The organism is Pseudolabrys sp. (assembly GCF_050250095.1).
Classification (GTDB): Bacteria; Pseudomonadota; Alphaproteobacteria; order Rhizobiales; family Xanthobacteraceae; genus Pseudolabrys.
In genome coordinates this window covers 445629-502552 of the sequence record NZ_JBFWPH010000003.1, presented here as the reverse complement: position 1 = coordinate 502552, position 56924 = coordinate 445629, and the positions used below count along the sequence as shown (strand labels likewise).

Sequence of the window (56924 nt, the reverse complement as noted above, 5' to 3'; positions counted from 1 at the left end):
TCGATGGTCGGCCAGTTATGTTTGGCGCATAGCCGGCGCGAATAGGTGACTTCCTCCGCCACCGCGCTGCGGTCGATGTACTGGTCGTCGTCGCGATGCGCCTTGAGACCGAGCAGACGATTTTCGCGAATCTGCACGATGCGCTCCGCGCTGGCGTAAAGCCCGACGACCAGCGGCAATGTCAGCCGCTCGACCTCCGGCGCCAGCGGCACATTCGGCACCAGCGGAACGTTTCCCGTTTTGACGCCGCGATTGGCTAGATAGATCGAGGTCGGCGTTTTCGACGTGCGCGACACGCCGACCAGCACAACATCGGCATTGTTCAGCGTTTCGACGTTCTGTCCGTCGTCATGCATCATCGTGAAGTTCAGCGCGTCGATGCGATTGAAATATTCCGCGTTGAGGACGTGCTGGGCGCCGACCCGATGCGTCGTCTCCGCGCCGAGATAGGACTGGAACAGCCTCAGCACCGGACCGAGGATCGACATGCAAGGCAGGCCCAGCTCGCGGCATTTCTTCTCGAGCACCGTGACCAGTTCCTCGTCGAGCAACGTATAGAGGACGAGGCCTGGCGCCTCCTCGATCTCCGCCAGCGCCAGCTCGAGTTGCCGGATGGTGCGGACCATCGGATAAAGATGCTCGACTGGCGTGACGCCCGAATATTGCGCGGCAGCCGCCCGCGCGACCGTGATCAGCGTCTCGCCGGTTGAGTCGGAGACCAGATGCAAATGGAAATAGCTGTTGTCAGCCATTGGGACAGTGACGGGACGCCCTGTGGATTTCTCTGGAGAAGGCCACGGGCGCCGGACCAGTGCAAGCATCACACGAGGATAAAGCCGGGTTTCGTCCACACGGCTGCCTGCGGGATAGCCGTAGCCGATTTTACTAGCGACTGTGCGAGCCTGTTGGCGAGGAATTGGGATAAGCGGGGAAAGTCAGGATTCAGCCTGTAAATCAGGCCTCTTTGAGAGGTCTTTGGCAATGTGCCCGCCGCAGCCGGTGTGTTGCTCATGGACAGCCGGTGGACAAGATGTGGATCGGGAGTCATGAGTCCAAACCACCGACTCACAATAACTACAGATTCTAGAATCAGGTTTTGATGGAAGAAGGGTTTCGCAAGACGACCGCGGTGAATAAGCCATTGCTGTCGGTTCTCGACGGTCGCCGGCAACCCGTTCCACCGGCCTGGATGATGCGGCAGGCAGGCCGCTATCTGGCTGAGTATCGTGCGGTGCGCGAGAAGGCCGGCAGTTTTCTCAAGCTGTGCTTCAATCCGGAGCTTGCCGCCGAGGTAACGCTGCAACCGGTGCGACGTTTCGGTTTTGACGCGGCGATCCTGTTTTCCGATATTCTCGTGGTGCCACTGGCGCTCGGCCGCGACGTGCGGTTCGAGGCCGGTGAAGGACCCAAGCTCGATCCGGTGAAGGACGAAGCGGCCATCGTTGCGATGAAGCGGCCGCCGGACGCGAAGGTCTTCAACTCGATCTATGAAACGGTCGCCCGGGTGAAGGCGGATCTCGATCCGCAGGTCACGCTGCTCGGCTTCTGCGGTGCGCCGTGGACGGTCGCGACTTATGTGATCGCGGGCCAAGGTACGCCCGATCAGGCGCCGGCGCGGACATTCGCTTATCGGCAGCCGGAAGCCTTCGCGCAGTTGATCGATGCGATCTCGGATGCATCGATCGAATATCTTGTCGGTCAGCTCAAGGCCGGCGCCGATGCGGTGCAGCTGTTCGATACCTGGGCCGGCGTATTGCCGCCCGAGCAGTTCGAGCGCTGGTCGATCGCACCGGCAAAACGCATTGTCGCCGGCGTGCGCAAACAAGTGCCGGGCGCGAATATCATCGGCTTTCCGCGTGGTGGCGGCAGCATGGTGCCGCGCTATGTCGAGCAAACCGGTGTCGATGCCGTCAGTCTCGACTGGACCATCGACAAGACGTTCGCTGCCGAGAAAATCCAGAGCCGGGTGCCGGTGCAGGGCAATCTCGATCCGCTGGCGTTGCGTGCCGGCGGCGTGGCGCTCGATCGCGCGGTCGACGATGTGCTGGCAGCGTTCGCCGCGCGGCCTTTCATTTTTAATCTCGGCCACGGCATCCTGCCCGATACGCCGGTCGCGCATGTCGAGCAGATGCTGAAACGCGCCCGCCGCTAGTTATCGAGGTTTGCGATGTATCTCTGGCTGAAGGCCTTTCACATCATCGCCGTCATCTCGTGGATGGCGGGCATGCTCTATCTGCCGCGGCTGTTCGTCTATCACTGCGACGCGCCGGCGGGCTCTGCGCAGTCGGAAACCTTCAAGGTGATGGAACGGCGCCTTTTGAAGGCGATCATCAACCCGGCGATGATCGCCACCTGGCTACTTGGCCTGGCGCTGATCTGGCTGATGGGTTGGGAGGCATTCAAGCAATCGGGATGGCTGCACGCCAAACTCGTGCTGGTGCTGGTCATGTCCGGCGTCCACGGCATGCTGAGCCGTTACGTGCGCGATTTCGCGGCCGACCGGAATCGCAAATCGCAGAAATTCTATCGGATAATCAACGAGGTACCCACCCTGCTGATGATCCTGATCGTCGTTCTGGTGGTGGTGAAGCCTTTTTAAAGGCCAAATTCCAAGCGAAAATCGTTAAGCACGTTTCGCGCGACCCTTGCGACCGGCGGGTTTTCTTCCTAGATTTGCGCATCCCACCGAACGCAGGCGGATGCAGCGGCGTTCCGGTTCCGTGTTCGGACCGGTCGCGGCATCGGGTCAGGGATAACCTTCCAAAGCACGTTCCCTCCTCAAGACCTGCGATTTCTCGAAGTCTTTCAATCCGGCGCAGCGCCCGCGTTTTCTGGTCGCCGTCCGGATCTCCTCACAGGACCAATGCCCCCATGCGGGAAATGAAACTACAGGACCTCAAGTCCAAAACCCCGGCGGAACTGGTGCAGTTCGCCGAAGAAAGCGGCGTGGAAAACGCCAGCACCCTGCGCAAGCAGGAATTGATGTTTGCGATCCTCAAGCAGCTCGCCACCCAGGAAATCGACATCGTCGGCGAAGGCGTGGTCGAGGTGCTGCCGGACGGCTTCGGCTTCCTGCGCTCGCCGGAATCGAACTATCTGTCCGGGCCCGACGACATCTACGTCTCGCCGTCCCAGATTCGTCGCTTCGGCCTGCGTACCGGCGACACCGTCGACGGCCATATCCGCTCGCCCAAGGAAGGCGAACGCTATTTCGCGCTTCTCAAGGTCAACACGATCAATTTCGAAGACCCCGAGAAGATCAAGCACAAGGTCAACTTCGACAACCTGACGCCGCTCTACCCGAACGAGCGGCTGCGCATGGAGCACGACGATCCGACCAAGAAGGATCTGTCGGCCCGCGTCATCGACATCGTCGCGCCGATCGGCAAGGGCCAGCGCGCGCTGGTCGTCGCGCCGCCGCGCACCGGCAAGACCGTGCTGCTGCAGAACATCGCGCACGCGATCACGGCCAACCATCCGGAATGCTATTTGATCGTCTTGCTGATCGACGAGCGCCCGGAAGAAGTGACCGACATGCAGCGCTCGGTGAAGGGCGAGGTGATTTCCTCGACCTTCGACGAGCCGGCCTCGCGTCACGTCCAGGTCGCGGAAATGGTGATCGAGAAGGCCAAGCGCTTGGTCGAACACGGCCGCGACGTGGTGATCCTGCTCGACTCGATCACGCGCCTCGGCCGCGCCTACAACACTGTGGTGCCGTCATCCGGCAAGGTGCTGACGGGCGGCGTCGACGCCAATGCGCTGCAGCGCCCGAAGCGCTTCTTCGGCGCGGCGCGTAACATCGAGGAAGGCGGCTCGCTGACCATCATCGCGACCGCGCTGATCGACACCGGCAGCCGCATGGACGAAGTGATCTTCGAAGAGTTCAAGGGCACCGGTAACTCGGAACTCATCCTCGACCGCAAGGTGGCCGACAAGCGCACCTTCCCGGCGATGGACATCACGCGCTCCGGCACCCGCAAGGAAGAGCTGCTGACCGATCCGGCGGTGCTCAAGAAGATGTACGTGCTGCGCCGCATCCTCAATCCGATGGGCACGATGGACGCCATCGACTTCCTGCTCGACAAGTTGCGCAACACCAAGACGAACAGCGAGTTCTTCGACTCGATGAACACCTGACGCCGCGCAGACAACCTAAGAAAAGATCAGGACCGCTTCCGAAAGGAGACGGTCCTTTTCGTTTCCGGTTCGTGCAAAGTTGCCCCGGTCCGGGCCAATTGCCGAAAACTTCCGTCAAACTGCAAATAACGTGGAAAGGGCAGGCTAAGCCTTCCGCCATAGGGTCTCCCGCGATTGGCTGGGGGAGCGATGTCGGTTCTGCAATCGTCGCAACGGCTGTCGACGCGACCTGCGCCGTCGTTTGGCGTGGACCGCCTGCGCGCGCTGGCGCGATGCTGGGTCGCAGTCGCCGCGCTGGTTTATCTGCTCGACCTCACGCGGCAGACGGCGGTCGGCTTGAGCGACGGCGCCGGGCGGCCGTTGGGCGACGATTTCATCAATTACTGGAGCGGTGCGGCGCTGGCCTGGGGAAGCGACGCGGGAGACGTCTATGCGTGGGCGGCGTTTCACGCTTTCGAGCAGGCTGCCACCGGCGGCGTGATCGGTTTTTATCACTACAGCTATCCGCCGGCGCTGCTCGTGCTCACGGCGCCGCTGGCCGCGCTGCCCTATGTTCCGGCGCTTGCGCTCTGGCTATCCGGAAGCTGGCTGGCGTTTTATCGCGCGCTTGCTGCGGCGTGGCCGCAATCGCAGCGAAGCGACGTTCTCCTGCTCGCCGCCGCGACGCCGGCGGTGTTTCTGAATTTCATCGCGGGGCAGAACGGCGCGTGGTCGGCTGCGTTGATCGGCGGGGGTCTCGTGCTGCTCGATCGTCGCCCGGTGCTCGCCGGGCTGCTGTTCGGTCTGATGGTCTGCAAGCCGCATCTTGCGCTGCTCGTGCCGGTCGCATTAATCGCCGGCCACCGCTGGCAGGCGCTGGCGGTTGCCGCCGCAACCACCGGCGGGATCGTCGTCATCAGCATCGTGCTATTCGGCGCCGACATCTGGCCGACCGACCTCGAGCACGTCGCGGTGCTGCGGCAGACCGTGCTCGAAAGTGGCGCCGGCGTGTGGCATCGCATGGCGTCGGTCTTCGTCACCGCGCGGCATTCGGGAGCCGATATTACGACCGCCTACGCCATTCAGGCGTTCTGCGCCACGATAGCGGCTGCGGCCGTCGGATGGCTGTGGCATCGGGATGCGCCGGCCGAGCAGCGGAATGCCGCGCTGGTGCTGGGCGGATTTTTGGCGGCTCCCTATCTTCAGGACTACGATCTGGTGATCGGCGCCTTCGCGGTCGTCTGGATCATGCAGATGGCGGCCAATGGCGCGATGACGCGGCGCGCGGGCGCCGTGGCATCGGCGCTCGTTCTGATGACGCCTGCGGTCGTCGCGCCAGTCGCAAAGGCCACCGGCGTTGCGGTCGGCGCTCCGGCGCTGGGGGCGGCGTTCGCGATGATCGCGCTGGCCAGTCTGCCCGTGCGCGAGATGCTAGCCGGCCTTTGGCGACGGCCGCATGCCGTCGACGACCTGTGAGAGCTGCGCGACGTCCGTCATCGGCAGGGAACACCGCTCGCCGACGCAGATGAAGGCGGCGCTGCCGGTTGCCGCCCTGATCTTCTCTTGTGCCGGGTGCGAAGCCGGCAAGTCGTCTGCCGCCGCGCGCAGCACGATGCGCGCGATGAAGGGATGCTTGAGCGCGGCGCGCGCCAGAGCCTGGGCGGCGTCATCCTGTCCGGTGATGACGATCTCCGAGCCGTGCAGCCGCAGGTCGAGCGCATTCAGCAAAGCGACGTGGGCGAAAAGATTGTTTCCGGCCGCCGACAACACGCCGTTGAACAATCGGTCGGCTTGCGCGCGCGCGACGTCGTCGCCGGCTAACGCTGCGAGGCGCACGAGGTTTTGTGCGGCGACGGCGTTGTGGTTGGGGGTGGCGTCGTCGGCGGTCGAATGCGGCCGCAGCAGCAGGCCTTCGGCGTCGTCCGCGGTGAGATAATAGCCGCCGGTGTCGGGATCGGCGTAGTGGCGGTCGAGCGCTGTCTGCCAGCGCCGCGCCTGATCGAGATAGGCGCTGTCTCCCTTCACCTCGTAGAGCGCGAGCGCGGCGCGGATCATCGCGGTGTGATCGGAGGCAAGACCCGGGTAGAGCAATTGGCCCTCGCGCCAGGAGTGACCGAGACGCTGGTCGTTCTCCTCGCCCCTCGTCATGTTGCCGGCGATGAAAGCAAAGGCGCACGCCGCCATGTCGATCCAGGACGGTTCGTCGAGCAACACGCCCGCATTGACCAGCGCGGCGATCATCAGGCCGTTCCAGTCGGCCAGCACCTTGTCGTCGAGGCCGGGGCGCACCCTCGCCTCGCGTGCCTCAAGCATAATGTATCGCAGCGTCTTCAGCCGCTCTTCGTCCTCCGCGCCACGCGGCACCGACTTCAGGCGGTTGAGAATGTTGTGGCCTTCGAAATTGCCGTCGTCGCTGACGTCATAGTGTCCGGCGAAGAATTCGGCTGCTTCCGGGCCGATCAGCTCGGTGATTTCGTTTTTCGACCAGACGTAGAATTTGCCTTCCTCGCCTTCGGAGTCCGCGTCGAGCGAGGCCGAAAATGCGCCGCCTTTGGTGGTCATTTCGCGCGCGAGCCAGCCGACGGTTTCCTGTGCGCGGCGGCGGAACAGCTCGTTGCCGCTGCGAGCATAGGCAAGCGCCAGCAGTTCGAGCAGCAGCGCATTGTCGTACAGCATCTTTTCGAAATGCGGCACCAGCCACTTCTCGTCGACCGAGTAACGTGAGAAGCCGCCGCCCAAGTGATCGTAGATGCCGCCCTCGCACATTCGTTCGAGGGTGTGTTCGACGGTTTCGAAAAAGCGCGCGTCTCCGGTGCGCAGGCCGGCGCGCCAGAGCATTTCGAGCATCGGGCTTTGTGGAAATTTCGGCGCGCCGCGCAAGCCGCCATGCACCTGATCGATCATGTTGCCGATCTGGCGCGAGAAACCGTCAAGCTCCTGCGCGCCGATCACGACCTTGCCGGCGGGCCGCGCCTTCTGGGCGAGATTGGCGAGCAGCGCGACGCGATTCTTCTCGATCGATTCCGGTTCTTCGCGGAAGATGCGCGCGACCTCGCGCAGCACGTCCTTGAACGCCGGCCGGCCGAATTTGCTTTCGGGCGGAAAGTAAGTGCCGCCCCACACGGGCTCGCCGGCCGGCGTCAGAAACATCGTCAGCGGCCAGCCGCCCTGCTCGCCCAGCAGATGTAACGCTTGCATGTAGATCTGGTCGATGTCGGGCCGCTCCTCGCGGTCGACCTTGATGCTGACGAACAGCTCGTTCATCACCTGAGCCGTTGCGGCGTCCTCGAAGGACTCGTGCGCCATCACATGGCACCAGTGGCAGGCGGCGTAGCCGACCGACAGCAGGATCGGCTTGTTCGCGCGCTTGGCCTCCGCGAGCGCTTCCGGCCCCCACGGCCACCAGTCGACCGGATTGTGCTGGTGCTGCAGCAGATACGGGCTGGTCGCGCCGGCAAGGCGATTGGTGTGTGTGCTGCCGGAGGGAGATGTCATGGTCGGTCTCGCGGATGGACTTGACCGATGCGGTGACACCGGGCTTCGGTGCGGAGCTAACCAGCGCGTGCTGGCACCGCAAGGGTTTAATCTCGGTACGAACGATGTCCCGGCACCAGGATACGATTTTTGCATTGTCGTCCGGCCGCCCACCTGCGGCGATCGGCGTCGTGCGAATTTCCGGCCCACGCGCGGGCGATGCGCTGCGTGTGCTGAGCGGGAAGGCGAGCGTGCCGGCGCGAGAAGCGAAGTTTGCGCGCATCCGGAACGCGGCGGGTGAGGCGATCGACGAGGCGGTGGTGCTGTGGTTTCCGGGACCCGGCAGCGAGACGGGCGAGGACGTCGCCGAAATCCAGATGCACGGCAGCCGTGCGGCGCTTGCTGCGGTGTTCGACACGCTTGCTGCGATGGAGGGCTTGCGGCCGGCGGAGCCGGGTGAGTTCACGCGGCGCGGCTTTGAGAACGGCAAGCTCGATCTGACCGAGGTCGAGGGCCTCGGCGATCTGATCGCGGCGGAGACCGAGGCGCAGCGGCGGCAGGCGTTTCGGCAGATGAAGGGTCTGCTCGGCGGACGTACCGAGGGCTGGCGTAAGCGGCTGATCGAGGCTCAGGCGATGATCGAAGCACCGATCGACTTTTCCGACGAGGGCGACGTGCCGGACGACCTCAGCGCGCCGGCGCTCGCCATCGCGCGCGAGCTGGCAGAGGAAATTTCCGCGGTGCTGGCGGCGGGCCGGCGCGGCGAGCGGCTGCGGGAAGGGCTGGTCGTCGCCATCGCCGGTCCACCCAATGTCGGGAAGTCGACATTGCTGAACAGGATCGCCGGCCGGGAGGTGGCGATTGTGTCGCCGCACGCCGGAACGACGCGCGACGTCCTGGAGGTGCATCTCGACCTCAAGGGCTATCCGGTCACCTTGATCGATACGGCGGGGCTTCGAGACAGCGACGATCCGGTCGAGCAGGAGGGGATTCGCCGGGCTCGGGCGAGGGCCGAGGAAGCGGATTTAGTGCTTTGGCTTTATGGCGCTGGTGACGTGGGAGTGCGGCCGCCTGCGGGGGCACACAACATATTGATATTAAAGAATAAAATTGATATCCAGCAAGTAAAGAATAAAGCTGATATAAACAATGAAAATGAATTCAATAATGAGTTCAGCTCCAATGACGGATTCGGCGAAAGTGTTTCACGTGAAACAGTTCTTCCGATCTCCGCTCTCACGGGCTTTGGCATCGATACGCTTTTGAATCGGGTTGCCCAGTTTGCGGAGCTTCATCTGGGAGGCGCCGACCCGGCGCTGGTGACGCGTGAAAGGCACCGCCACGCCCTGCAGACGACCGTAGAGGCATTGAATCGCGCTAGCGCGCTTCCCGGCCTTGGGGCGGAAGATCTAGTCGCCGAGGAGCTTCGCACGGCGTCGACCGCACTCGGCCGTCTCACTGGTCGAGTCGATGTCGAGGATATCCTGGACGTTCTGTTTCGTGACTTTTGCGTCGGAAAGTAACCAGAGGCGGCCGCGCGTTCGAGAATCGGTGTTTTGGCAGGGCAGTTTGGACATCGGCACTCTGCTACATCCGGCGGCTAAGCTTGTTTCACGTGAAACAGCCTTGCGGCAGAGGAAGCCGCCATCAAATCGGTCACTGTTTCCCGTGAAACATTCCCCTGCTGCAAAATGCGGCACGGTTTAACGGCGTTTTTACCCTAACTCGCGATAGTCGCTCTGCGTTCGTCGCGGAGATGTCCCGTTGCCGATGCCGACCAATCTTGCACGGCTCCGGCCCCCTGACAGCGCCGGAATACCCCCCGAACCGCCGGATTCGGCGCCCGAAACTGTGCCCGTCGACTCATCCTCCGCCTATCGCGAGACAATCGACCTGCTCGAGCTCGACCTGAGCGCGATGATGCGCGATGTCGGCCGGGTCGCAGAGGTCGTTCAGCAGGTCACGCAATCGTCCGCTCAAAGCCTGGCCGCCATTCGGGCACGAAGCGAAGACCTGACGAAGGATTCGCAGAACGCCAATGCCAACACACAGCGAGTGGCCGTCAGCGCCGAGGAGTTGGCGCAAACAGCTGCCGCGATCGGCCTTCGCGTCAACGAGGCGGATGCCCTGGCGCGCACGGCCGGCGATGCCTCGCGTCTCGCCATGTCGAGCGTCGACGGTCTGCAGAGTTCGTCCGCGAAAATCGGCAACGTCATTCGCCTGATCGCGACAATCGCAAAGCGCAGCAATCTGTTGGCGCTGAACGCCACCATCGAGGCGGCGCGCGCCGGTGAGGCGGGCCGGGGCTTCACCGTCGTCGCCTCCGAGGTCAAAGAGCTTTCCATTCAGACGCAGCACGCCACCGAGCAGATCCGCGCTGATATCGAATCCCTGCAGAAAGACGCCGAAGCGTCGATCGGCGCGGTTCGCCGGATTGCCGAGGTCGTCGACACGATCCGTCCGCTGTTCAGCGAAGTTGCCGGCGCCGTGGAGCAGCAAACGGCAACCAGCAACGAACTCTCACAGAATGCCACTGAAACATCGCGCTTTGTCGGCGGCGTCGCAGCCAGTGCGAGCGAAATCGAACTTGCCGCCGCGGATGCCGCGGCGAACGGGGTTTCAGCCGGCAAGGCCGGGCACGACGTTGCGCAGCTCGCCGGACAGCTGAAATCCCGCTGCACGATTTTCCTGCGGCAGACCCACATCGGCGACCGTCGGGCTCACGACAGGCTGCCGATCGAACGCGCCATCACGCTGCACTGGCGATCGGGCGCAATCGAAGGCACGACCTTCGATATCTCCGAAGGCGGCGTGCTGATGCGGGTTGCCGATGCGCGCGGGCTTTCGGTCGGTGATTGCGTCGACGCGAGCATTGCAACCATCGGCAACCTCCGGTTGCAAATGGTCAACCGAAGCCATCTCGGTCTTCATCTGCGTTTCGCAGAAATGTCCGACGACGTCCGTGGCGCGCTTCACCGCACGCTCGACGAGCTCAAATCCGCCAACAAGGAATTCATCGACCGCGCCATCGCAGGCGCTGCCCAAATCTCGCGGCTGTTCGAGGACGGTATCCGCCGCGGCGCCATCGCCCAGGAGGTTCTGTTCGACAACGAGTATGTCGAAATCGAAGGTTCCAATCCGGTGCAGCATCGCACCCGTTTTCTCGACTGGGTCGAGACGGTGTTGCCGGACGTGCTCGAGCCAATCCTTGCATCGGATCCGCGCATGACCTTCTGCGCCGCGGTGGACCGCAACGGTTACCTGCCCGTGCACAACAAGATCTACGCGATGCCGCAGCGTCCCGGTGACGTCGACTGGAACAAGGCGCATGCGCGCAATCGCCGGATCTTCGACGACCGCGCCGGCCTTTCCGCCGCGCGCGTGGTGCGCCCCTATCTCCTGCAGAACTACGCGCGCGACATGGGCCACGGCGAAACCGCGCTGATGCAGGAAATCGACGCGCCGATCCGCGTGTTTGGACGGCACTGGGGCGGTTTGCGCACCGGTTACACCTTCTGACCGGATTTTGACCCCTTCGGGCCACTCCGCTAAAAGCGCGCATCTCGTGAGCGCGCCATGAAACTCTCGTTCGACGTCATTGTGATCGGTGGCGGCCATGCCGGCTGTGAAGCCGCGGCGGCCGCAGCGCGCCTCGGCGCGTGCACTGCGCTGGTGACGCATCGCTTTGCCACCGTCGGTGCGATGTCATGCAATCCGGCAATCGGCGGGCTCGGCAAGGGTCATCTCGTGCGCGAGATCGACGCGCTCGATGGTCTGATGGGCCGCGTTGCGGATCGCGGCGGCATTCAGTTTCGCGTGCTCAACCGGCGCAAGGGTCCGGCGGTGCGCGGCCCGCGTGCGCAGGCCGATCGCAAGCTCTACGCCGCCGCGATGCAGGCTGAAATCTGCGCCACCGAAAATCTCAGCGTCGTCGAAGGCGAGGTGAGCGATCTCATCGTCGTGAACGATGAAGCCGCCGGCGTTGTGCTGGCCGATGGCCGCAGGCTCGCGGCGAAGTTCGTCGTGCTGACGACCGGTACGTTTCTGCGCGGCCTCATCCACATCGGTGAAACGCAAATCCCGGCGGGCCGCTTTGGTGAAGCGCCGTCGCTCGGTTTGTCGGAGCGTCTCGAACATGCCGGCCTCGCGCTGCGCCGCCTGAAGACCGGCACGCCGCCGCGCATCGATGGCCGTACCATCGACTGGGCCGCGCTCGAAATGCAGCCGGGCGATGAGCCGCCCGAGCCGTTCTCGATGCTGACCGAGAAGATCGAGACGCCGCAGATTCAGTGCGGCATCACCCGCACCGTCGAGGCGACGCACAGGATCATCCGCGACAACGTGCATCGCTCGCCAATGTATTCGGGGCAGATCGCGAGTCGCGGCCCGCGCTACTGCCCGTCGATCGAGGACAAGATCGTCAAGTTCGGCGAGCGCGACAGCCACCAGATTTTTCTTGAGCCGGAAGGCCTCGACGATCCAACCGTCTATCCGAACGGCATCTCGACCTCGCTGCCGGAGGATGTGCAGCGCGCGCTGGTCGCAACCATTCCCGGTTTGGAGAAAGCGCATATCGCGCGGCCTGGCTACGCCATCGAATACGATCACGTCGATCCCCGCGAACTCGATCCCACGCTCGAGGTGCGCAAGCTGCGCGGCCTCTATCTGGCGGGGCAGATCAACGGCACGACGGGTTATGAAGAGGCGGCCGCGCAGGGCCTGGTCGCGGGCTTGAATGCCGCCTCGCGTGCCGGCGAGGGCGGCGCTGTCGTGTTCGATCGCGCCGATGGCTATCTCGGCGTGATGATCGACGATCTCGTGACGCGCGGCGTCAGCGAGCCGTATCGCATGTTCACCTCGCGCGCCGAATATCGTCTGGCGCTGCGCGCCGACAATGCCGACCAGCGGCTCACCGGCCGCGGCATCGAACTCGGTTGCGTCGGCAGCCAGCGCGCGCGACACCACGCCGCAAAGATGGCGGCGCTCGACGCGGCGCGTGCTTTCGTCCGCTCGGTGTCGCTGACGCCGAAGGAAGCCGAGCGCCACGGCCTGACGCTGAACAAGGACGGCCAGCGCCGCACCGCGTTCGAGCTGATGTCCTATCCGACCATCACGACAGACGATCTCGCGCGCATCTGGCCGCAGCTCGGCAGTTTCGCGCCGAAGATCGTCGAGCAGGTTGCGACCGACGCTAAATACGATGTCTATCTGTCGCGCCAGGCGGCCGACGTCGCCGCCTATCGCCGCGACGAAAGCTTCGCGCTGCCGGACGATCTCGACTACGACACGCTCAACGGCCTTTCCAACGAAGCCCGGCAGAAGCTCGCCGCGCATCGGCCGCGCACCATCGGCCAGGCGGCGCGCATCGACGGCATCACGCCGGCGGCGCTGACGCTGATCGCCGCCCATCTGCGCCGCGGCCGGAATGGCGCGGGCAAAGCGCCGGCTAAGTCCGCTTGAGTGGGCCGGGCGCCGACCGCGCGCTTGCTTTGGCGTTGACGCCGGTCGCCGACAGCGCACAGGCCCGGCTCGACCGCTACGTCGCGCTGCTGCTCGATTGGCAGAGCCGCATCAATCTGATTGCGCCCTCGACCGTGCCCGAGATCTGGACACGGCATGTCTCAGACTCGCTCCAGCTCATCGATCTCGCGCCGGACGCGAGGGTGTGGGTGGACTTCGGATCGGGCGGCGGATTTCCGGGCCTCGCGGTCGCCTGTGTGCTGGCCGACCGGCCGGGCGCGCAGGTCCACCTGGTCGAAAGCAACACGAAAAAAGCCGCCTTCCTGCGCGAAGCAGCGCGGGTCGCGGAGGCGCCAGTCACCGTCCATGCGGTGCGAATCGGGAATTTCGGGGAAAGCTTTTCCGGCAACGCCGACGTCGTATCCGCCAGGGCGCTCGCCCCGCTAAAACAACTTTGTGACGAGGCGGCTCCCTATATCCGTCTTGGCGCTCTTGGCCTGTTCCTCAAGGGTCAAGATGTAGATGTTGAATTGACCAAGGCCGCTAAATATTGGAGGATCGAGGCCGAAAAAGCCCCGAGCCGCACCAGTCCCGACGGACGGATCGTGATCGTCCGGGGTTTGGAGCCACGCTAGCCGCGGCTTCCAAGCGAGACGGCCCAAAATAAACGGCCAAGGAGCCGGAACGACATGACCGATATCACGGCGGACCCGAATCGCCCCGAAACCGATCCCTCGGTGGTTCCGCTCGTTCCGGCCGAGGTGCGGCCCCGGATTCTGGCGATCGCCAACCAGAAGGGCGGGGTCGGCAAGACCACCACCGCCATCAACCTTGGCACGGCGCTCGCCGCCATCGGCGAGACGGTGCTCATCATCGACCTCGACCCTCAGGGCAACGCCTCGACGGGGCTTGGCATCGACCGCCGCGCCCGCGAGACCTCGACTTATGACGTGCTGTCCGGCGGCGCGCCGATGCGCGATGCGGTGCTGGCCACCGCGGTGCCGCGCCTGTTCATCGCCCCTTCGACGATGGACCTGTCCGGCCTCGAGCTTGAAATCGGCCAGGCGCGCGACCGCGCCTTCCGCCTGCGCAACGCCATCGGTGAGATCAACAAGAACACGCAGGGCGCGCCGTTCACCTATGTCCTCGTCGACTGTCCGCCGTCGCTCAATCTGCTGACCGTCAACGCGATGGCGGCGGCGCATGCGGTCCTGGTGCCGCTGCAGTGCGAGTTCTTCGCGCTCGAAGGACTGTCGCAGCTTCTGCAAACCGTCGATCAGGTAAAGGCCGCGCTCAACCCGCAGCTCACCATCCACGGCATCGTGTTGACGATGTTCGACGCGCGCAACAACCTGTCGTCGCAAGTCGTCGCCGACGTTCGCAATTTCATGGGCTCGAAGGTCTATGAGACGGTGATCCCGCGCAACGTGCGCGTGTCGGAGGCGCCGTCCTACGGCAAGCCGGTGCTGGTCTACGATCTCAAATGCGTCGGCAGCGAAGCCTATTTGCGGCTTGCCACCGAGATCATCCAGCGCGAAAAAGAGCTGAAGGCGAGCTGACGGCCGAGCGGCAAAAATACTTCCCATAACAAGAACACTTCCACAACGAACGACCGGGGCGCGCGTGACAAAGCAGGCAGGAGCGGCGGCGATGGCCGATGAGCGATCGCGATTGGGGCGTGGGCTTGCCTCGCTGATCGGCGATGTCGGTTCCGAGCCGGCGCCGTCGGGCGCCGAACCCGGCCGCAAGCCGCGCCGTGCGCCGATCGAAAGCATCCGTGCCAATCCGCGCAATCCGCGGCGCACCTTCACCGAAACCGAGATCGAGGAACTGTCGGCGTCGATCCGGGAGCGCGGCATCATCCAGCCGATCGTGGTGCGGACCGCGCGCGGTCAGAACGACCAGTTTGAAATCATTGCCGGCGAACGCCGTTGGCGCGCGGCGCAGCGCGCCGGCTTGCATGACGTGCCTGTGGTGGTCGTCGAGGCCACGGATGCGCAGGCGCTCGAACTCGCTATCATCGAAAACGTACAGCGCGCCGATCTCAACGCGCTCGAAGAGGCGATGGGCTATCAGGCGCTCGCTGACGAATTCAAGCACAGCCACGACGCCATTGCGCAGATCGTCGGCAAGAGCCGCAGTCACGTCGCCAACACCGTGCGGCTTCTGAAACTGCCCGACACAGTGAAGGCACTGGTTGCAAGCGGAAAACTCACGGCCGGTCACGCACGCATGCTGGTCGGTCATCCGAACGCCGAGCAGCTTGCCAACGACATCGTCGCGCGTGGCTTGAACGTGCGTCAGGTCGAGGCGCTGGTGGCGGGCGAGCCGCACCGTACCGCGAAGCCGCCGCGCGCGGCGAAAAAGAAAGATCCCAACACCGTCGCGCTCGAACGGCAGGTAACCGACGCACTCGGGCTTGCCGTCACCATCGATCACGGCGACAAGGGCGGTCAGGTGAAAATCGCCTACCGCGATCTCGATCAGCTCGACGAGATCACGCGACGGTTAACGCGCCGCTGACGTCTTAACGCTAACGCGGAAGCATTCGCGGCTTTATCAAGCCCTTAGCCACTGTGTTGCGCGCGGTGACCGGCGGATGCGGCGTTGCGCTGCAGCCGCGCAGCTTTGACCGGATTCTGTGAAATTGACATAATTTGCGTCGAAACGACTTCGGCAATCCGGTCAACGTTCATCCCATCGCACTGTCAGAAAACAAATGAAAACAATTCTTGCCGCTCTTTCTCTGACGCTGCTGCTGCCGGCGATCGCCGACGCGCAGACGCCCTACCGCTACGCCGCGACGACGCCGCGCAACTGCGTCGACCGCGCCAAGTTTCCGAACTTCCTCGCCAAGATTCGTCAGGATGCCGCCGCGCAGGGCGTGTCGCGGCGCGGTCTTGCGGCGCTCGATGGGCTCGAGTTCGACGAGAAGGTCATTTCTCGCGATCGCGGACAGAAGGTGTTCAAGCAAACATTCGAAGAGTTCTCCGGCCGCATGGTGCCGCCGCGGCTCGGTCGCGGCCGCCAGATGCTCAAGAAACACGCGTCGTTACTGACGAAAATTGAACGCGAATTCGGCGTTCCTGCCGGCGTCATCGTCGCGATCTGGGGTCTTGAAACCGACTACGGCGCTTATCTGGGTGACTTCGCCACGGTTCGGGCGCTGGCCACGCTGGCCTATGATTGCCGGCGTCCGGAAAAGTTTGTCCCCGAGTTCATCGACGTTTTGAAGATCGTGGATCGCGGCGACATGGTGCCGAGTGAGATGCGCGGCGCCTGGGCCGGCGAGATCGGCCAGACCCAGTTCATGCCGTCGTCCTATCTGAAGTTCGCGCTCGACTACGACCGCGACGGCAAGCGCGATCTGGTGCACAGCATCCCCGACGTGCTCGCCTCGACCGCCAACTACCTGAAAGGCAGCGGCTGGCAGCGCGGGCAGGGCTGGCAGCCGGGTGAACCGAACTTCGCCGCCATCCAGGAATGGAACAAGGCGGAAGTCTATGCGCGCACCATCGCCTACTTCGGCGCGCAGCTCGAAAAGGGCCGCTAGGCTTCCTTAAGGTCAGCCGTCGCGCCGTCGCGCCGACACCGCAATCGACAGCAGCGCGCGCTGCGCGACGACGTCGGCGAGCCCCGACTGACGTCGCGCTTCCAGCAGGGTTTCGCCGAGCTGCTCCATCGCCCGCGCGAGTCGCGGCGCGTTCCATGTTCGCAACGCGATTCCGACCAGCTGCTGACGCTTGAAGTGCACCGGCGGCGTGCCTCGTTTCATCGCTTCATCGGCGCTGCTGCCGTCGTCGATCGCGAGCCGCATGCGGTGCAGCGATGCGACGTGGCGGATCGCTGCCGATACGACGGCGTCCGGGCGGTTGACGCTGGCAAGCGCCTTGCCGAACTCCACCTCGACGTCAGCGGTGCGGCCGGCAAAGGCGGCGTCGAGCACGCCGTCGAGCGCCTGATCCGAGGCGTCGGTGACGATAGCGTGCACGTCGTCCAGTTCGATCCGCGATTTGCCGCGGGCGTAAAGCGTGAGCTTGCGCAGCTCGCTGCGGGAGGCCAGGCGGTCGCCGCCGAGCAGGGCAGTGAGCGCGGTCCGGGCGTCCGGTGCGATGCTGAGGTTTGCCTCGCGCAGCTCCGCGTCGATCAGTCGGCCGATCTCGCGCGCGCCGTCGGCGTAGCAGGGAAGCGCGGCGGCGGCTTTGGATTTCTCGCACACCACGCGCAACGGCGCGTTTCGCTTCAGGTCGCCTGCCTCGATGATGACACGGCAGTCGCGCGGCGGTGCCGCGAGTACGGCCTCGACCGACGGCACGACGTTATGACGTGAATTGATCCGCAGCAGCACCGCGCGGCGGCCACCGAACAAGGGAACGGTGTTGGCTTCATCGGCAAGCCGCGCCGGATTGGCGCCCAGCTCCTCGCTGTCGATCCGCGCCAGTGCAAAGGGATCGTCCGGGCTGTCGACCGAGGCGCGCACCAGCGCGTCGACGCGCTCGCGCACCAGGCCGGCGTCGGGACCGAAGATGAGGATCACGGGATGCGCGTCGTCGGGACGCGCGACGAAGCTGTCGACCTCGGAAGCTTTCAGCGCGGTCATGCGGGCGGCTCCGCCGAATGGCCGCTTAAGTACCGGCGGTGAAATACGACGCCAGGCGATTGCGGATGTTTTCGGCGATGACCTTGGCGGCGCGGTCTTCGGCGTCGCGCAACCCGCGCTCGCCGGCAAACCGCTGTTGCTGGCCGGGAATGTTGAACGAGACGCGCGCGAAGGTGTAGCCGTCGACTACCCGTTTGCCGGTCGCGAGATCGATCAGCTGATAGCTGGCGTCGATGCCGTAGTTCTGTGTGTCGGGCCGGCCGGAGTCGATGTCGACGATGATCTGCTGCTGCGACGACGTCATCCTGATGACGAGGCGATGCGTGGCAGGCAAACCGCCGCCGCCGCCCGTCAGGGCAAAGATCAGATCGTTGCGGACCTCGCCGCCGACGCGCGGCAGCCGATCGTTCAGCCCGGTGGTCGCAACGGTGGCGACATCCACGCTCCGCATGGCCGGAAGAATCGAGGCATTCGAGCCGAACGCCGAGCGTTCGCCATAAACCGGCTGGAAGCAGCCGGCGAGAAGGCCGGCGGCCGCGAATACGGCGGCAAGACGGACAGCTTTGCGCAACTTGTGCGGGACAAGGCGATCAGGCGACCACATTGACGATCCTCTGCGGGACGACGATGACCTTTTTCGGACTCTTGCCGTCGAGTGCCTTTTTTACCTCATCGAGCGCCAGAACGGCAGCCTCCACCGCCTCTTTTCCGGCATCGCGCGCAACCGTGACATCGGCCCGCTTTTTGCCATTGATCTGCACGGGCAGGGTGATGGTGCTTTCGACCAGCAATTCCGGCTCCAGCACCGGCCAGGATTCGGCGGCAACCAGCGTGTTGTGGCCGAGCGCCGACCAGCACTCTTCCGCCAGATGCGGCATCATCGGGTGGAAAAGCCGGACGAGAATGTCGCCCGCTTCCCGCAGGGCGAAGGCAAGGTCCGGCGGCGGAACGGTTTCGACGGCCGACAGCGCGGTGCCGAGCGCATTGGCCAACTCGTAGAGATGCGCCACGCAGCGATTGAAGCGCAGCCGGGCGATGTCGGCTGAGACGTTCGACAGCGCGCGGTGTGCGGCTTTGCGGACCTCGATCGCCGCGGCGGAGAATTCGGCCGGCCGCGCGTCCGGCGCCTCGATGCTGGCGATGTCGCCGACCAGCCGCCACAGCCGCTGCACGAAGCGATTGGCGCCCTGCACGCCTTCCTCGCTCCAGATCACGTCGCGGTCGGGCGGGGAGTCCGACAGCATGAACCAGCGCGCGACGTCGGCGCCGTAGCTTTCCATGATGTCGTCGGGGTCGACGGTGTTCTTCTTCGACTTCGACATCTTCTCGATCGGGCCGATTTCGACCGGCTCGCCGGTCGCGAGCAGGGTCGCGCGGCGCGCGCCTTCGCCGCCCTCGATCTTCACCTCGGCGGGCATCGCCCAGGAACCGTCCTTCTTGCGATAAGTTTCGTGAACCACCATGCCCTGCGTGAACAGGCCCTTGAACGGCTCGTCCATGTTGAGATGGCCGGTCTTCTTCATCGCGCGCGTGAAAAAACGCGAATAGAGCAGATGCAGGATCGCGTGCTCGATGCCGCCGATATACTGATCGACAGGCAGCCAGGCATTCGCCATCGCCGGTGTCGTCGGCGCATCCGCGTTCCACGGATCGGTGAAGCGCGCGAAGTACCACGAGGAGTCGACGAAGGTGTCCATCGTATCGGTCTCGCGACGCGCCGCGCCGCTGCATTGCGGACACTTGACGTTCTTCCAGGTCGGATGGCGGTCAAGCGGATTGCCCGGCTTGTCGAACGTCACGTCTTCCGGCAGCACCACCGGCAGATCGCTCGCCGGCACCGGCACCACGCCGCAAGCCTCGCAGTGGATGATCGGGATCGGGCAGCCCCAATAACGCTGGCGCGAAATGCCCCAGTCGCGCAGGCGATAATTGACCTGGCGCTGCGCCACCGGCCGGTTGCCGCGATTGTCTTTTTCCAGCCGCTTCGACACGTCTTCCTTGGCATCGGCAATCGTCATGCCGTCCAGGAAGCGCGAATTGATCATGCGGCCGTCGCCGTCATAGGCGGTGTCGGTGATGACGAAGGTCTTCGGATCCTGGTCCGGCGGGCACACCACCGGCACGTTGCCGAGCCCGTATTTATTGACGAAATCGAGGTCGCGCTGGTCGTGCGCCGGGCAGCCGAAAATCGCGCCGGTGCCGTAGTCCATCAGAATGAAGTTCGCGACGTAGACCGGCAGCGTCCAGTCCGGATCGAACGGGTGCGTGGCGCGGATGCCGGTGTCGAAGCCGAGCTTCTCGGCGGTGTCGATCGCCGCCTGCGAGGTGCCAAGCCGCTTCGCGGTCTCGATGAATTCCGCGAGCTTGGGGTTCTTCGCGGCGGCGGCTTTCGCCAGCGGGTGATCCGGCGCAAGCGCCATGAACTTGGCGCCGAACAGCGTGTCCGGCCGCGTGGTGAAAATCTCGAGTTCGCTTTCGTTGTTCGGCGCCGTCGCCGCGTCGAGCATGAAGCGGATCAGCAGGCCTTCCGAGCGGCCGATCCAGTTCTTCTGCATCAGCTTCACTTTGTCGGGCCAGCGGTCGAGCGTGTCGATCGCGGCCAGCAAATCTTCCGCATAGTCGCTGATCTTGAAGACCCATTGATAGAGATCGCGCTGCTCGACCAGCGCGCCGGAGCGCCAGCCGCGGCCGTCGATCACCTGCTCGTTCGCAAGCACCGTCTGATCGACCGGATCCCAGTTCACCTTGCGGTATTCGCGCGCGACCAGCCCCGCCTTGAGGAAGTCGAGGAACATCTTCTGCTGGTGCTTGTAGTATTTCGGATCGCAGGTCGCGATCTCGCGCGCCCAGTCGAGCGACAGTCCCATCGACTGCAGCTGCTTCTTCATCGCGGCGATGTTGTCGTAGGTCCATCCCTTCGGGTGGACCTTGCGCTCCATCGCGGCGTTTTCCGCCGGCATGCCGAAGGCATCCCAGCCCATCGGGTGCAGCACGTTGTTGCCGATGGCGCGCTGATAGCGCGCGACCACATCGCCCATCGCGTAATTGCGGACGTGACCCATGTGAATGCGCCCCGACGGATAGGGGAACATCTCAAGCACGTAATATTTCGGCCGGGGATCGTCGTTGCGCGTCGCGTAGATGCCGCGCTCGTCCCACAGCTTCTGCCAGCGGGGTTCCGCCTCGCGGGGGTTGTAACGTTCGTTTTTCGTCGAATCGGCGGTCATTTCCGGGCTCTTTTTACGGCGCGGCGACGTGACATGAAAGTCCCGCCGGGGTCAATGTTCGGCGCGGAATCGCCTCACAATGGCCGAAAGCTGCCGCGGTCAGCGCCCCATTTATGCCGTCTGACGACGGGAGGCTTGCGTGTCGGGCCGTCAGACGATCCGTAGGCCCGGCAAATGCGGGGGGCATGTTCAACAGCCAAGGAGATTTGCGATGAACACTGCCCAGACCAATTCCATCAGGGAACACATGGAAGTGCTCGGCTCGGATGGCCAGCATGTCGGCACGGTCGATCACCTCGAAGGCAAGGACAAGATTAAGCTCACCAAAACCGACCCCCAATCCGGCGGCAAGCATCACTTCATTCCGCTCAAATGGGTCGACCACGTCGACAGCCACGTCCACCTGAACAAGTCCTCGAAGGACGCTCAGGCCCAATGGCAGATCGCCGCGTGACCCCGGTCGGCGCTTGATCGCGCCGTAAAAGTCCGGCACCCAAGTCCTTCAAAGGCAAGTCCTTCAAAGGATAGCGGATGCCGGACAGTCAGGTGGCGCAGGTAAAATCAGGCGCGCATGATGGCCTCGCTGCCGTGCAGGAGGCCGTCTTGCGCGCCTGCCGCGATGCGCGGCGCGAACCCTCATCGGTGACGCTGATTGCGGTGTCGAAAACATTTGACGCCGACGCAATCGCGCCGGTGATTGCAGCCGGCCAGCGCGCATTCGGTGAAAATCGCGTGCAGGAAGCGAAGGCGAAATGGCCGGACTTGATGGCGCGCCATCCGGGCCTCGAGCTTCACCTGATCGGCCCGCTGCAATCCAACAAGACGAAAGAGGCGGTAACGCTGTTCGATGCTATCCATTCCGTCGATCGCGTGTCGCTGTGCGAGTCGCTGGCGAAGGAAATTGAAAAGCAGGGCCGCGCGCCGACGCTGTTCGTTCAGATCAATACCGGCGCCGAACCGCAGAAAGCCGGCGTGCTGCCGCAGGACGCGGATGCCTTTCTCGCGCAGTGTCGCGACACATTCGGCCTGCGCATCGCCGGGCTGATGTGCATTCCGCCGGTCGACGAAGCGCCGGCGCCGCATTTCGCGCTCACCGCCAAGATCGCGGCACGCAACGGGCTGAAGCTTCTCTCGATGGGGATGAGCGCGGATTTTGAAATGGCCATCCATCTCGGTGCGACCCATGTACGCGTCGGCAGCGCGATTTTCGGAGGGCGCGGATGAGCGACGAATTCGACCACTGGCAGCAGCGCTTTTCGGGTGAGGATTATCGCTTCGGCACCGCGCCGAATGCTTTTCTGAAAGCGCATGCGCATCTCTTGAAGAAGGGGCAGACCGCGCTCGCCATCGCCGATGGCGAGGGCCGCAACGGCGTCTTCCTTGCCGAGCAGGGACTCGATGTTCTGTCGGTTGATTTCTCGCCGAACGCGCAGGCCAAGGCGCGCAAGCTTGCCGCCGCGCGCGGCGTTTCCATGCGGGTCGAACAGGTCGATATCATCAACTGGAGCTGGCCCGCGGAAACCTTCGACGTCGTCGCGGCGATCTTCTTTCAGTTTGCCGGACCCGCCGACCGCGCGAAGATCTTTGCCGGCATCAGGAAGACGCTGAAGCCGGGCGGTCTGTTGCTGCTCGAGGGCTATGGACCGAAGCAGCTCGACTACAAGACCGGCGGGCCGCCGCATCTCGATCATCTCTACACGGGCGCGCTGTTGAAAAACGCCTTCGCCGGCTTTTCATCGATCGACGTGCGCGAATACGACGCGGAGATTTATGAAGGCTCCGGTCACGGCGGCATGTCCGCGCTCGTCGACCTCGTCGGCAGAAAGTAACCGGTAGAGAAAGCGCCGCTCAGCGGAAGCGTGACGGCAGCGTCGGTCCGGGCGGGCTGGACGGCGAACCTTCGAGCGGCCGCTTGAGGATGCGCGACCCTGCAGTGCCCGCGGGCGGCGGCTGTGTCGACACCGGCCGCGGCCGGTTCGGATCGTAGGCCGGCGGCGTGCTGGATGACGGCCATTGCGGCGTGCGCGCGGCGCGGCTTGGGTCGAGTGGCGGTGCGGACGGGGCAAGAGACGGCGCGCTGCCCGGCAAGGCCGACGGCGGCTGCGCCGAGCCGAAATCGGAACCGCCGAAATCGTCGTCGTCGAACGAAGCGCCGCCCTTGTGGCTCATCGTGGCGTTGCGCCAGCGATCAATCACCGACATTAAAAAATCTTGATCCATGCTGGCGCCGCCAGCGGCGCGGGTGTCACCCGCGCTTTCGCTCGCCGGCCGCTTGTCGGCGGCAAGCTCGTTGAAGCGCAGCCGCGTCGGCAGCGCGACGCCGGAGCCGAAGGCGAACACCTCGCGGGTGCCGAGCGTCGGAATAAACGACAGCAGATTGGCGGCGGCGTCCGACACCGCCGAGCGGATCAGGCCCTGGTCGCGGTCGTTGGCCAGCCGCATCACGAACAGCGTCGAGCACTGCGAGATGATGGTCGGATCGATCTCGGCCGGGCGTTGCGTGACGAGACCGAGGAAGACGCCGTATTTGCGGCCTTCCTTGGCGATGCGCGACAGCGCGCGCCGTGTCGGGCCGAAACCGATTTTCTTGTCGGCGGGCGCGTAGCGGTGCGCCTCTTCGCAGACGAACAGCAGCGGCGCGACGCCGTCGCTCCACAGCCCGAAGTCGAACGCCATGCGGCACAGCACCGACACCACCGAGTCGACCACCTCCGCCGGGAAGCCGGCGAGCTGCATGATCGTCATCGGCTTGCCGTTGGTCGGCAGGCGGAACAGGTTGCTCAACGTCTCCGCCATCGTGTCGCCGCCGATATTGGCGTTCTCGAACATGAAGGCGTAGCGCGGATGATTGCGGTAGGTCTGGATGCGCGACATCAGCTTGTGAATGACGACGCGCGACGACCTGTTCTCGAGCTTGCCCATGCGCTGGTCGAGCAGGTTCATCAGGTCTTCGATGCGGTAGGGCACTGGCGTGTCGGCGGTGAAGCCGGTGTCCTTGGGATCGCGCTTCTTGGTGAGCGAGCGCTCCGCCGCGCCGCCGCCATTGCGGTACTGCAGGTAGGCGGACTTCGCGAGCGGAATGACCTCCGAGAGAATTTCGATCTCTTCGTCGACGCCGGGACGCGCGCCGAAGATGACGTCGATAAACTCTTCGAAATTGAACAGCCAGAACGGCAGGCGCAGGTTGCGCGGGGTCAGCACCTGCGCCTTGTCGCCGAAGCAGCGGCCGTATTCGTTGTGCGGATCGACCAGGAAAAGCCGCAGGTTCGGCCGCGACTCGAGAATCTTCTGCAGGATGATCGCGACGCCTGACGATTTGCCGACGCCGGTGGTGCCGAGAATGGCGAAGTGCTTGCTGACCAGGTTGTCGATGTCGATGTTGACGCCGATTGCTTCGTTCTGCTGCAGGTTGCCGATGTGCGCGTGGTCGGCATCCGCGCCGCCGTAGATCAGGCGCAGATCGGCTTCATCGATCAGAACGGCGGCGCTGCCGATCAGCGGATAATCGGCGATACCGCGCTGGAAGAAGGCCGAGCCGTTTTCGGTGCGGATTTCGCCGATCAGGTCGACATGCGCGATGGCGCGGAACGCGGAGCTGCCGGCGGTCTTCTCCTCGCCGACTTCGGTAATCAGGCCGACAATCGTCGCGCCTTCTCTGACAATGCCGAGGAATTTGCCGACGGTCGCCTGGCGTTCGCTGCCGCCCGCGCGCAGAGTTGATTCCAGCGTGACGGTTGCTTGCGAACCGTCGACGCCGCTGACCCGGCCAAGCTTTTCTTTTTCCGGATGAGCCGCGGGCGACGCGGTAAGAGAACTGCCGGGGGTCATCCCGTGGTCCTTGAGGTCTTCTAGGGCGGATCAAAGGATTTGCCGCGCCGGCCGACGCTAGCAATGAAGACTGCCGAGACTGTTAATGCGTCATATTGCGGCAAGCCGGCGAAACTTGATGGTTAAGCAGTGGTAAACGGCTGCAACCATTAGAACCTTGTCGCGTTTTCTTCACGCGAACCGGTGGCCACTTCGCTCGGAAAACGCTCCTAGTTTACAACGAGCGATGTGCGCGGACCCACGCGCGCGAGCAGCCGGCGCAGCTCGGGCATCGTCAGTGCGACGCAGCCTGCCGTCGGGGCGAACTTCTCGCGCGCGATATGGATGAACACCGCGCTGCCGCGGCCGGCGATCCGCGGCCGCGTGTTGTGATCGATCTCGATGATGAAGTCGTAAAGCGCATCCTTGCGCGCGAGCCGGTCGGCCGTGCTGCCTTCCGGCACGTCGACATGCCGGTTGTAACGGCGATCGCTTGGATCCTCGCACCAGCCGTCGCGCGGACCGATGGCGCGCACCGGAAGAAATGTCTGCGGACGCGGATGGCGGTCGGCGCGCCACCACAGCCGAACCAGACGGAAGACGCCGCGCGGCGTGCCGCCGTCGCCTTCGCGCTTGTTGGCGCGGATGCCGCCGCGGCCGAGCGCGACGGGGATCGCGCGGTCGCCCGCCGTCAGCCAGCCGCGGCGCGGCTCGCCCGGCTTGCGGCGCACGGAAATCCGATGGAGCGGTTTGTTGGGCATCGTCGGTCGCTTGTCCGTTGCCTGCGAATTGAGCGTTTTTATCAGCAATTTCAAGCCACTTGCTCTTTCCGTGCCGAATGTTCTACTTCGCCCCGCGGAAATTGCGGAACTTCAAGCGCCGGCGGGCGGAGACTGTGTGGAATGGCGAAGAAACGCTCCATCCTGATTGTGGACGACGATACCGAACTGCGCGAGGCGCTGGTCGAGCAACTGGCGTTGCACGAGGAGTTCGATCCGGTCGCGGTCGACAGCGGGACCAAGGGGGTGCAGGCGGCCAAGGCCGGACAGATCGATCTCGTTATCATGGACGTCGGCCTGCCGGACGTCGATGGCCGGGAAGCCGTTCGCATTCTGCGCAAGGGCGGCTTCAAGGCGCCGATCATCATGCTGACGGGGCACAACACCGATTCCGATACGATCCTCGGTCTCGATTCAGGCGCCAACGACTACGTCGCCAAGCCGTTCCGCTTCGCCGTGCTGCTGGCGCGCATCCGCGCGCAGCTGCGCCAGCACGAGGCGAGCGAGGACGCCGTCTTCACCATCGGGCCGTATTCGTTCCGCCCCAGCTCCAAGCTGCTTCTCAACCAGAAGGGCGGCAAGGTGCGGCTGACCGAAAAGGAAACCGCTATCCTGCGTTATCTCTATCGCGCCGGTCAGCAGCCGGTGTCGCGCGAGACACTGCTGCAGGAAGTCTGGGGCTACAATTCCGGCGTGACCACGCACACGCTCGAGACGCATATTTATCGGCTGCGGCAGAAGGTCGAGAAGGACGCGGCCACACCGGCAATTCTTGTGACCGAGGCCGGCGGCTACAAGCTCGTGCCCTAGCGTGTGATCCCGTGGCGCTCGAGGACGACATCAGGCTCTTCTCGAAAGTTCCGACGCTCGGAATTCTGGGTGACCAGGCGCTGCGTATTCTGGCGATCGGCGCCGAGATGCGGTTTCTGCCAAGAAACACCGTGCTGTTCCATGCCGGCGATCTCGCCGATTGCGGCTATATCATTCAGGACGGCAGCCTCGATCTGGTGCCGTCCGCGGCCGGCAACGCGGCCATCGCCGCCGGGCCCGGCACGCTGCTCGGCGAAATCGCGCTGTTCGTCGATACGATCCGGCCGGCGACCGCCACGGCGCGCGAGCCCTCGAACGTGCTGCGGATTTCGCGCAGTCTTTTTCTGAAGATGTTGGAAGGTTATCCCGACGCGGCGCGCCGGCTGCGCGACAATTTTGCCGCCCGCACCGATCAGTGGGCGCGCGACCTCAACAATGTGCGCACCGCGCTGGACACCGGCGGCCGCGTGCGCTGATCGCGCCGGGTCGATTTTGCTTCAGTTCAGTTCAAGCGTTGTTGTGACCGGGACGTGGTCGGACGGCCGCTCGGCGCCGCGATAGTCCTTGGCGATTTTGATCTGCGAAACGCGGTCGGCGAGCGCCGGTGAAGTCCAGACATGATCGAGCCGGCGGCCACGGTCGGCCGCGCGCCAGTCGGCGGCGCGGTAGCTCCACCAAGTGTAGAGCTTTTCCGGCTCAGGCGTCAGCACGCGCATGGTGTCGATCCAGCCGCCGGCGTTGCGCGCCGCGTTGAACTTCTCGCATTCGATCGGCGTGTGGGAGACGACCTTGAGCATCTGCTTGTGGCTCCAGACATCGTGCTCGAGCGGTGCGACGTTGAGATCGCCGACCAGAATGGCGCGCTGATTCCCGGCGGGCCGCAGCATTTTGTGCGCGGTCATTTCGTCGAGAAACGACAGCTTGTGCGCGAATTTCGGATTGATCGCAGTGTCCGGCTCGTCGCCGCCGGCCGGCACATAGAAATTATGCAGGGTGAGGGGATCGCGCAGTCGCGCGTTTTCACCGAGCGTCACCGCGATATGACGGCAGTCGGTCTTGCCGCAGAAATTCTGCACGTCGGTCGCGTCGAAGGGCAGCCGCGAGACGATGGCGACGCCGTGATAGCCCTTTTGTCCGCTGATCGAAATGTGATTGTAGCCGAGGCGATTGAAGCGCTTGCGCGGAAAGGCGTCGTCCGGGCACTTGGTTTCCTGCAGGCACAGGATGTCGGGCCGGACGGATTTGAGGAACTTGGCGACAAGGTCGATGCGCAGCCGCACCGAATTGATGTTCCAGGTCGTAACCTTGAGTGTCGTGGCCTTGAGCGGGGTGATCTTGGGCGTCATGCCGCCTTCATATCATGCGGCGGCGCGCCTCCGGCAAGACCGCGCCGGCAAAAACCGGCGCGCTGTGGAGAATGGGATCAGTTCTTGTACTGCGTGTAGTCGATCTTGAACAAATTCGGATCGGGCCGCTTGGTGAAGTCGAGATTGTAGACGGCGACCGTGGTGTCGTAGCCCTGCGGGTCGGTCACGGTCCACTGCTTCAACTGCGTGTCCTTGGCGCCGAACATGATCATCATGCGGCTCTTGCCGACAATGCCGTGGGTTTCCTCCACCACGACGGTGATGAAAACGTCGTCGGCGTAGACCGCGGTCAGGTTGGTGTCCTTCAACAGATCGAGCCGGTCGGCGAGCAGGAAGCGCAGCGGCGTCTGCGACAGCGGATAGACGTCCTGCGTCGCAAGCTTGCGGTCGCGCACCACCACCGAGCCGCCGTCCGAGATGATCTCGATCGGGCTCGGCGGGTCGTATTCGAAGCGCAGCTTGCCGGGCTTCTGGATATAGATTTCGCCTTCCGAGCGGCGGCCGTCGGGACCGACCTGAACGAACTGCCCCGTCATCACCTGGATGCTCGAGAGGTAACCGCTCACGCGGTCGATGATGGCGCGCTGCTGCGGCGTCAGCGCGCCGGGCGATGCTGTCTTGCCGAGCACGGCGGCGAAGGGGTTGGTGGCGGGCGCGGGTGCCTGAGCCTGCTGGGTCTGGGCCATGATCGCGGGCGTCGAGCCCGTGGTGGCGGGCGCGCGGGTCGCGGCTGCCACCGGCGGCCGTGGCGAAGGCACCGGCACGGACTGTGCGAGAACCGGCATGGCGGTGAGCGCTGCGAGAAGCGCCGCAAGCCCTGCCGAGATCGTGGAACGACGTGCCATTGCCAGTCCGGTCACCATGAAAACCTCCCGCCCGGAGCCACCACGTAGGGAGCGGCTGTGGCGATTTCGCGACCGGTTCGCGGTTCCGGCACAATTCGGGTTGGCGGCGGCGGGCATGACGATCAATAGCGCTCGTGCTCGCCTTCGCCGATCAGGATTTCGCGTTTGCCGGCGTGATTGGCCTGGCCGACCACGCCTTCGGCCTCCATGCGCTCCATGATACTCGCCGCGCGATTGTAGCCGATCTGCAGCCGCCGCTGGATGTAGCTGGTCGAAGCCTTGCGGTCGCGGCGTACGATGGCGACCGCCTGCTCGTAGAGATCCCCGGCCCCGTCGGTGCCCATGCCGGTGTTATCGAACACCGCACCGTCCTCGCCTTCCTCTTCGGTCGCGGCGGTGACTTCCTCGAGGTATTGCGGGGTGCCCTGCGACTTCAGGTGGCGCACGACCTTCTCGACCTCGTCGTCCGACACGAAAGGCCCGTGGACGCGGCTGATGCGCCCGCCGCCCGCCATGTAGAGCATGTCGCCCTGACCGAGCAGTTGCTCGGCGCCCTGCTCGCCGAGGATGGTGCGGCTGTCGATCTTCGAGGTCACCTGGAAGGAAATGCGGGTCGGGAAGTTCGCCTTGATCGTGCCGGTGATCACGTCGACCGACGGACGCTGCGTCGCCAGGACGACGTGGATGCCGGCGGCGCGCGCCATCTGCGCGAGACGCTGAATCGTGCCTTCGATGTCCTTGCCGGCGACCATCATCAGGTCGGCCATCTCGTCGACCACGACGACGATGTAGGGCAGATCGTTGAGATCGAGTTCCTCGTTCTCGTAGATCGCTTCGCCGGAGTCCTTGTCATAGCCGGTGTGAACCGTGCGGGTGAGCTTCTCGCCCTTCGCCTTGGCTTCGGCGATGCGCATGTTGTAGCCGTCGATGTTGCGCACGCCGAGCTTCGACATTTTCTTGTAACGCTCTTCCATCTCGCGCACCGCCCATTTGAGCGCGACGACGGCTTTTTTCGGATCGGTGACGACCGGCGTGAGCAGATGCGGGATGCCTTCATAGACCGAAAGCTCCAGCATCTTGGGATCGACCATGATCAGCCGGCACTGGTCGGGCCGCAGCTTGTACAGCAGCGACAGCAACATGGTGTTGATCGCCACCGATTTGCCGGAGCCGGTGGTGCCGGCGATCAGCAGATGCGGCATGCGGGCGAGATCGACGACGACGGATTCGCCGCCGATCGTCTTGCCGAGACAGAGCGGCAGCTTGCAGCTCGTATTGGCGTAGTCGTCGCTCTGCAGGATATCGCGGAAGTAGACCTTCTCGCGAATTGCGTTCGGCAGCTCGATGCCGATCGCATTGCGTCCCGCGACCACCGCGACGCGCGCCGATACCGCGCTCATCGAGCGGGCGATGTCATCGGCAAGTCCGATCACGCGCGAGGATTTGATGCCGGGAGCGGGCTCGAGTTCGTAAAGCGTGACGACCGGGCCGGGCCGCGCATTGATGATCTGGCCGCGGACGCCGAATTCGCCGAGCACGCCTTCGAGCGAGGTGGCGTTTTCCTGAATCGTCGCCTGTGAGATGTTGGTGCGCTCGGAGGCCTTCTGTGCGGCGAGCACGTTCAGTGGCGGCAGGACGTAGCTGCTGCCGCTGCGGCGCGGCGCGGGCTTCGCCGCGGCGCGCTTGCGGCGCGGGGCCTGCGGCTCTTCCTCTTCGTCCTCGTAGCCGTCCTCGAAATCCTGCGCGTCGGGCACGTCGCCGAGCGCCGGCGCGTCGAGCCGCGGCTCGACACGGCTGCCGGCCACGCGCCGGGTCGGCGCGGGCTTTGCGGTGCGTGGCGCGCGGCGGAACAACCGGCTGATCCGTGCCTTGATGCTGAGGAACTCGTGCGTCAGCCAGCCGAGCGGGTTCCAGCGGCTGACATCGTCGTCATTCTCCTCGTCGTCACTCTCATCGGTCTCTTCGACGGCGACGGTCTCCTTGCGTTCCGGCAGGCGCAGATCGAGCGCCAGCGTCAGGAACATTGCCGTCGCGATCAGCGTGAGGAGGCCTGCACCGAGCATATTGAGGCCGGCTGCGCGCATGCCGAACATCGACAGCGGCACCTGCACGATGCCGTCGCCGATCACGCCCCCGAGGCCGCTCGGTAGTGGCCAGCCGGCCGTGCGCGGCAGGCAAGCGAAGAACGCGGCGGCGCCGAAAGCGGCGGGCAGCCAGAACAGGTTGCGCCAGCGCGACACCAGCGGCTTGTGCGCCAGCAGCCGCCAGCCAACCGCGACGAACGGCATCAGCAGCACGATCGAGGCGAGGCCGACGAGCTGCATCGCCAGATCTGCGATCACCGCGCCGGAGTGGCCGAGCAGGTTGTGAATCTTGCCATTGGCGGCGTGGCTGAGCGAGGGGTCCTGCACGGACCAGGTCGCGAGCGCGATCGCGCCGACCAGGCCGCAGCCCAGCAGCAGCAGGCCGAACAGTTCGCGCATGCGCCGCCGCAGAATGTCGCGGAAGTGATCCGAGACGAAAGCGACGACGTCGAGGCTGCGATCCGACAACGACATTGTTTCCTCAACCCCTCAACCGAGCACGGCGACGAGGCGATGCAGCGCCTCCGCCGTCTGTTCCTTGTTCTGCACCATCGCGACACGGATATAGCCGTCGCCCGGATTGTTGCCGTCGGCCTGTTCGCGGGCGAGATAGCTGCCCGGCAGCACGCGCACGCCGGCCTCCTGCCAGAGCCGTCGCGTTACGACCTCGCTGCCGCCTTGCGCGCCGACGTCGAGCCAGAGAAAAAAGCCGCCCGCCGGGCGCTCATATCCGTAACGGCCGCCGATGATCTGGTCGGCAAGATCGAATTTGGCGTTGTACAGCGCGCGGTTTTCCTCGACGTGCTTCTCGTCGCCATAGGCGGCGACGGCGACATGCTGCAGTGGTACCGGCACCTGCGGCGCCGCGACATTGCGCAATTCCAGGAAGGCGCCGAGGAAATTGCGGTCGCCGGCGGCGAAGCCGACGCGCAAACCGGGCAGGTTCGAGCGCTTCGACATGGAGTGGAACGCGACCGCGTTGGAGAAATGGCGGCCCGACATTTCGAGAATGCCGTGCGGAGGCTTATCCGTGTAAATCTCGCTGTAGCACTCGTCGGAGAAGACGAGGAAACCGAACCGCTGCGCGAGGTCGACGACGCGCTTCAAATAGGCTTTGTCTGCGACCGCGCCTTGCGGATTGGCCGGCGAGGCGACGAAACAAACCACGGTCCGTGCCAGCACGTCGTCGGTGAGCGCGTCGAGGTCGGGCAGGAAGCCGGTCTCCTTGCGCGCCGGCAGATAGATCGGCTCGCATTCGGCGGCCGTCGCGCCGGCGGCATAGGCGGCGTAGAACGGATTGGGGATCAGCACCGCCGGTTTGCCTTTGCGCGGCGGCACATAACGCTTGGCGGCGATGCAGCCGAGGAACAGGCCTTCGCGCGTGCCGTTCAACACCAGCACATCATGGTCGGGATCGATCGGGCGCGGCAGCGCGTAACGCTTGCCGAGCCAGGCGGCGACCGCCGCGCGGAATGCATCGTCGCCCTTGTTGGCCGGGTAACGTCCGAACAGCGCGAGATTCTTCTCGAGCACTGCGCCGACGAAATGAGGGATCGGATGCTGCGGCTCGCCGACCGCAAGCGAAATCGCCGGCTTGCCCGGCTCGACGCCGGCAAGCAGGTCGTTGAGCCGCGCAAATGGCGAGCGTCCGCCAGGCGGCGGCGGCACCGGCATCGACGGCTCGCGCTGGGCGTTCGTTGACGGCATGCGGCAAGACACGGAACGGCGTTGCGGGTTTTGCCCGCGTCGCAGGGGTTTCCGCACCTTAGCGGGCGTCAGGTTAAGACCCCGTTAACCATCGGGGCGCCACAGCAGCCAATAGATAAAGAACGACGGGCCGGCCTGAAAAAGTGAGACCCCGGCCCTTTGGGGACCGGGGTCTCGACGGAAGGGGACGGTGCCGGGTTCCGCCCCTACCGCTGGCTCTTGGCGCCGTTGGCCTGCTTACTGCACGGTCTCGCCGTGCAGCGTGATGTCGAGGCCTTCCTCTTCGCCCTGCGGGCTCGGCCGCAGACCGATCACCGCCTTGATGACGTAGAGAATGATGGCGGTGACGACGGCCGTGTAGACGATCGTCACGGCGACGCCATAGGCCTGGGTCACGACGCTTGCGTCCTTGCCCAGCTCGTTGATCGCCACGTCGGCGAACACGCCGGTCAGCAATGCGCCGATGATGCCGCCGACGCCGTGAACGCCGAACACGTCGAGCGAGTCGTCGTAGCCGAACATCTTCTTCAGGAAGACCGCGGCGACGTAACAGCCGACACCGGCGATGAGGCCGAGGATCAACGAGCCCATCGGATTGACGAAGCCGGCCGCCGGCGTAACGGCGACGAGGCCCGCGACCGCGCCGGACACGATGCCGAGCAGGCTCGGCTTCTTGGCGACGATCCATTCGGCGAACATCCAGGCAATCGCCGCAGCGGCGGTGGCGACCTGCGTGTTCAGCATCGCCGCGCCGGCAAGCGCGTTGGCGCCCACCGCCGAACCGGCGTTGAAGCCGAACCAGCCGACCCAGAGGAGAGCCGCACCGATGAACGACCAGGTCAGGTTATGCGGCGCCATCGCGGTGGTGCCGTAGCCCTTGCGCTTGCCGATGACGAGTGCGCAGACGAGGCCCGCGACACCGGCGTTGATGTGCACCACGGTGCCGCCGGCGAAGTCGAGCACGCCAGCCGAGCCGAGGAAGCCGCCGCCCCACACCCAGTGCGCGATCGGGCAATAGACCAACAGCAGCCACAAACACATGAACCACACCATCGCCGAGAATTTCATGCGTTCGGCGAAAGCGCCGGTAATCAGCGCCGGCGTGATGATCGCGAAGGTCATCTGGAAGGTGATGAACACCGTCTCGGGAATGGTGGCGGCGAGCGAGTTTGTCGTCGCGTTGCCGACGCCGTTGAGGAACAGCTTCGACAGGCCGCCGATATAAGCGTTCATGCCGCTTTCGGTGAAAGCCAGCGAGTAGCCGAAGATCATCCAGAGAACCGTCACCAGACAGGTGATGGCGAAGCTCTGCATCACTGTCGCCAGCACGTTCTTCTTGCGGACCATGCCGCCGTAGAACAGGCCGAGGCCGGGGATGGTCATCATCAGCACCAGCGCCGTGGAGGTCAGCATCCAGGCGGTGTCGCCGGTGTCGAGTTTTGGCGCGGGCGGTGCAGCGGGCGCGGCGGGTACCTGCGCTAGCGACGGCTCGATGCAAATCAGTCCGACAATCAGTGCGGCGAGCGCCAGCAGCGCCGCACGCGGAAACGTCTTGAGCGTCATGGTCTAACTCCTGTTCATTGGGTTCCGCGGTGCGGGCTCACAGCGCCGCAGCGTCGGTCTCGCCGGTGCGGATGCGCACGGCCTGGTCGAGTCCGACCACGAAGATTTTTCCGTCGCCGATCTGTCCGGTCTTCGCCGCGCCGGTGATGGCGCCGATGACCTTGTCGACCTGGTTGGATGCGACGGCGATCTCGATCTTGATTTTCGGAAGGAAGCTCACCGCGTATTCGGCGCCACGATAGATTTCCGTGTGCCCTTTCTGCCGTCCGTACCCTTTGACCTCGGTGACGGTCAGACCCTGCACGCCGATGGCGGTCAGGGCGTCGCGAACCTCGTCGAGCTTGAACGGCTTGATAATGGCCATGACGATTTTCATGGATTCGATCCCCGCTTGAGCCCGTGGTGTGGTTGACGCAGTGCGGGCGGCTCACTGGGCACCACCCGCAATTTGGGCATCGCGGGCACTGCCGGCTGTTAGGGAATCAAACCTCGTGCCAACCCAAAGGTGCGGCGCTAATCATTTGATAAGACAGAATAAAACCTATACCGCGGCGCTATCGGTGCGGGCATGGTCTGCACAGCGCTTAATCGGGTGTCAGGCTTGCGTAAAAAATGAGCAGCCTTCTGGAGCGGTGCTCCAGAGGGCCAAAGCCAGCCAAAAACCTGTCGCCTACTGAAGCGACTCGCCGTGAAGGGCGACGTCGAGGCCGATCACTTCGTCCTCCTGACGCACCCGCAGGGGCGTAAAGACATTGACGACCTTCAGGATCACGAAGGTCGCGCCGCCGGCCCAAACGGTGGTGACCAGAATGCCATAGAGCTGCATCAGCACTTGCTGGGGATTGCCCTCGATGAGGCCGGAAACCCCGGCGACACCCGGCGCGGCCGACAGCGCGGCGGTGGCGAACACGCCGGTCAGCAACGTGCCGGTCAATCCGCCGATGCCGTGGACACCGAAAACGTCGAGCGAGTCGTCATAGCCGAACCGCAGCTTCAGCCACGTACATGCCCAGAAGCACACCGCGCCGGCGACGATGCCGATGACGATGCCGTGCATCGGCAACACGAAGCCGGAGGCGGGCGTGATCGTGCCGAGGCCGGCGACAGCGCCGGAAATCATGCCGAGCACCGAAGGCTTGCCGCGCGTGTACCACTCAAGCGCCATCCAGGTGAACGCGCCGGCGCTCGCGGCAAGGTGCGTCGAAACGATCGCTATCACCGCGCGGCCGCCTGCACCGAGTGCAGAGCCGCCGTTGAATCCGAACCAGCCCATCCACAACAGACCGGTGCCGATCACCGCGAGCGAGAGATCGTAAGGCGCGAGATTTTCGTGGCCGTAGCCTTTGCGTTTGCCAAGTACAAGCGCGGCGACCAGACCGGCGACGCCGGCATTGAGATGCACGACGAGGCCGCCGGCGAAGTCGAGCACGCCGGCCGCGCCGAGGAAGCCGCCGCCCCAGACCCAATGCGCCAGCGGCACATAGACGACGAACAGCCACAGCACCGAGAAGGCAAGAAACGCCGAAAATCGCATGCGATCGGCCACCGAACCGGCGACCAGCGCGACGGTGATGACCGCGAAAGTCATCTGGTAAATCATGAAGAGCGATTCGGGGATCGTCTTCGCCGCGGGCGAGATCGAATCGATCGTCATGCCGGCGAGGAAAATCCGGTCGAGCGAGCCGAGCAGCGGTCCGCCGCCAACGAAGGTCAGCGAGTATCCGAACATCGCCCACAGGATCGAAACGATGAAGGTGGCGGCGAGCGCCTGCGCCATCGTCGCCAGCACGTTCTTCTTGCGCACCATGCCGCAATAAAACAGCGCAAGCCCCGGTATCGTCATCATCAGCACAAAGGCGGTGGCCGAGATCATCCAGGCCGTGTCGGCCGGATCGATTTTTGCCGCGTCGGCGGCGCCCTGCGCGAAGGCCGGCGTCGCCGCGATCGCCGGCAAGATTGAAAGCGCGATCGTCCTGCGCGCGAAAGACATGGTGTTCCCCCCGGTCATGCTTCCCCCGATATCCTGTGTTTGGAAAAATCAGATTGCGTCGGCGTCGGTCTCGCCAGTGCGAATGCGGACTGCGCGTTCGACGTCGGTCACGAAGATCTTGCCGTCGCCGATCTGTCCGGTCTTGGCGCCGGTCGAGATCGCGGCCATCGCCGGTTCGACCTGATCGTCCGCGACCACCAGTTCGATGCGGACCTTCGGCAGGAAATTCACCGCGTATTCGGCGCCGCGGTAGATTTCCATATGGCCCTTCTGGCGGCCGTAGCCCTTGACCTCGGTGACGGTCATGCCGTGGACGCCGGCGCCGGTCAGCGCGTCGCGCACCTCGTCGAGCTTGAACGGCTTGATGACGGCGATGATGAGTTTCATGGCTGGTCCTTCCCGGCAGTGGAACGCAGGTCGTGAAATACGAGGCGAGCCCGTACTAAAAACCCGCCGGCGCGCGGCCAGGCGGATCGGTGCTCACGTTATCGACTGAGAGTCCAAAATTTAAGCGGATTTTGCCGAGGGGCCGGAGAACACCCGCACAAGATTTGTGCAGATTAGGGCAGCCGCTTTGTCTTATCGCCTGTTGCCACCAAGAGCGCCGTCATGCGGCGCACGATGTCCGCCATCGGCGAGCCCGAGATCGTGGATCAGTTTCGGCAGCAGGCGCCGGGCCTGGGCGTGGGTGAGGCCGGGCTCTATGCGCGGGTCGTAGAGAATGGTCAGCAGCGAGCGGTCGTAGACGGTGAGATAGCCGACCTGCCGTTCCTGGTTGAGCATGGTCCACGGGTTCTTGTCGTCGTGGTTCGACAGACCGAAGGCATGCAGCAGTTCGTGATAGGCGCAATCGAGAAAGACGTCGTCGCCCTGATCGACGATCACGAATGAAATCGAATGTGCGATCTCGCCGTCCCGGTCGGAGCGCACGCTGGTCATGCATTGCGCGTCGGTCTTTTCGACGAAGGCGCGCGCCGTCTCGCGACCGAAAGCGGATTCGATGGCGTTGGCGAAGTCGCCTTCATCGATCAGCCGCACGGTGATATCGGCCTCGTCGTCGCCCTGCGCGAGACGCAGCCGCAGGTTCGGCACCGCCACGGCGTATTCCGCGATGATCTTTTCCACCGCCGTTTTGCGGTTGACGCTGCCGGTCGAGACGACGCGGGCGCGGATGTCATGCGTAAAGCGCCGCACGCCTTTCGATTTGGCGCCGATGCTCAGGTCCGAGCCGAAGGCAAGCGCGAGAAAGCCGCGCGTCAGCTCCGTCGCGGTGAAACGGGTGTATTGCGCCGGCGCGCCGTCGAACGATCCGGGCGGCGCCGATTGCTTGTCGCTGGCGGCGAAGGCGGCCGCGCTCGTCATAAGGAGTGCGGCGGTGAAGATGGCGGAAAGCAGATGGCGGGTCATGACGGCTTCCGGCGCAGCCGCGCCAGTCCTTCCTGGGCCACCGAAGCGACCAGCTTGCCATCGCGTGTGAAGATAAGCCCGCGCGAGAATCCGCGCGATCCGTGCAGGTTCGGCGAATCCTGCGAATAGAGCAGCCATTCATCGGCGCGGAACGGTCGATGCAGCCACAGCGCATGGTCGAGACTCGCGCCCATGAAGTCCGCCTCGAACAGCGAGCGGCCGTGGGGCGCGAGCGAGGTATCGAGCAGCATCATGTCGGAGGCATAGGCGAGCACGCACTGGTGCAGCGCCGACTCGTCCGGCAGCGGAGCGGCGGCGCGCATCCAGACGTTGACGCGGTCGCGCTTGAACTCTCGGCCGAGATAGCGCTCAAGCTCGACGGGGCGCAGCTCGATCGGCCGCTCGCGCTGGTAAAAGCGGCGCACCGTCTCCGGCATCTTCGCCAGCAATGTGTCGCGCGTCTCCGGGTTGTCGAACTGGGTATCCGGCGGCGGTACGTCCGGCATCGGCGCCTGATGATCGAAGCCGTCTTCGTCGGCGTGGAACGACACCAGCATCGAGAAGATCGGATGGCCGTGCTGGCGCGCGGTAACATTGCGGGTCGTGAAGCTGCGGCCGTCGCGGATGCGGTCGACGTCGTAGATGATCGGCACCTTCGGGTCGCCGCCGAGCAGGAAATAGGCGTGCATCGAGTGCGGCGGCCGGCCGTCGACGGTGCGGATCGCGGCGGCAAGCGCCTGCGCGATCACCTGTCCGCCGAACACCCGGTTCCAGGTGACCTTCGGAGACACGCCGCGGAACAGGTTGAGGTCGAGCTGCTCGAGATCGAGGATACTGAGCAACTCCTGAACGGCAGCGGACATTACGGCACCGGCTTCCTTGGCAAGGAAACCAATGACGCCGGGGCATGACGCCGAGTCAAGACGCGGCCGCGAGTGACGCTTCAATTAAGACGGGCGGCCGAAACGCTGCCGCCCGTCTCCATCGTGATGACAAGTCGCAGGTCAGACCGTCAAATAGATGCCGAGCAGAACGACGATGGCCAAGACTACCCAGATCAGCACCTGACTTTTGCTACCGATCGTGTGTGGCTCTGTCGCCATGACATTCACCTCCTCAAAGCGGGAACCAAAGGGTCCCCGAAGCGCCTTATACTTTAGTCGAATAGGAGGGATTTTGACGGAGGCTGGGCTGAAATGTCGCGCGGCCGACACGATATGCTTGCCTAAGTTACTGACTTAATTAGGATAGTTGAATGACCTCAGGTGAGAGCCAGAGCGACGTCTTGATCGCCGGCGGCGGTTTCGCCGGTCTCGCGCTGGCGATTGCGCTGTGCCAGGCGCTGGGCGGGCGCTTCGCCGTGACGGTCGCCGACCCGGCGCTGGCGGCGACGCCGTCGAAAGACCCGCGCGCCTCGGCGATCGCCGCTGCGGCGCGGCGGCTGTTTGAGACGATCGGAATCTGGGGTGCGGTTGCCGGCGACGCCCAACCGATGCTCGATATGGTCGTGACCGACTCCAAGCTCGAGGACGCAGTGCGGCCGACCTTCCTGACCTTCGGCGGCGAGGTCGAGCCGGGCGAGGCCTTCGCCCACATGGTCGAGAACCGGCACCTGATCGACGCTCTGGTGGCGAAGGCAAAGGAGGAGGGCGTCGATCTGCGCGCCGCCGCGGTGACGGATTTTGTCGCGGAGCCGCAGAGGGTGCGCGCCACCTTATCGACCGGCGATGAACTGTCGGTGCGGCTGCTGGTCGGCGCCGACGGCGCGCGTTCCGCGGTGCGCGAGCGCGCCGGCATCGCGACGCATGGCTGGAACTACGATCAGTCGGCGCTGGTGATGACGGTCGAGCATGAGCGCGATCACAACGGCCGTGCCGAGGAGCATTTCCTCCCCGCCGGGCCGTTCGCGATCCTGCCGCTGACCGGCCGGCGCTCCTCGATCGTGTGGACCGAAACCGCGAAAGAGGCTGAGCGGCTGCTCGCGCTGTCCGATGACGAGTTCCACGCCGAACTGGAGAAACGCTTCGGCCTGCAGCTCGGCGACATCAAGGTGTCAGGGCCGAAACGCGCCTTTCCGCTCGGCCTGCACACGGCGCGCTCGTTCATCGGCGAGCGGCTGGCGCTGATCGGCGACGCCGCCCATGTCATTCACCCCATCGCGGGGCAGGGCCTCAACATGGGCTTGCGTGACGCGGCGGCGCTGGCCGAAGTCGTCGCCGATGCGGCGCGGCTTGGGCTTGATCCGGGCGATGCCGAAACGCTCGAGCGCTACCAGCGCTGGCGGCGGTTCGACACCATGACGATGGGCGTCGCGACCGATGGCTTGAACAAATTGTTCTCCAACAAATCGGATGCGCTGCGCCTCGTGCGCGATATCGGGCTTGGGCTGGTCGAGCGCATGCCGGCCTTGAAGAGCGTTTTTATCCGCGAAGCCGCCGGCTTCACCGGCGACGTGCCGAAGCTGCTGCGCGGCGAGGCGATCTGAATTTTCAGCTCAGCGGGACGCTGCCGACCTGAGTCTTGAACGCCTTGCGGCCCGAGATCGCCGCATACCAGCGGTCGAGATTCGGCGTCTTCGGCCGATCCGGCACCAATTGCACGAAGCGGTAGCACATGACGCCGACCGGAATGTCGCCATAGGAGAACGCATCGCCGGCGACAAACTGGGTTTTTCCGAGCTGCGCGTCGAGCATCCCGAAATTCTCGATGCTCTTTTCCGTGAAGGATTTGACTGCCGCCATGTCGCGCTTTTCCGGCGGCGTGCGGATCAGTTGCCAGAATACCGGAATGATGCCGGGACCGCACACAGATAGCTGCCAGTCCATCCACTGGTTTGCCAGCGCACGGGCCTTGGAGTCCTTCGGCTCCAGCATGCCGGTCTTGTCGAATTTTCCCGCGAGATAACGCACGATCGAATTCGATTCCCAGAGCAGGAAGCCGTCGTCTTCCTCGAGCGTCGGCACCAGGCCGTTCGGGTTCATCGCGAGATAAGGTGCTTCCTTGACCTTGCCGAAGGCGCCGCCGACGTCGATGCGCTCGACCTCGATCCCGAGTTCGTCGACCGCCCACATGACCTTCTGCACGTTGGACGAGGTGTTGCGGCCCCAGATTTTCATCATCGCGGTGTCTCCGGTTACTGACGGCAGTGGTTTTATCCGGCGCGGGCGCGAATGTCTGCGGCGCGAGCGTTGACATTTCCGGGAGCGAGGGATGCGCGGCATGCCTGCCGTGCGTGAGCGGCTCTATTCGAGCGCGCGAGCCTCGTCCGCCAGCATGATCGGAATGCCGTCGCGGATCGGGTAAGCGAGCTTTGCGCGCTTTGAAATGAGTTCCTGTTTCGCGGCGTCAAATTCTAGCGGACCCTTGGTGACAGGGCACACCAGAATTTCAAGCAGCTTGGGATCGACCGCGCCGGCGGGACGTTCGGGTTCCGATGACATGACAGGCTTATAGCACAGTGCGCGGATTACTGGAGGGGCGGATCGCCGTCGCTTTTCTGCTTGGCGAGTTCGATCTCCGTTACGGCGACCAGGATTTCCGCGCGGGTCTTGAGATCCGGCGCCTCCAGCAGCGCCTGCTTTTCGGCGGCGCCGTAAGGCGACATCATGGCGAGCGCGTTGACCAGCGCCTCATTGGGCGCGTTTTCGATGCCGTCCCAGTCCGCCTTGAGATCGTTCGCCTTCAGGAAGTCGCGCAGTGCGGTGATGACCGCCTGACGATCGACCGCCTGCTCGCCCTTGCGCGCGACGAAATCGTCGGCGAACGGCGCAAAGGTGATGCGGCATTGCCGGTAGGGCGTCAGCACCTTCGGTTCTTCCTCGATGCGGAAGCGCGCGACCCCGGTGAGTTCCAGCAGGTAACGGCCGTCGCCGCTTTCCGCGAGCTGGGTGATGCGGCCGACGCAGCCAATCTTGAACAGCACGGGATGGCTGTCGGAGCCGCCGCGGTTATGCGCCGGGTCGGGCTGGATCATGCCGATCAGCCGGTGGCCGTCGCGCAACGCGTCATCGACCATCGCGAGATAGCGCGGTTCGAAAATGTTGAGCGGCATTTGCCCGCGCGGCAACAGCAGCGCGCCGGGCAGCGGGAACACCGGGATGACGGACGGCATGTCGACCGGCCCGCGATAGCTCGCATTCATCGGCATGTACGAAACTCCTTCGTACAACTTGCACCTTCATCCCGATGAGTATCGCGCAGGCGACGCATCGCGGCGGATGAGGAACAAGACCTCACGAAAACAAAATCGACGACAGCTTTTTGCGGCCATCGACGGTCGCTTCGTCGGCGCCGCCCCAAGCCTCGAAAAACTGCACGAGCTGCTTGCGGGCGCCGTCGTCGTTCCATTTGCGGTCGCGCCGCACGATCTGGAGGAGATGGTCGGTCGCCTCGGCGCGCTTGCCGGCGGCGTTGAGCGCGACCGCGAGATCGAAACGAGCCTGATGATCGAGGGGATCGGCCGACACTTTCGCTTCGAGATCGCCAAGCGGACCGATCGATTTCGCCTGTTCGGCGAGCTCGACCGCGGCGCGCGCGGCGGCGACGGCGCTGTCGTTCTGCTTGGCGGCCGGAACCATGGCGAGCGTGTTTTTCGCCTGATCGAGATTGCCCGCTTCGACGTGCGCGCGCGCGAGGCCGGCGAGCGCGGCGATGTTGTTGCTGTCGCCGGCAAGCACCTGCGCATAGATGTCGGCCGCGCCCGCGGCGTCGCCTTCGGCCAGCGCAGCCTCGGCCGTCTTGAGCAAATCCTTTTCCTCGCCGCCGATCTCGCTCTTGGTCAGCCGCTCGATGAAGGCGACGACCTGGCCTTCCGGCAGCGCCCCCATGAATCCGTCGGCCGGCTGGCCGTTGACGAAGGCGATGACGGCGGGGATCGACTGGATCCCCATCTGCTGCGCGACGGCGGGGTGCTCGTCGATGTTCATCTTCACGAGCTTCGCTTTGCCCTTGGCGGCGCGCACCGACCTTTCGATGACCGGCGTGAGCTGCTTGCACGGGCCGCACCACGGCGCCCAGAAGTCCACCAGCACCGGCTGGCGCTTCGACTCCTCGATGACATCCTTGATGAAGGTCTGCGTGGTGGTGTCGCGGACCAGATCGTCGGACGCAGCCGGAGCGGCTGTTCCCCCATTTTGCAGCATGACGCCTCGTTTCTTGATCCGGTCTCTGGACCGGCTTTCGCCCCGCAGGGCCGGTATTCCACCCCCATTAATTGGGTATGCGGGGGACGAATGCAATCAGCGGTTTGCGGCCGGATCAGGGGCCACCGGAGACCTGCTCGACCCGCGGCGGGTGCCCGGTCGCCTCCAGAAAGCGGATCAAATCGTCGCGGGCGATCGCGGTGGTCATCGTATTGACCAGTGGATGGCAATTGATGGTGGCGTGGTCCATCAGCGCCTTGTCGATCACGACCGTCACGCGGCCCTCGGTATCGTTGATCGCCCCGAAGGCGGTGACAGAGCCCGGTTCGACGCCCAGCACATCGCGAAGCAGGTTCGCCGCGCCGAACGAGAAACGCCCTGCGCCGAGCTTGTGGTGCAGGCTTTTCAGTTCGATCTCTGCGTCTTCCTCGGCGACGACAAGAAAGAGCGCGTTCTTCTTGTCGCGCAGGAACAGGTTCTTGGTGTGGCCGCCGGGAATCTGGCCGCGCAGCGCACGGGATTGCTCCACGGTGAACAGTGGCGGATGGGTGACGGTCTTGTGCGCAATACCCAAGCCGTCGAGAAAGGCAAAAAGCTGGTCTGGTATCGCCGCCATCGCGACAATATAAGTCACAAGACTGCGTCGCGTGCCATCGACGGAAAGGGTTCAGGAAGCCATGCGCCAAACCGTGAGTCTCGTGCCGCTCGCCCTTACTTTTCTCGTGCTGGGCCTGTCCGCCTGTGCTTCGGCGCCCCAGCGCGTCGGCCCCTGGTGCGCGGTCGCCGATCAGGGCTGGGGCCTAGTGACGGAAGATTGCAGTTACGCCACCATCGCGGAGTGCCGGCAGGTGATCCTGGGCGGCAACCGGGGCGTCTGTAACCGCAATCCGCGTTGGGACACCACGCGTGAGCGGCGGCATTCCCGGCAGCGGTGAGGGCAGGCGTTACCGCCGTCCGGCCGGTTCCCCGCGCGGTTCGCATGAAAATGAGGCGTTAACGCCACCGCGCGCGGCCGATTGCCGCGAGACCGAAAGCCGTTGCCAAGGCCCGCCTCCTGTGGCTATAGGAACGGCCTCGGATGCGGGTGTAGCTCAGGGGTAGAGCACGACCTTGCCAAGGTCGGGGTCGAGGGTTCGAATCCCTTCGCCCGCTCCAGTTTCTCTTGGCAAATCTTCAAAATTCTGGCGGTCGCTTCGGCCGGCGCTCAGGCTTTGTCCTCGCGCACGTCCGCGACCTTGCCGCCGCTGAGGCGGACGAGGTCTTGCGCCGTGGTGCGGAAGACATGACGCGGCGAGCCGGCTGCCGCCCACACCGGGTCGCAGGTCAGGAGATCGCGGTCGATCAGCACATGCGGCTTGATCGCGTGACCGAGCGGCGCGACGCCGCCGATCGCGAAGCCCGTGGTGTCGCGCACCCACCGCCCTTCGGCGGGCTTCACCGCGCGGCCGATGAGCGCGGCGACCTTGCCGGTGTCGATGCGGTTCGCGCCCGAGGCGATCACCAGCACCACTTCATCGCCGGCGCGCAGCACGATCGATTTGGCGATCTGCGCCACCGTGCAACCGACGGCATTCGCCGCGTCCTGCGCGGTGCGGGTGCCGTCGGGAAATTCTGAAATGGTGTCGGCGTGGTTTGCTGCGAGCAATGCGTTACGCACCCGCGCGACGGAACTGTTGGGATCGTTCATGCGCTAGTGCCCCACCGCTAGCGCGCCGCGCGTGCGGGCGTCCGCCGCGCCGATCACGTCGTCGTCTGTCACGGCAATGGAATTTGCCGAAGTGCCGGGCCGCGTCGGCGTGATCTTGTGGCCGCGCTGGCCGAGGTCCGCGAGCGTGTCCGCGTCGAATCCCGGCTCGACGAACACATCCTCCGGCCGCCACTGATGATGCAGCCGCGGCGCACCGACGGCCTCGTTCACCGGCATCTTGAAGTCGAGCACGTTGACGATGACCTGCAGCACGGCCGTGATGATGCGGCTGCCGCCGGGCGAGCCGGTGACCAGCACCGGTTCGCCGTCTTTCAGAACGATGGTCGGTGTCATCGACGACAGCGGCCGCTTGTTCGGGCCGGGCAGGTTCGCCTCGAAGCCGACCAGCCCGAAGGCATTGGCTGCGCCGGGCTTCGCGGTGAAGTCGTCCAGCTCGTTGTTCATCAGGATGCCGGTGCCGTCGGCGACGAAGCCGAGGCCGTAGGAAAAATTCAGCGTGTAGGTGTTCGACACCGCGTTGCCGTCCTGATCGACGACGGAGTAATGCGTGGTGTTGTCGCCTTCGTGAATCGAGGGGTTGCCGGGCCGCACGGTCGCCGGTGGCGTCGCCTTCTCGGTGATGCTCGCGCGCAGCGATTTTGCGTAAGCCTTCGAGGTGAGGCCCTTGACCGGGACCTGCACGGTTTCGGGATCGCCGAGATAGGTGGCGCGGTCGGCATAGGCGCGCGTCATCGCCTCGATCATCAGGTGCAGCGATGCGGCGTCGCGCGTTTTCAGCTCGTAGCCTTCCAGAATGTTCAGCATCTCGATGAGATGCACGCCGCCGGAGGAGGGCGGCGGCATCGAGACGATGTCATAGCCGCGATAGGTGCCGCGCACCGGCGCGCGAATGGTGGCGTGATAATTTTTCAGGTCGGCGGCTGTCATGATGCCGCCCGCGGCCTGAATGCTGGCGGCGAGCTTGTTGGCGATTTCGCCTTCGTAGAAAGCGCGCGAACCCTCGCGGGCAATGCGCTCCAGCGTGTCGGCGAGGTCGCTTTGCACCAGCCGGTCGCCCTGCACGAGCGGCGCGCCGTCGCCTTTCAGGAAAATCTTGGCCGACGAAGGCCAGCGCGCCAGCCGCGCGCGCACGCTCGGCAGCGAGTCGGCCACGTCATCCTCGACGGGAATGCCGTCGCGCGCCAGCGCGATTGCGGGACCGATCAGGTCGGCCAGCGAGAACTTGCCGGAACCGTATTTCGCCTGCGCCAGCGCGAGACCGGCGACGGTGCCCGGCACGCCGATCGACAATGCGCTGTCGCGAGATTTCGCCGGGTCCGCCTCGCCGGCAGCGTTGAGGAACATGTCGCGTGTTGCGGCGGCCGGTGCGGTCTCGCGATAATCGATGGTGACGTCGTCGCCGGTCGCGAGATGGATCACCATGAAGCCGCCGCCGCCGATGTTGCCGGCGCGCGGATAAGTGACCGCCATCGCGAAGCCGACCGCCACCGCGGCGTCCACGGCGTTGCCGCCCTTCTTGAGGATCTCCGCGCCGATGCGCGCGGCGCGCGCCTCCTGCGCCACCACCATGCCGTTGTCGGCGTGGACGGCGTGCGGCACGGATTGCGGGGTTTGGGCGCGAGCCGTTGCCGCGGCAAACGCGACAAGCAACGCGAAAACGGCAGGCGCGAGATGGCGAAGGATCATGACAACAGGCCGGGTTAACGTGCCTGGCCGTGATAGACCGTGTTTGGCCGCATGTCGGTCGCGGAGGCCACGCGGTTCGACATGTTGAAGAAGCCGACCACCGCGGAAATATCCCAGATGTCGCGATCGGTAAAGCCGGCGCGGCGCAGGCGCTCGCGGTCGCCTTCTTCCACGCCCCAGGGCTGCGAGGTGAGCTTCACGGCAAAATCCAGCATCGCGCGCTGGCGGCGGTCGAGCCGGGCCGCGCGGTAGTTCATGACGATCTGCTCGCCGAGCAGCGGGTTGCCGGAATATTGCCGCACCGCCGCGCCATGCGCGGTGAGGCAATAATAGCAGCGGTTCTGCGACGACACCGCGACCGCGATCATCTCGCGCTCGAGTTTCGACAGGCCGGAGTCGCCGAGCATCAGATCGTTGTACATCGCGACGAAGGTTTCGAGCTTGGCGTTGTCGAAGGCGTAAGCCGCGAGCACGTTCGGCACGAAGCCGAGCTTGTCCTGGCACTTCTTGAAATAGGCGGCCATCGCCGGGGATAGTTTCGCCGCCGGCAGCTTGAGCGCGACGACCGGTGCGTCGTCTGCGGCCTTCGTCTCGGATTTTGCCGTGCTTTTGCCGCTGCCGGCCGTCACCTTCGATTTCGTGCTGGTCCTGGTCTCCAGGACCTTCGCTGCGGCTTTGCCGGCAGCCTTCTTCATGGCTTTAGCCATTCCCGCCCCGTCTTCGACTGGACCCAATCTTTGTCGGCGAGCCTACACTGTTCCGGCATGGCGTGGAACGAGATGGCGAGCGAGATTTCATGTTTTCGCTCAATTCGTTATCGTGCCAATGCGCAAGTGCGTGAGAGCGTCATCTTGCGGTCAATAAGAGACGGCTTGCTCTCGACGGTCCTGCCCGGATCGTGAACACTCCGTTTCGCGACTCACCCCCCCGTGACGTCTCAGCGCCGGAATACCGTTATGCCTGTCGAGCACCCCGACGAGGAACTGCGCGCCGCGCAATCGCTGATCGAGGCGGCCGGCGTAGCGCTCGCCGCGCGGCATCCGGAGGATGCGTCGGGTTCGGTCGAGCATGTGCCGCTCGATTTTCTGGTGCGGCTGTTCGCGCGCTCGGCGGCGGAGGATCTCACTCGTTACGGCGCCGGCGATCTGCTGCAACTCGCCGAAAGCGCCTGGGCTTTCTTCGCGGCGCGTGAGCCGGGCGCTCCGAAGCTGCGCGTCGTGCCCGCGAAATTGTCGGCGCGGCCGGAAACGCTGATCGAGATCGTCAATGACGACATGCCGTTCCTGGTCGACTCGGTGCTGTCGGAGCTGCAGCGGCAGGGCCTGCGCATTCATCTCGTCGCCCATCCGGTGCTGATGGCGGAGCGCGGCGGCGCAGGCCAACTCGTCACATACGGCGAGGGCCACCGCGAGAGCTTCATCCATATTCATGTCGAGGCGGTCGCCGAGGCACGCGCCGCCGCGATCACGGAAGGGATCGAGGAGGCATTAAGCCAGGTGCGACTCGCGGTGACTGACTGGAAACCGATGCTCGCCCGCGTCGGCCAGCTTGTCGCTGAACTCAAAGCCAGTCCGCCGCCGCTGCCGGTCGAGGACATCGCGGAAGCCGTGCAGTTCCTCGAATGGCTGCTGGCCGACAACTTCACGTTTCTTGGCATTCGTGAATATGCGCTGTCGTCCTCGGGCGACGGGCTGACGCCGGATTTCGACAATGCGCTCGGTGTGATGCGCGCCCGCGACATGCGGGTGCTGCGGCGCGGCGATGAGCTGCTCGAATATACGCCGCAGATCATGGCTTTCCTGCACGAGCCGCGGCTGCTGATCGTCACCAAGGCGAATGTGCGCTCGCTGGTGCACCGGCACGTCCATCTCGACTATATCGGCGTCAAGCACTTCGACGCCGCCGGCAAGCTGATCGGCGAATTCCGCATCGTCGGGTTGTTCACCTCGACGGCTTACACGCGCTCGGTGCGCAACATTCCGTATCTGCGGCGCAAGTTCAAAGCGATCGAGAAGCGCGCCGGGTTTGCCGAGGACAGCCATTCCGGCAAGGCGCTGGCCAACGTCATCGAGAACTATCCGCGCGATGAGCTGTTCCAGATCGACGAGGACACACTCTACCGTTTCACGATGGCGATCCTCCAGCTCGACGAACGGCCGCGCGTACGCGTGCTGGCGCGGTCGGACGGTTTCGATCGTTTCGTCTCGGTGCTCGTCTTCGTGCCGCGCGAACGCTACGACAGCCGGGTGCGCGAGCGCGTGGGCGAGTATCTTGCCCGCGCCTTTGCCGGCCGGGTGTCGGCCTATTATCCGTCGTTTCCCGAAGGTCGGCTGGCGCGCGTGCATTTCATCATCGGCCGCGACAGCGGTCCGACGCCTGAGATCGACCGCACTACGCTGGAAGACGCGGTCGAGGATATCGTGCGCACCTGGGCCGACGGTTTCACCGCCGCGCTGGCTCAGGCGCATGAGCCGGCAAAGGCGCGCGCCTTGTTCGAGCGCTACGCTGCAGCGTTTTCTGCCGGCTACCGCGATGCCTATCGGCCCGCGGAGGCCGTGCACGATCTCGGTCTGATCGGGCAGTTGAGCGACGCGCATCCGCTCGGCGTCGAATTCTATCCGCACGGCGACGACGACCCGCGCACCGTCGGCCTGAAAGTGTGGAGCAAGGCGCGGCCGCTGCCGTTGTCCGAGCGCGTGCCGGTGCTGGAAAACATGGGCTTCCGCGTGGTCGACGAGCGCACCTTCCCCGTCGGCGCGCGCGAGGACGGTGAGGCCGACATCTGGCTGCATGACATGCTGCTCGAGCGCCGCGACGGCGGTCCGGTCGCGCTCGACAATCACAAGGCGCGGCTCGAAGCCGCCTTCGTTGCGGTGATGCGCGGCCTTGCCGAGAACGACGGCTACAATGCGCTTGTGCTGCTCGGCAGCCTGGCGTGGCGCGACGTGGTGTTGCTGCGTACCGTCTCACGTTTCCTGCGACAGGCGCGGGTGCCGTATTCGCAGGACTATATGTGGACGACGCTGACGCGGCATGCGGCGATTGCCGCCGATGTCGTCGCGCTGTTTCACACACGGTTCGATCCCGCAATCGGCCCGGGGCGGGAGAATGTCGAGAAGGGGATCGTTGCCCGGATCGAAAGCGCGCTCGGTCTGGTCGAGAGCCTCGACGAAGACCGCATCCTGCGCCACTTCGTCAACGCGGTGACCTCGGCGCTGCGGACGAATTTCTATCAATCCGGCGCCGACGGCCAGCCGAAGGCGCAGATCGCGATCAAGCTGGAAAGCCGCAAGATCACCGATCTGCCGGCGCCGCGACCGCTCTACGAGATCTTCGTCTATTCGCCGCGCGTCGAAGGCATCCACCTGCGCTTCGGCAAGGTGGCGCGCGGCGGCATCCGCTGGTCCGACCGGCCGCAGGATTTCCGCACCGAAATCCTCGGTCTCGTGAAGGCGCAGCAGGTCAAGAACGCCGTCATCGTTCCGGTCGGCGCCAAGGGCGGCTTCGTGCCCAAGCATTTGCCGAAGTCGCCGCGCGAGGCGGTGATGGCGGAAGGCGTCGCCAGCTACAAGCTGTTCATCGCGACGCTGCTCGATATCACCGACAACATCGCGCCGGACGGCAAGATCATCCCGCCGCGGGATGTGGTGCGGCATGACGGCGACGATCCCTACCTGGTCGTCGCCGCCGACAAGGGCACCGCGACCTTCTCCGACACGGCGAACGACATTTCCATCGCCCATGACTTCTGGCTGAACGACGCCTTCGCGTCCGGCGGTTCGGCCGGCTACGACCACAAGGCGATGGGCATCACCGCGCGCGGCGCGTGGGAGTCCGTCAAGCGGCACTTCCGCGAGATGAACGTCAACATCCACGACACGCCATTCACGGTGGCTGGCGTCGGCGACATGTCGGGCGACGTGTTCGGCAACGGCATGCTGCGTGAAAAGACGATCAGGCTGGTCGCCGCGTTCGACCACCGCGACATTTTCATTGACCCCGATCCGGACTCGGACAAGAGCTTTGCCGAGCGCAAGCGGCTTTACGATCTGCCGCGGTCGAGCTGGCAGGACTATGACAAGGCGCTGCTCTCGAAGGGCGGCGGCATCTATCCGCGGCAGGCCAAGGAGATTACGCTCAGCGCCGAGGCGCAGGCGTTGCTGGGCCTTGCCGAGCGCGTGACACCGCACGAGTTGATGCGCGCCGTGCTGAAGCTCAATGTCGATCTGCTGTGGTTCGGCGGTATCGGCACCTATATCCGCGCCTCGAGCGAAAGCGACGAGGCGGTTGGCGATCGCGCCAATGACGCAATTCGCGTCACCGGTGCGGACCTGCGCTGCAAGGTGATCGGCGAAGGCGCCAATCTCGGCATGACGCAGCGCGGCCGCGTCGAGGCGGCACAGCGCGACATCCGGCTCAACACCGACGCGATCGACAATTCGGCGGGCGTCAACACCTCGGACATCGAAGTCAATATCAAGATCGCGCTCGCCGCGCCGGTGCGCGCCGGCAAGCTCTCCATCGAGGCGCGCAACGTGCTGCTGGCCGAGATGACCGATGAAGTCGCCCGCCTCGTGTTGCGCAACAACTACCAGCAGACTCTAGCGCTGTCGCTCGCGCAGCGGCGCGGCCTCGAGGATCTCGGTTTTCAGCAGCGGCTGATGCAGCTTCTCGAAAAACACGGTCATCTCGATCGCGCGGTCGAATATCTGCCCGACGAGCTGGCGCTGGCCGACCGGCGCAAGCGCAACCAGCCGCTGACGCGGCCGGAGCTGGCCGTGTTGCTCGCCTACGCCAAGCTCACGCTCTACAACGATCTGCTCGATTCATCGGTGCCGGACGATCCCTATCTCGGCCGCGAGCTGAACCGCTATTTCCCCAAGGAAATGACCGAGCGGTTTCCGCAGGCCCTGCAGGATCATCGATTGCGTCGCGAGATCATCGCGACACAACTGACCAACTCGATGATCAATCGCGGCGGCGCGACACTGATCGTGCGGATCGGCGATCAGACCGGCGCGGCCCCGCCGGAAATTGCCGCCGCCTTCGCCGCCGTGCGCAACAGTTACGGTCTTGTCGAATTGAACTCCGAGATCGATGCGCTGGACAACAAGGTGCCGGGCGGCGTCCAGTTGTCGCTCTATGCCGCCGTGCAGGACCTGCTGCTCGACCGGTTGGTCTGGTTCCTGCGCAACGTCGATCTCGCCGCCGGGCTTGAGAAGGTCATCGCGCATTACCGCGACGGCATCGCGCAGGTGGAGAAGGCGCTCGACGATGCGCTGTCGAAGCAGGCGTCGGGGGCGCGCGCGGCGCGCATCGCGGAACTGACCAAGGCCGGCGTGCCGGAGCGGCTTGCACGTCGGATTGGCAGCCTCACGGAACTGAAATCCGCGCCGGATATCGTGCTGGTGGCCGACCGCGCGAAAAAGCCCGTTGCCGAGGTCACCGCGACCTATTTCGCGACCGAAGCCTTCTTCCAGCTCGATCGCGTCGCCAGCGCGGTGCCGGGCATCGTCGTTACGGACTATTTCGACCGCCTCGCGCTGGACCGCGCGCTCGATTCGATCGGCGATGCGGAACGGCGGCTCACCGCCGCGATGGTCGGCAACGGCAAGGACGCGGGCGCAGCAGGCGCCGGTGCGGTCGAGCATTGGGTCGAGCCGCGCAAGGCGGAGGTGGAGCGCATCCGCGCCGCCATTCACGAGATCGCCGGTTCCGGCCTCACGCTGTCCAAGCTGACGGTGGCGGCGAGTCTGCTGGGCGATCTGGCGCGAGAATAACGCCCGTGCGACTTTCTAATGCCGGAAATGCCGCGTGCCGGTCACCACCATCGCAATATTGTGCTCGTCTGCGGCCTTGATGACCTCGTCGTCGCGCATCGAGCCGCCGGGCTGGATCACCGCGGTTGCGCCCGCTTCGATGGCGACCAGAAGACCATCCGCGAAGGGGAAGAAGGCGTCGGAGGCGACCACCGAGCCTTTGGTCATCGGCGCGGCGAGGCCTAATTCCTTGGCGGCGTCTTCGGCCTTGCGGGCGGCAATGCGCGCGGAATCGACCCGGCTCATTTGCCCCGCGCCGATGCCGACGGTGGCGAGATCCTTCGCGTAGATGATTGTGTTCGACTTCACATGCTTGGCGACACGAAAGGCGAATCGCAGGTCGCGTAATTCCGCCTCGGTCGGCGCGCGTTTGGTCGCGACCTTGAGTTGCATGTCGTCGATCACCGCATTGTCGCGGGATTGCACGAGCAGTCCGCCGGCGACCGTCTTTGCCATCCAGCCGCGCTCGCGCGGATCGGGCAGGCCGCCGGCCAGCAGCAGGCGCAGGTTCTTCTTGGCGGCGACAATCGAAACCGCTTCCTCGTCGGCGTCCGGCGCGATGATGACTTCGGTGAAAATGTCGGTGATCGCGCGCGCGACTTCGGCGTCGAGCTTGCGATTGAGGGCGACGATGCCGCCGAAGGCCGACGTCGTGTCGCAGGCAAGCGCTTTCCGGTAGGCGGCAAGCAGGGAGCCGCCCTCGGCCACGCCGCACGGATTGGCGTGCTTGACGATGACGCAGGCGGCGGTGCGCGCCGGATCGAACTCCGCAACACATTCATAGGCGGCGTCGGTGTCGTTGATGTTGTTGTAGGACAGCTGCTTGCCCTGCACCTGCTTCGCGGTGGCGACGCCGAAGCGCGCGACCGGTCCTTTGTAGAACGCCGCGCTCTGGTGAGGGTTCTCGCCGTAGCGCAACGCCTCCGCGAGCTTGCCGCCGAAGGCGCGGTAGTCCGGCGCGGCATTGCTCAGCACGTCGGCGAACCAGTTGGAGATCGCGGCGTCATAGGCGGCAGTTCGGGCATAGGCCTTGGCGGCGAGCGAGCGGCGCAGGCGGGCGGTCGTCATGCCGCTGTGTTTGGCGAGATCGTCGAGCACGCGCGCATAATCCTCGACATCGACCACCACCGCGACGTCGTCGTGGTTCTTGGCCGCGGCTCGGATCATCGCCGGACCGCCGATGTCGATGTTCTCGACGCAATCCTCGAAGCTTGCACCCTTCGCGACCGTCGCCTCGAACGGATACAGATTGACCACCAGCAGATCGATCGGGCGGATGTGGTGTTCCGCCATCGACGCCTGATGTTCCTTGTTGTTGCGGATCGCCAGCAGGCCGCCATGCACTTTCGGATGCAGCGTCTTGACGCGGCCGTCCATCATCTCCGGAAAGCCGGTCAGCTCCGCGACATCGATCACCTTGAGGCCGGCGTCCTTGATCGCTTTCGCCGTGCCGCCGGTCGACACCAGTTCGACGCCGAATTCCGACAGGGCGCGGGCGAATTCGATCAGCCCGGTTTTGTCGGATACCGACAGCAGGGCGCGCAGAACGCGGCGGGGATGGTCGCTCATGGGATCCTCATTCGCCGCCATATCGACCGGGTGAGCCTGCGATTGCAAGCCGACTTTGGCCGCGCGCTGTGGAGTTCCCCGCCGATTACATTTCCAGCGGCAGTTCCGGCTCGTCGGTGCGGTAGCGGCGGGCACCCTGACTGGCGCGTGGCGTATGCTGGAAGCTCCAGGCGGCGCGCGGCCGGGCGCGCGCCTGGCCGTACATCACGATCTGCACGGTGCGGCGCGGGCCGTCGGGACCTGCGAGATAGACGCTCTCCTCGATCTCGACCGGATAACCGTGCGAGTCGAAGGTCCACACGTCGCGGTCGGGCAGCGTCAGCATGACGCCGTGGCCGTCGGTCAGCCGGTTCGCCTTCACGGCGGGATGCAGATGAAAACGGATCGCGTAGTCGTCGGCGCCCTTCTTCGGGAGGCTGTCGCCATGCGCGGGCAGGAAATTGTCCTCGCCGTGGATTTCGCGGCCGTCGGCGGCAAGCCGCAGCACGCGGCGATGCAGGATGCCGAATTCGCGGGCATAGCCGTCGTGGGTGGCCGAGAGAATGATGCCGTCCTGCGTCTCGTGGCGCTCGGTTGCGACCCGGTGCGGCCCGCCGACAATCGGGATGCCGCCGAGCAGCCGGCGAAACGACGTCCCGCTGCCAAGCTGGGCCGACGAGGTGTCGTTGAACGTCACGGTGGAATGAGCGGCGGTGGTGCGCGCGACCTGGCGCCAGTTCTCGCGATTCATCGCCGGCAGGCCGCAATTGACGATCAGCCGATGGCGCTTCCACGACGTTTCGAACGAGAGGCAGCCGGCGTGGCCGTCTTGGCTCACGGAGAGCGGCGGCGGCTTGCCGGTGTCCATCAGCATCACGGTGTCGCCGGTCTCGAGCCGCTGGTAGCCGGAATGCGGTGCGTTGGCGACGGGCGCGCCGCGTGCGTCATCGTAGGCGAGCACCGTGGCGAGCAGATCGACCGGCGTCGGCCCCATGCCGTTGAACTGGCCGAAATTGCCGTCGCCCAGCCGGAAGAAGCGCAGCATCGGCATCATGCGGTCGATCGAGTTGTTGAGGCCGGCGGGCGGCGGCACGTTGCGATGCGCCAGTACCTGCCGCAGCGGCAAGAGGTCGAGCAGGATGTCGATCAGCGTGCCGGGGTTGCGGCTGATGTGGCCGCCGTCGGGAAGAATCTGCCGGTCGAGCTCGGCAGTCAGCCGCCGCAGCATCGGCCGCAGCTGTCGCGACTGGCCGTCCATGCACAGCGCGACGAGGCAGAGCGCGACAAGCGCCTGGATGCGCACCGCGCCGTCGGGCGCGTTGCGCACGGTGTGGCGCAGATAGCGCGCTTGCCGCGCGAGGCTGCGAATGAAGCGGCGGTAGAATTTTGCGTCGGCGTCCTGAAGAACGAGCGGCGCCTGCGACAGCCATGAGATGATCCGCCGCGACAGAATGTCGATGCGCCAACCGGTCTTGTGCCAGCCGCCCTGAATGCTGATCCAGTCCTCGACCAGAGCGCGGGCGTTGGAGCGGGTGATCGCGGAATCCGCCGCGCGCAGATGGCGCAGCCAGCCGAAGCCGAGCAGCGTCACCGCCCACTCGTCGGACGGTGGCGTCATTTCGAACGGGGAGCGGCGATCGCAGATCACGACCTTGCCGGCGAAGGCAAAGCGGCCGCCGTAGATTTCGGAAGCGCGCGTGGCGTCGGTGGTGCGCAGGTCCTGCGGCGCGACCAGCAAACGGTCGGTACCGGCCGGCGTATAGCGCCAGCGCAGCAGCGGATGCGCCTTGATGCCGCCTGCGAAGCCTTGCAGGGCACGACGGACGATCAGCGTGGAGAGCTTCATTCTCTCCCCGATCGTGACCTGTGGCATGAAGGCTCTCGTTGTTGGCGCGTGCGGGCGATTCTCCCGTCCTCTCCTCAAGATAGCGAAGGGGGCCGGACCGGCCAATATTGACACCGGAGAGGCCGGAAAAGGCGGCTATTCACGCACGAGCCGCGCGGCGAAGAAGCCGTCGAGCCCGCCCCATCGCGGCTCCGAATCGGGCAAGTGGCAGGGCAGCGTTCGCAGGTCGCCTTCGGTGGTGATGAATTCGGCATGGCCGAACAGCTCGCCGGGCGTCAGCGGCGCGCGCTGGACACGCGGATCGCGCGCGAGCAATGCCGCGATTTGCTCCGCGCCTTCCTCCAGCTCGAGCGAGCACACGCAATAGACGAGCGTGCCGCCCGGCTTCGTCAGTTCGACGGCGCGGTCGAGCAGACGGCTTTGCGTCGGACCGAGCGCGGCGATGTCGGCATCGCTTTTCAGCCAGGGCACGTCGGGATGCCGGCGGATGGTGCCGGTCGAGGAGCACGGTGCGTCGAGCAGCACGGCGTCGAACGGTCCGCCCGACCACTCGGCAAGATCGGCAACGACGGTCTCGGCCGTCAGCGACAGTCGCTTGAGATTGTCCCGCAGCCGGTTCATGCGCGCGGGCGAACGGTCGATGGCAGTCACATGCGCACGCTGCGCAGCGAGTTGCGCGGTCTTGCCGCCAGGCGCGGCACACAGGTCTGCGACCGTCTTGCCGGCAAGATTGCCGAACAGCCGCGCCGGCAGCGCTGCGGCGGCGTCCTGCACCCACCACGCGGCCTCATGGAAGCCGGGCAGCAGCGTGACGTCGCCCTGCGCCAGTGTGCGCACGGTGCCGGTCGGTAGCACGCGCCCATGCAGGCGTTCCGCCCAGTGCGCGGCATCGTCCTTCACCGTGACATCGAGCGCCGGCTCGCGGCCGTTGGCGAGAGCGATCTCGCGGGCGGTATTCTCGCCATAGGCACGGGTCCAGCGCGACATCAGCCAGTCCGGGGTGTCGTAAGGCGTTTCGGTATCGATGGCGGTGCGGTCGCGTGCCACACGCCGCAGCACCGCGTTGATCAGCCCGGCGTAGCGCGCTGCGCGGCGGTCGGCCTGCGCGAGCCGGACGCTGAGATCGACTGCGGCGTGATCGGGCACGTCGAGCCAGAGAATTTGCGTCGCGCCGATCAGCAGGATGGCTTCGGCACGCGGGGCGTCGGCGGGAAAGCCGCGGTCGAGGAAACCGCCGATGAAGTGACGCAGCGTGCCGCGCCGGCGCAGCGCGGTCGTGACGAGCCGGCGCATCAGCGCGCGGTCGCGGTCGGCAAGCCCCGGAAGGCCGGCATGGGCGCTCTTGCCGGACAACTGCTCGTCGAGCGGCAGGCGGCGCCGCAGCACGCCCTCGAGAATATCGACGGCGATGCGGCGGGCGGAAAGTCCGGGAACTTCGGGCTGGGGCGAACGGCTGGGACGGGCCATCGGGCGATTCATGTGGCGATTGTTGCCACGAATGGGGGACGAGGTGGGATCAAACGAGCGGACAGGCAGTCGATAACGTGAGCCAAGCGGCCAAATGAGCAGGCCGTTGCGGCGGGACGATGACCGCGGCGTAGGTTGTGGCTTTTGCCAACGACTCAATCCCAGATTGCGCTTGCCGAATCGTGCTTTTAATCCTAAACATCGGAAAATGTTCCTGACAGCGAAATCGCAAGGCTCCACGGCGCGGCAAGGCGCGCTGCTGTTCGCCGCCGCGGCCTTTGCCGCCGGGCTTTGCGCCGGTTTCGGCAGCGGCGTCTGGCTGACGCCGCGGCTAGCGGACAGCGCTGTGGCGGCAGCGCCGGCGTCAACGCCCGCGATGCCGTCGACGCTGCGGTCCGGCCACCCGGCGCAGGTGCTGAAGGTGATCGACGGCGACACATTCGAGGCGCGCGTCGCGGTGTGGCCCGGCATGG

48 protein-coding genes and 1 tRNA gene (2 of these 49 cut by a window edge) are annotated in these 56924 nt (G+C 65.0%); 21 read left to right on the top strand and 28 right to left on the bottom strand.

Going from position 1 to position 56924, the window contains the following annotated elements; all coding sequences use genetic code 11:
- Positions 1-752: the 5' portion of a pyruvate, water dikinase regulatory protein gene (locus tag AB7F10_RS11870; protein WP_428561098.1), read on the bottom strand. 79 nt of this gene lie to the left of the window's left edge; 752 of the gene's 831 nt are visible here — the first part of the coding sequence; it begins with the start codon at positions 750-752; the stop codon falls past the left edge of the window.
- A gap of 347 nt (positions 753-1099) precedes the next feature.
- Here AB7F10_RS11870 and hemE point away from each other — a divergent pair, with 347 nt between their 5' ends.
- The 4 genes from hemE to AB7F10_RS11850 all read left to right on the top strand — a co-directional run bounded on the left by hemE (position 1100) and on the right by AB7F10_RS11850 (position 5592).
- Entirely contained in the window at positions 1100-2152 is a 1053-nt protein-coding gene (gene hemE / locus AB7F10_RS11865) for a uroporphyrinogen decarboxylase (protein ID WP_428561096.1), read from the top strand.
- A gap of 15 nt (positions 2153-2167) precedes the next feature.
- On the top strand, positions 2168-2599 hold the full coding sequence (hemJ, locus tag AB7F10_RS11860; protein WP_428561094.1) for a protoporphyrinogen oxidase HemJ: 432 nt from the start codon (positions 2168-2170) through the stop codon (positions 2597-2599).
- A gap of 272 nt (positions 2600-2871) precedes the next feature.
- Complete coding sequence (rho, locus tag AB7F10_RS11855; protein ID WP_428561092.1) at positions 2872-4137, top strand: transcription termination factor Rho; 1266 nt, start codon at positions 2872-2874, stop codon at positions 4135-4137.
- A gap of 189 nt (positions 4138-4326) precedes the next feature.
- Complete coding sequence (locus AB7F10_RS11850) at positions 4327-5592, top strand: glycosyltransferase family 87 protein (RefSeq protein WP_428561089.1); 1266 nt, start codon at positions 4327-4329, stop codon at positions 5590-5592.
- On the opposite strand, the gene AB7F10_RS11845 is transcribed toward AB7F10_RS11850, so the two are convergent.
- The gene (locus tag AB7F10_RS11845; protein ID WP_428561087.1) at positions 5548-7611 is read right to left on the bottom strand and encodes a thioredoxin domain-containing protein; all 2064 of its coding nucleotides are present in this window, start codon (positions 7609-7611) and stop codon (positions 5548-5550) included. The genes AB7F10_RS11850 and AB7F10_RS11845 overlap by 45 nt on opposite strands.
- A gap of 104 nt (positions 7612-7715) precedes the next feature.
- Between AB7F10_RS11845 and mnmE the strand changes: the two genes are divergently transcribed.
- From mnmE to AB7F10_RS11810, 7 genes are all read left to right on the top strand, one after another.
- Positions 7716-9113, top strand: coding sequence for a tRNA uridine-5-carboxymethylaminomethyl(34) synthesis GTPase MnmE (mnmE, locus tag AB7F10_RS11840; RefSeq protein ID WP_428561585.1), 1398 nt, complete (start codon positions 7716-7718; stop codon positions 9111-9113).
- Between the two features lie 247 nt (positions 9114-9360).
- Complete coding sequence (locus AB7F10_RS11835; RefSeq protein ID WP_428561582.1) at positions 9361-11109, top strand: methyl-accepting chemotaxis protein; 1749 nt, start codon at positions 9361-9363, stop codon at positions 11107-11109.
- 57 nt (positions 11110-11166) lie between these two features.
- Positions 11167-13050 (top strand): tRNA uridine-5-carboxymethylaminomethyl(34) synthesis enzyme MnmG, encoded by a 1884-nt coding sequence (gene mnmG / locus AB7F10_RS11830; protein WP_428561085.1) that lies wholly within the window; start codon positions 11167-11169, stop codon positions 13048-13050.
- Entirely contained in the window at positions 13047-13685 is a 639-nt protein-coding gene (locus AB7F10_RS11825; RefSeq protein ID WP_428561083.1) for a 16S rRNA (guanine(527)-N(7))-methyltransferase RsmG, read from the top strand. Before mnmG ends, AB7F10_RS11825 begins: the two co-directional genes overlap by 4 nt.
- Before the next feature lie 54 nt (positions 13686-13739).
- The gene (locus AB7F10_RS11820) at positions 13740-14609 is read left to right on the top strand and encodes a ParA family protein (RefSeq protein WP_428561081.1); all 870 of its coding nucleotides are present in this window, start codon (positions 13740-13742) and stop codon (positions 14607-14609) included.
- Positions 14610-14700: 91 nt separating this feature from the next.
- Positions 14701-15573, top strand: coding sequence for a ParB/RepB/Spo0J family partition protein (locus AB7F10_RS11815; protein ID WP_428561078.1), 873 nt, complete (start codon positions 14701-14703; stop codon positions 15571-15573).
- 196 nt (positions 15574-15769) lie between these two features.
- Entirely contained in the window at positions 15770-16603 is an 834-nt protein-coding gene (locus AB7F10_RS11810; RefSeq protein WP_428561076.1) for a lytic murein transglycosylase, read from the top strand.
- A 12-nt stretch (positions 16604-16615) separates the two neighbouring features.
- On the opposite strand, the gene holA is transcribed toward AB7F10_RS11810, so the two are convergent.
- From holA to leuS, 3 genes are read right to left on the bottom strand one after another with little or no spacing between them, the layout of a single operon-like run.
- The gene (holA, locus tag AB7F10_RS11805) at positions 16616-17650 is read right to left on the bottom strand and encodes a DNA polymerase III subunit delta (protein WP_428561074.1); all 1035 of its coding nucleotides are present in this window, start codon (positions 17648-17650) and stop codon (positions 16616-16618) included.
- 25 nt (positions 17651-17675) lie between these two features.
- Positions 17676-18254 (bottom strand): LPS assembly lipoprotein LptE, encoded by a 579-nt coding sequence (lptE, locus tag AB7F10_RS11800; RefSeq protein ID WP_428561072.1) that lies wholly within the window; start codon positions 18252-18254, stop codon positions 17676-17678.
- Positions 18241-20877 (bottom strand): leucine--tRNA ligase, encoded by a 2637-nt coding sequence (leuS, locus tag AB7F10_RS11795; protein WP_428561070.1) that lies wholly within the window; start codon positions 20875-20877, stop codon positions 18241-18243. Before leuS ends, lptE begins: the two co-directional genes overlap by 14 nt.
- A 211-nt stretch (positions 20878-21088) precedes the next feature.
- On the opposite strand from leuS, the gene AB7F10_RS11790 reads away from it, so the two are divergent.
- From AB7F10_RS11790 to AB7F10_RS11780, 3 genes are all read left to right on the top strand, one after another.
- The gene (locus tag AB7F10_RS11790) at positions 21089-21331 is read left to right on the top strand and encodes a DUF2171 domain-containing protein (RefSeq protein WP_428561067.1); all 243 of its coding nucleotides are present in this window, start codon (positions 21089-21091) and stop codon (positions 21329-21331) included.
- Positions 21332-21408: 77 nt separating this feature from the next.
- A complete protein-coding gene (locus AB7F10_RS11785) occupies positions 21409-22101 on the top strand; it encodes a YggS family pyridoxal phosphate-dependent enzyme (RefSeq protein ID WP_428561065.1) in 693 nt (230 codons plus the stop codon).
- Complete coding sequence (locus AB7F10_RS11780) at positions 22098-22706, top strand: SAM-dependent methyltransferase (protein ID WP_428561062.1); 609 nt, start codon at positions 22098-22100, stop codon at positions 22704-22706. The genes AB7F10_RS11785 and AB7F10_RS11780 overlap by 4 nt, the downstream gene beginning before the upstream one ends.
- 19 nt (positions 22707-22725) lie before the next feature.
- Here AB7F10_RS11780 and AB7F10_RS11775 read toward each other — a convergent pair whose 3' ends face one another.
- Together AB7F10_RS11775 and AB7F10_RS11770 are read right to left on the bottom strand one after the other, a co-directional pair.
- Complete coding sequence (locus AB7F10_RS11775; protein WP_428561059.1) at positions 22726-24705, bottom strand: helicase HerA domain-containing protein; 1980 nt, start codon at positions 24703-24705, stop codon at positions 22726-22728.
- Between the two features lie 209 nt (positions 24706-24914).
- Positions 24915-25445: a L,D-transpeptidase family protein gene (locus AB7F10_RS11770; protein ID WP_428561056.1), complete on the bottom strand. Its 531-nt coding sequence runs from the start codon at positions 25443-25445 to the stop codon at positions 24915-24917.
- A 141-nt stretch (positions 25446-25586) separates the two neighbouring features.
- Here AB7F10_RS11770 and AB7F10_RS11765 point away from each other — a divergent pair, with 141 nt between their 5' ends.
- Positions 25587-26273: a response regulator transcription factor gene (locus AB7F10_RS11765; protein ID WP_428561054.1), complete on the top strand. Its 687-nt coding sequence runs from the start codon at positions 25587-25589 to the stop codon at positions 26271-26273.
- A gap of 11 nt (positions 26274-26284) precedes the next feature.
- On the top strand, positions 26285-26749 hold the full coding sequence (locus AB7F10_RS11760) for a cyclic nucleotide-binding domain-containing protein (protein WP_428561051.1): 465 nt from the start codon (positions 26285-26287) through the stop codon (positions 26747-26749).
- A gap of 21 nt (positions 26750-26770) precedes the next feature.
- Here AB7F10_RS11760 and AB7F10_RS11755 read toward each other — a convergent pair whose 3' ends face one another.
- The 10 genes from AB7F10_RS11755 to tesB form a co-directional block, all read right to left on the bottom strand.
- Complete coding sequence (locus AB7F10_RS11755) at positions 26771-27619, bottom strand: exodeoxyribonuclease III (protein ID WP_428561049.1); 849 nt, start codon at positions 27617-27619, stop codon at positions 26771-26773.
- Positions 27620-27696: 77 nt separating this feature from the next.
- Positions 27697-28485 carry an outer membrane lipoprotein carrier protein LolA gene (locus tag AB7F10_RS11750; protein ID WP_428561047.1) on the bottom strand — a complete coding sequence of 263 codons (789 nt, stop codon included), beginning with the start codon at positions 28483-28485 and terminating at the stop codon, positions 27697-27699.
- A 122-nt stretch (positions 28486-28607) separates the two neighbouring features.
- Entirely contained in the window at positions 28608-31043 is a 2436-nt protein-coding gene (locus AB7F10_RS11745; RefSeq protein WP_428561044.1) for a DNA translocase FtsK, read from the bottom strand.
- A gap of 15 nt (positions 31044-31058) precedes the next feature.
- Positions 31059-32276 carry an aminotransferase class I/II-fold pyridoxal phosphate-dependent enzyme gene (locus AB7F10_RS11740; RefSeq protein WP_428561042.1) on the bottom strand — a complete coding sequence of 406 codons (1218 nt, stop codon included), beginning with the start codon at positions 32274-32276 and terminating at the stop codon, positions 31059-31061.
- A gap of 237 nt (positions 32277-32513) precedes the next feature.
- Positions 32514-33689 carry an ammonium transporter gene (locus AB7F10_RS11735; protein WP_428561579.1) on the bottom strand — a complete coding sequence of 392 codons (1176 nt, stop codon included), beginning with the start codon at positions 33687-33689 and terminating at the stop codon, positions 32514-32516.
- A 187-nt stretch (positions 33690-33876) separates the two neighbouring features.
- Positions 33877-34215 carry a P-II family nitrogen regulator gene (locus AB7F10_RS11730; RefSeq protein WP_428561039.1) on the bottom strand — a complete coding sequence of 113 codons (339 nt, stop codon included), beginning with the start codon at positions 34213-34215 and terminating at the stop codon, positions 33877-33879.
- 294 nt (positions 34216-34509) lie between these two features.
- Positions 34510-35829: an ammonium transporter gene (locus AB7F10_RS11725; protein WP_428561037.1), complete on the bottom strand. Its 1320-nt coding sequence runs from the start codon at positions 35827-35829 to the stop codon at positions 34510-34512.
- Positions 35830-35877: 48 nt separating this feature from the next.
- Positions 35878-36216: a P-II family nitrogen regulator gene (locus AB7F10_RS11720; protein ID WP_428561035.1), complete on the bottom strand. Its 339-nt coding sequence runs from the start codon at positions 36214-36216 to the stop codon at positions 35878-35880.
- Between the two features lie 192 nt (positions 36217-36408).
- The gene (locus AB7F10_RS11715) at positions 36409-37236 is read right to left on the bottom strand and encodes a DUF2927 domain-containing protein (protein WP_428561033.1); all 828 of its coding nucleotides are present in this window, start codon (positions 37234-37236) and stop codon (positions 36409-36411) included.
- A complete protein-coding gene (tesB, locus tag AB7F10_RS11710; RefSeq protein WP_428561031.1) occupies positions 37233-38099 on the bottom strand; it encodes an acyl-CoA thioesterase II in 867 nt (288 codons plus the stop codon). Before tesB ends, AB7F10_RS11715 begins: the two co-directional genes overlap by 4 nt.
- A gap of 392 nt (positions 38100-38491) precedes the next feature.
- Between tesB and AB7F10_RS11705 the strand changes: the two genes are divergently transcribed.
- A complete protein-coding gene (locus tag AB7F10_RS11705) occupies positions 38492-39721 on the top strand; it encodes a ubiquinone biosynthesis hydroxylase (RefSeq protein ID WP_428561029.1) in 1230 nt (409 codons plus the stop codon).
- A gap of 4 nt (positions 39722-39725) precedes the next feature.
- On the opposite strand, the gene AB7F10_RS11700 is transcribed toward AB7F10_RS11705, so the two are convergent.
- From AB7F10_RS11700 to AB7F10_RS11680, 5 genes are all read right to left on the bottom strand, one after another.
- Positions 39726-40355, bottom strand: coding sequence for a glutathione S-transferase family protein (locus AB7F10_RS11700; RefSeq protein WP_428561026.1), 630 nt, complete (start codon positions 40353-40355; stop codon positions 39726-39728).
- A 123-nt stretch (positions 40356-40478) separates the two neighbouring features.
- Complete coding sequence (locus AB7F10_RS11695) at positions 40479-40676, bottom strand: Trm112 family protein (RefSeq protein WP_428561024.1); 198 nt, start codon at positions 40674-40676, stop codon at positions 40479-40481.
- Between the two features lie 26 nt (positions 40677-40702).
- A complete protein-coding gene (locus tag AB7F10_RS11690) occupies positions 40703-41383 on the bottom strand; it encodes an LON peptidase substrate-binding domain-containing protein (protein WP_428561022.1) in 681 nt (226 codons plus the stop codon).
- Positions 41384-41468: 85 nt separating this feature from the next.
- Positions 41469-42377, bottom strand: coding sequence for a thioredoxin (gene trxA, locus AB7F10_RS11685; RefSeq protein WP_428561020.1), 909 nt, complete (start codon positions 42375-42377; stop codon positions 41469-41471).
- A gap of 115 nt (positions 42378-42492) precedes the next feature.
- Positions 42493-42993, bottom strand: a complete 501-nt coding sequence (locus AB7F10_RS11680) for a prolyl-tRNA synthetase associated domain-containing protein (RefSeq protein WP_428561576.1) — start codon at positions 42991-42993, stop codon at positions 42493-42495.
- A 31-nt stretch (positions 42994-43024) separates the two neighbouring features.
- Here AB7F10_RS11680 and AB7F10_RS11675 point away from each other — a divergent pair, with 31 nt between their 5' ends.
- Together AB7F10_RS11675 and AB7F10_RS11670 are read left to right on the top strand one after the other, a co-directional pair.
- On the top strand, positions 43025-43312 hold the full coding sequence (locus AB7F10_RS11675) for a DUF3551 domain-containing protein (RefSeq protein WP_428561018.1): 288 nt from the start codon (positions 43025-43027) through the stop codon (positions 43310-43312).
- A 145-nt stretch (positions 43313-43457) separates the two neighbouring features.
- A tRNA-Gly gene (locus AB7F10_RS11670) sits at positions 43458-43532 on the top strand.
- A 49-nt stretch (positions 43533-43581) separates the two neighbouring features.
- Here the strand turns inward: AB7F10_RS11670 and AB7F10_RS11665 are convergent.
- The 3 genes from AB7F10_RS11665 to AB7F10_RS11655 are packed head-to-tail and all read right to left on the bottom strand — an operon-like array spanning position 43582 to position 46295.
- Positions 43582-44064 (bottom strand): YbaK/EbsC family protein, encoded by a 483-nt coding sequence (locus AB7F10_RS11665; protein ID WP_428561015.1) that lies wholly within the window; start codon positions 44062-44064, stop codon positions 43582-43584.
- A gap of 3 nt (positions 44065-44067) precedes the next feature.
- The gene (gene ggt, locus AB7F10_RS11660; RefSeq protein ID WP_428561013.1) at positions 44068-45771 is read right to left on the bottom strand and encodes a gamma-glutamyltransferase; all 1704 of its coding nucleotides are present in this window, start codon (positions 45769-45771) and stop codon (positions 44068-44070) included.
- Positions 45772-45785: 14 nt separating this feature from the next.
- A complete protein-coding gene (locus AB7F10_RS11655; RefSeq protein WP_428561573.1) occupies positions 45786-46295 on the bottom strand; it encodes a peroxidase-related enzyme in 510 nt (169 codons plus the stop codon).
- Positions 46296-46727: 432 nt separating this feature from the next.
- Between AB7F10_RS11655 and AB7F10_RS11650 the strand changes: the two genes are divergently transcribed.
- Positions 46728-51551, top strand: a complete 4824-nt coding sequence (locus AB7F10_RS11650) for an NAD-glutamate dehydrogenase (protein ID WP_428561010.1) — start codon at positions 46728-46730, stop codon at positions 51549-51551.
- Positions 51552-51566: 15 nt separating this feature from the next.
- Here the strand turns inward: AB7F10_RS11650 and purH are convergent, their stop codons facing one another.
- The 3 genes from purH to AB7F10_RS11635 form a co-directional block, all read right to left on the bottom strand.
- The gene (gene purH / locus AB7F10_RS11645; protein WP_428561008.1) at positions 51567-53159 is read right to left on the bottom strand and encodes a bifunctional phosphoribosylaminoimidazolecarboxamide formyltransferase/IMP cyclohydrolase; all 1593 of its coding nucleotides are present in this window, start codon (positions 53157-53159) and stop codon (positions 51567-51569) included.
- A gap of 85 nt (positions 53160-53244) precedes the next feature.
- Entirely contained in the window at positions 53245-55011 is a 1767-nt protein-coding gene (locus tag AB7F10_RS11640; protein WP_428561006.1) for a heparinase II/III family protein, read from the bottom strand.
- Between the two features lie 108 nt (positions 55012-55119).
- Positions 55120-56451, bottom strand: a complete 1332-nt coding sequence (locus tag AB7F10_RS11635; RefSeq protein WP_428561004.1) for an RsmB/NOP family class I SAM-dependent RNA methyltransferase — start codon at positions 56449-56451, stop codon at positions 55120-55122.
- Between the two features lie 208 nt (positions 56452-56659).
- Between AB7F10_RS11635 and AB7F10_RS11630 the strand changes: the two genes are divergently transcribed.
- A protein-coding gene (locus AB7F10_RS11630; protein ID WP_428561001.1) for a thermonuclease family protein crosses the window boundary here: on the top strand, positions 56660-56924 show its beginning. 278 nt of this gene lie beyond the right edge of the window; the window shows 265 of its 543 coding nt (coding positions 1-265); it begins with the start codon at positions 56660-56662; the stop codon falls past the right edge of the window.

Bases quoted from the DNA above. Each gene is read 5' to 3' on its own strand.
- hemE (WP_428561096.1), top strand. From the start codon at position 1,100: ATGGAAGAAGGGTTTCGCAAGACGACCGCGGTGAATAAGCCATTGCTG.
- hemJ (WP_428561094.1), top strand. From the start codon at position 2,168: ATGTATCTCTGGCTGAAGGCCTTTCACATCATCGCCGTCATCTCGTGG.
- rho (WP_428561092.1), top strand. From the start codon at position 2,872: ATGCGGGAAATGAAACTACAGGACCTCAAGTCCAAAACCCCGGCGGAA.
- AB7F10_RS11850 (WP_428561089.1), top strand. From the start codon at position 4,327: ATGTCGGTTCTGCAATCGTCGCAACGGCTGTCGACGCGACCTGCGCCG.
- AB7F10_RS11845 (WP_428561087.1), bottom strand. From the start codon at position 7,611: ATGACATCTCCCTCCGGCAGCACACACACCAATCGCCTTGCCGGCGCG.
- mnmE (WP_428561585.1), top strand. From the start codon at position 7,716: ATGTCCCGGCACCAGGATACGATTTTTGCATTGTCGTCCGGCCGCCCA.
- AB7F10_RS11835 (WP_428561582.1), top strand. From the start codon at position 9,361: ATGCCGACCAATCTTGCACGGCTCCGGCCCCCTGACAGCGCCGGAATA.
- mnmG (WP_428561085.1), top strand. From the start codon at position 11,167: ATGAAACTCTCGTTCGACGTCATTGTGATCGGTGGCGGCCATGCCGGC.
- AB7F10_RS11820 (WP_428561081.1), top strand. From the start codon at position 13,740: ATGACCGATATCACGGCGGACCCGAATCGCCCCGAAACCGATCCCTCG.
- AB7F10_RS11815 (WP_428561078.1), top strand. From the start codon at position 14,701: ATGGCCGATGAGCGATCGCGATTGGGGCGTGGGCTTGCCTCGCTGATC.
- AB7F10_RS11810 (WP_428561076.1), top strand. From the start codon at position 15,770: ATGAAAACAATTCTTGCCGCTCTTTCTCTGACGCTGCTGCTGCCGGCG.
- holA (WP_428561074.1), bottom strand. From the start codon at position 17,650: ATGACCGCGCTGAAAGCTTCCGAGGTCGACAGCTTCGTCGCGCGTCCC.
- lptE (WP_428561072.1), bottom strand. From the start codon at position 18,254: ATGTGGTCGCCTGATCGCCTTGTCCCGCACAAGTTGCGCAAAGCTGTC.
- leuS (WP_428561070.1), bottom strand. From the start codon at position 20,877: ATGACCGCCGATTCGACGAAAAACGAACGTTACAACCCCCGCGAGGCG.
- AB7F10_RS11790 (WP_428561067.1), top strand. From the start codon at position 21,089: ATGAACACTGCCCAGACCAATTCCATCAGGGAACACATGGAAGTGCTC.
- AB7F10_RS11785 (WP_428561065.1), top strand. From the start codon at position 21,409: ATGCCGGACAGTCAGGTGGCGCAGGTAAAATCAGGCGCGCATGATGGC.
- AB7F10_RS11780 (WP_428561062.1), top strand. From the start codon at position 22,098: ATGAGCGACGAATTCGACCACTGGCAGCAGCGCTTTTCGGGTGAGGAT.
- AB7F10_RS11775 (WP_428561059.1), bottom strand. From the start codon at position 24,705: ATGACCCCCGGCAGTTCTCTTACCGCGTCGCCCGCGGCTCATCCGGAA.
- AB7F10_RS11770 (WP_428561056.1), bottom strand. From the start codon at position 25,445: ATGCCCAACAAACCGCTCCATCGGATTTCCGTGCGCCGCAAGCCGGGC.
- AB7F10_RS11765 (WP_428561054.1), top strand. From the start codon at position 25,587: ATGGCGAAGAAACGCTCCATCCTGATTGTGGACGACGATACCGAACTG.
- AB7F10_RS11755 (WP_428561049.1), bottom strand. From the start codon at position 27,619: ATGACGCCCAAGATCACCCCGCTCAAGGCCACGACACTCAAGGTTACG.
- AB7F10_RS11750 (WP_428561047.1), bottom strand. From the start codon at position 28,485: ATGGCACGTCGTTCCACGATCTCGGCAGGGCTTGCGGCGCTTCTCGCA.
- AB7F10_RS11745 (WP_428561044.1), bottom strand. From the start codon at position 31,043: ATGTCGTTGTCGGATCGCAGCCTCGACGTCGTCGCTTTCGTCTCGGAT.
- AB7F10_RS11740 (WP_428561042.1), bottom strand. From the start codon at position 32,276: ATGCCGTCAACGAACGCCCAGCGCGAGCCGTCGATGCCGGTGCCGCCG.
- AB7F10_RS11735 (WP_428561579.1), bottom strand. From the start codon at position 33,689: ATGCTGACCTCCACGGCGCTGGTGCTGATGATGACCATCCCCGGCCTC.
- AB7F10_RS11730 (WP_428561039.1), bottom strand. From the start codon at position 34,215: ATGAAAATCGTCATGGCCATTATCAAGCCGTTCAAGCTCGACGAGGTT.
- AB7F10_RS11725 (WP_428561037.1), bottom strand. From the start codon at position 35,829: ATGTCTTTCGCGCGCAGGACGATCGCGCTTTCAATCTTGCCGGCGATC.
- AB7F10_RS11720 (WP_428561035.1), bottom strand. From the start codon at position 36,216: ATGAAACTCATCATCGCCGTCATCAAGCCGTTCAAGCTCGACGAGGTG.
- AB7F10_RS11715 (WP_428561033.1), bottom strand. From the start codon at position 37,236: ATGACCCGCCATCTGCTTTCCGCCATCTTCACCGCCGCACTCCTTATG.
- tesB (WP_428561031.1), bottom strand. From the start codon at position 38,099: ATGTCCGCTGCCGTTCAGGAGTTGCTCAGTATCCTCGATCTCGAGCAG.
- AB7F10_RS11705 (WP_428561029.1), top strand. From the start codon at position 38,492: ATGACCTCAGGTGAGAGCCAGAGCGACGTCTTGATCGCCGGCGGCGGT.
- AB7F10_RS11700 (WP_428561026.1), bottom strand. From the start codon at position 40,355: ATGATGAAAATCTGGGGCCGCAACACCTCGTCCAACGTGCAGAAGGTC.
- AB7F10_RS11695 (WP_428561024.1), bottom strand. From the start codon at position 40,676: ATGTCATCGGAACCCGAACGTCCCGCCGGCGCGGTCGATCCCAAGCTG.
- AB7F10_RS11690 (WP_428561022.1), bottom strand. From the start codon at position 41,383: ATGCCGATGAATGCGAGCTATCGCGGGCCGGTCGACATGCCGTCCGTC.
- trxA (WP_428561020.1), bottom strand. From the start codon at position 42,377: ATGCTGCAAAATGGGGGAACAGCCGCTCCGGCTGCGTCCGACGATCTG.
- AB7F10_RS11680 (WP_428561576.1), bottom strand. From the start codon at position 42,993: ATGGCGGCGATACCAGACCAGCTTTTTGCCTTTCTCGACGGCTTGGGT.
- AB7F10_RS11665 (WP_428561015.1), bottom strand. From the start codon at position 44,064: ATGAACGATCCCAACAGTTCCGTCGCGCGGGTGCGTAACGCATTGCTC.
- ggt (WP_428561013.1), bottom strand. From the start codon at position 45,771: ATGATCCTTCGCCATCTCGCGCCTGCCGTTTTCGCGTTGCTTGTCGCG.
- AB7F10_RS11655 (WP_428561573.1), bottom strand. From the start codon at position 46,295: ATGGCCGCCTATTTCAAGAAGTGCCAGGACAAGCTCGGCTTCGTGCCG.
- AB7F10_RS11650 (WP_428561010.1), top strand. From the start codon at position 46,728: ATGCCTGTCGAGCACCCCGACGAGGAACTGCGCGCCGCGCAATCGCTG.
- purH (WP_428561008.1), bottom strand. From the start codon at position 53,159: ATGAGCGACCATCCCCGCCGCGTTCTGCGCGCCCTGCTGTCGGTATCC.
- AB7F10_RS11640 (WP_428561006.1), bottom strand. From the start codon at position 55,011: ATGCCACAGGTCACGATCGGGGAGAGAATGAAGCTCTCCACGCTGATC.
- AB7F10_RS11635 (WP_428561004.1), bottom strand. From the start codon at position 56,451: ATGGCCCGTCCCAGCCGTTCGCCCCAGCCCGAAGTTCCCGGACTTTCC.